Origin of the sequence: Streptomyces ziwulingensis (assembly GCF_039542605.1) — a bacterium.
Taxonomy (GTDB): Bacteria; Actinomycetota; Actinomycetes; order Streptomycetales; family Streptomycetaceae; genus Streptomyces; species Streptomyces ziwulingensis.
In genome coordinates, this window is record NZ_BAABIG010000061.1 from 115344 (window position 1) to 167676 (window position 52333).

Genomic DNA, 52333 nt, shown 5'->3' on the forward strand with positions numbered 1-52333 from the left:
GGGCGGCACCGGACAGGCGTTCTTCAGCCCGGCGGCGGAGGGCATGCTGATGTCCTCGGTCGAGGGCGAGCAGGCCGGCCGGGCCTTCGCCGTGTACCGGATGGCGATGCACGGGGCGGGACTGGGCGGCGCCGCGCTGGGCGGGGCGATGGTCGCGGCGGCCGGACCGGGCTGGGTGCTCGCGGCCGACGCGGTGGCCTTCGCCGGCGCGGCGGCGCTGCGGACCCTGCTCGACGTGAGCCACCTCCCGGCGCGCGCGCCGGGCGGCGGCCTCCTCGCCGACCTGCGGGACGGCTGGCGGGAGTTCAGCGGACGGCCGTGGCTGTGGGGGATCGTCGTCCAGTTCTCGATCGCCAACGCGGTGGTGGGCGCCGCCGAGGCGGTCTACGGGCCCCTCGTCGCCCGCGACCACCTGGGCGGGGCGGGACCCTGGGGGCTGGCGCTGGCCTGCTTCGGCGCCGGCACGGTGGCCGGCGCGCTGCTGATGACCCGCTGGAAACCGCGCCGCCTGCTGCTCGCCGGCACCCTCGGTGTCTTCCCGCTCGCCCTGCCCGCCGCCGCGCTGGCGGTACCGGTCCCGGTCGGCGCGCTGTGCGGCGTGCTGTTCCTGACCGGCGTGACCCTGGAGATCTTCGGCGTCTCCTGGATGACCGCCCTGCACCAGGAGATACCCGAGGAGAAGCTGTCCCGGATCTCCGCGTACGACTGGTTCGGCTCGATCGCGATGGTGCCGCTGGCGACCGCGCTGGCCGGCCCCAGCGAGTCGGCCTTCGGACGGGCCGCCTCGCTGTGGGGCTGCGCGGTGCTGGTCCTGCTGGTCACGGCGGCCGTGCTGCTGGTTCCGGACGTACGCGACCTGCGCCGCCGCACCGCACCCGTGACGGGCCGGGGCGCGGACGCCGCGAAGGGGTCAGCCGATGCCGAACGCCCCCTCGGGGGGCTCGGGTGAGGCGACCGCGTCCTCGTCCCGCACCGGCCGCGCCTGTCCGGTGAAGTCCCGCAGGGCGGCGCCGTGTGCCACCCGGGCCGGGAAGGCGTCGGCGGCGGTGCGCCGGGCCAGCGCGGCGACGTCGAGCGGGCGGTGGGCGGCCACGAGCACCGCGTTGCCGAAGCGGCGCCCGCGCAGCACCCCGGGTTCGGCGATCAGCAGCAACTCCTCGAAGCGGGCGGCGAAGGTGGCGAGCTGTGAACGCAGGAAGGCGAACGGCGCCGCGTCGGCGAGGTTGGCCAGGTAGACGCCGTCCTCCCGCAGCACCCGCGCGACCTCGTGGACGTAACCCCGCGAGGTGAGGTGTGCGGGGACGCGGGAGCCGCCGAAGACGTCGGCGACCAGTACGTCGGCCGAGTCCGCCGGGGCCGCGGCGAGCCAGTCGCGGGCGTCGGCCGCGTGCAGGGCGACCGCGGCGCCCGCGGGCAGCGGCAACTCCTCGGTGACCAGGTCCAGCAGGCCGCGGTCGAACTCCACCACGTCCTGCCGGGAGCCGGGCCGGGTCGCCGCCAGGTACCTGGGCAGGGTGAGCGCTCCCCCGCCCAGGTGCACCGCGTCCAGCGCGCGCCCCGGCTCCGCGACCGTGTCCAGGACGTGCCCGAGCCGCCGCGCGTACTCGAACTCCAGGTGCTCGGGCGCGTCCAGGTCGACGTACGACTGCGGGGCCCCGTCCACGGTCAGCAGCCAGGCCCGCTCGCGGTCGACGTCCGGCATGAGCTTGGCGGTGCCGTGGTCGGTGCGACGGGTGACGGGTATGGGCTCGTTCACCTCCTCATTGTGCGCGACCGGTCACGCCCGCCCCGCCGCCCCCGCCCGCCGCGCGGGGACGTCGGTCACGGTCCCGGCCCCGACGGTCCGCCCGCCCTCCCGGATCGCGAACCCCAGCCCCGGTTCCAGCGGTACCGCACGCCCCAGTTCGACGGTCATCGTCACCGTCTCCCCGGGCCGCGCGAGGCCCGCCGCACCGAGGTCGACCTCTCCGGCCACATTCGCCGTACGGAGGTGGAACTGCGGCCGGTACCCGGTCGCCACCGGCGTCGACCGCCCGCCCTCCCGCGCCGAGAGGACGTACACCCGCGCCTCGAAGCGGCGTCGCGGCAGCACGCTCCCCGGCGCGGCCACCACCTGCCCCCGCCGGACCGCGGCCCTCGGGACGCCGCGCAGCAGCAGCGCCACGCTGTCCCCGGCCTGCGCCTCGTCCATCGGCCTGCCGAAGGTCTCCAGGCCGGTGACCACCGTCTCGACGGACGTCCCGGGCACCTCGACCCGGTCGCCGGCCCGGACCGTGCCCCGCTCCACCGCACCGGTGACGACCGTGCCCCGCCCGGTGAGGGTGAGCACGTTCTCCACCGGCAGCAGGAAGGGCGCGTCCAGGTACCGCTCGGGCAGGGGCACGTACGTGTCCACCGCGTCGAGCAGCGCCTCCACCGACGCCGTCCAACGCGGGTGGCCGGCCAGCGCCTGCAGCCCCGAGACCCGTACCACGGGCGCGGCGTCGCCGCCGTAGCCGTGCGCGGTGAGCAGCTCACGGACCTCCAGTTCCACGAGGTCGGTCAGCACGGCGTCCTCGCCGTCGTGGACGGCGTCGGCCTTGTTCAGCGCCACCACGATGTGGTCCACGCCCACCTGCCGGGCGAGCAGGACGTGTTCGGCGGTCTGCGGCATGACCCCGTCCAGCGCGGAGACGACCAGGATCGCCCCGTCGAGCTGGGCGGCGCCGGCGACCATGTTCTTCACGTAGTCGGCGTGACCGGGCAGGTCGACGTGCGCGTAGTGCCGGGTGTCGGTCTCGTACTCGACGTGCGCGAGGTTGATGGTGATGCCGCGCGCGACCTCCTCCGGAGCCCGGTCGATGCGGTCGAACGGTACGAAGGCGGCGCCGCCGCGCCCGGCGAGGACCTTGGTGAGGGCGGCGGTCAGGGTGGTCTTGCCGTGGTCGACGTGGCCCATGGTGCCGATGTTGAGATGCGGTTTGGTGCGGACGTATGCCGTCCTGGGCATGGCGGTACCTCGAAGCCTCGCTGGTGAGGAGGGTGGGGACCCCGGTGGCCGGCCGACCCTCCCCCTGCGGGGTCCGCCGGACGTTCCGGGGAGAGTCAGCCTCGGGCGCCGTCGACGGCGGTCGGCAGGGCGTGGGCGGCAGCCTTCGGGGCACCCGCGGCGGCGGGTGCGTCGAGGACGAAGGCGCACCGGAACATGGGACGATCCTCGCCGAGGCGCCGTCCCGCGTCGAATGGTTTTCGGTGCCCGCGGGGCCGGTCGGACGGCCGGTGCGGGTGTGTTCCCGGACGCACCATACGGCGATCACACGTACATGTCGGTTAGTGTCGCTGGATGTTCGATGCCACCACCCGCTCTGGGGGCACCGCCACGGTCTCTCCCCGGACCGACACCGCGACCACCGCCGGGACCCCCCTCCCGGCCCGCCCGACAGGTCCCGCCGCCCGCGCGGCGCGGCTCCTGGTCTCGCCGTGGGCCCGGCTGTCCCTCCTCGTCCTCCTGCTCGCCTCGGCCGCCTCGGCCGTCCTGCTGCTCCAGCCGCAGAAACTGCTGATGCACGGCTGGCCACCACAGCTCGGCGGCGCCGCCGCGGCCCTCGCGTACGCACTCGCGTACGGCCTGTGCACCGTCGCGTTCGTCCCGCGCCCGCTGCTGAACCTGGCGGCCGGCGCCCTCTTCGGCTCCCAGTTCGGTCTGGGCTCGGCGCTGGCGGGCACGGTGCTCGGCGCCGGGATCGCCTTCTGCCTGGGCCGGGTGCTCGGACAGGAGGCGCTGCGCCCGCTGCTGCGCGGGAAGTGGCTGAGGGCCGCGGACGGCCAGCTCAGCCGGCACGGCTTCCGGTCCATGCTGGCGGCCCGCCTCTTCCCCGGCGTGCCGTTCGCCGCGGCGAACTACTGCGCCGCGGTCTCCCGCATGGGCCTGCTGCCGTTCCTGCTCGCGACCGCGCTCGGCTCGATCCCGAACACCGCCGCGTACGTCGTCGCCGGCGCCCGCGCCTCCACTCCGACCTCGCCGGCCTTCCTGATCGCGCTCGCCTGCATCGCCGTACCGGGTCTCGTCGGCGCGCTGGTCGCCTGGCGCAAGCGCCACCAGCTACGCGCCCGCTGACCTCGCATCCGGGCAGCCCCTGTGGCGGGGGCTTCACCCAGGGGCGCTACGCTGCCCACGACACACACGCACCTGATCATCCGCTCGCGGCGGCTCGGTGTGTCCATCGACCGTTGAACGATCGGCACTTGGACTCCGTAACCTCATGTCTTGGTTTGAATCCCTCATCCTCGGACTCGTCCAGGGGCTGACCGAGTTCCTTCCCGTCTCCTCCAGCGCGCACCTGCGGCTCACCGCGGCGTTCTCCGGCTGGCACGACCCGGGAGCGGCCTTCACCGCGATCACGCAGATCGGGACGGAGGCCGCCGTCCTGATCTACTTCCGCAAGGACATCGGGCGGATCATCTCCACCTGGAGCCGGTCGCTGGGGAACAAGTCCCTGCGCGGTGACCCGGACGCGCGCATGGGCTGGCTGGTGATCATCGGCTCGATCCCGATCGGCGTGCTCGGTCTGACGCTGAAGGACCAGATCGAGGGCCCCTTCCGTGACCTGCGGGTCACCGCCACCATGCTGGTGGTGGTCGGCATCGTCATCGGCGTCGCGGACCGGATGGCCGCGCGCGGCGAGAGCGGCGGCCGGCACCGCGCCGCCAAGCCGGGCAAGGAACTGTCCGACCTGACCGTCAAGGACGGCCTGATCTACGGCCTCTGCCAGGCGGCGGCGCTCGTCCCCGGCGTCTCCCGCTCCGGCGCGACCATCAGCGGCGGCCTCTTCATGGGCTACCGGCGCGAGGCAGCGGCCCGTTACTCGTTCCTGCTCGCCGTACCCGCGGTGCTCGCCTCGGGCCTGTTCGAGCTGAAGGACGCCATGGAGAGCGACCACGTCTCCTGGGGCCCGACGATCTTCGCCACGATCATCGCCTTCGCGGTCGGATATGTCGTCATCGCGTGGTTCATGAAGTTCATCTCCACCAAGAGCTTCATGCCGTTCGTCTACTACCGCGTCGCCCTCGGCATCGTGATCATCGTGCTGGTCAGCATGGGCGTGCTGTCACCGGACGCGGGGGAGCCGGCGCACTGAGGAGGGGGTTCCACCACCGGTTTTCGCTAGTGGCGACCTAGCGGAAACTCTCGGAAACTCGGCCTCATTCCGACCCGCTTTTCATGGTCATCTCCACCCTGCGGGGGCCTTCGTGTCGACACAACCAGGGCCAGGGTTCCACTCAGGGGGTCAGCCTGACCCTCGCCCTGGCCGCTTCCATCTAACGCGTGGCATATGCATTAGTCACGCGTTAATCGTTCACCCGTTCGAGTGACGTCTACGTTCTCTGCCGGAATGACAACCCGACCGTGATGGGCGCCGACCCTGGTGAGCTGATCCGACGGCCCGTCACCGGCACGACGGCCGACCGGTGACGGGCCCGCGGCCACCCGGGTTTCAGGGGGTAGCCGCACCCGCTGGCGCTCAGTTCACCGGCCCGCCAGCGGGGTCATGCCCTGCCGGTGCCGCGTCGGCGTGCGGCACCAGCAGGAGTCGAGGGGCTACCCCCGGGCGGGAGGCCAGTACCCGTCGCTGCCAGCCGTGTCGGCGAGGGCGTCGAGGTCTGTCACCGGCTGGACACCGTACAGGGCCACGACCTCGCGGGCGGCCAGCACCCACCGCAGCCGGGCGTCGTCCTCGTACGGGATCAGGTGCAGCTCGTCCTCGGCGTCCGGGGGGCCGGGCAGCGCCCGCAGGGCGGCGTCGTACAGGACGCCTGCGATGCCCCAGGACGGGACGCCCTGGGGGCCCTCGTCGCGGTAGCTCAGCCGCCCGTGCCGGACGACGAGGGGCGGCTTGGACATGGTCTCGCCGCTCCAAGGGGTGATGTACGGGACCTGCAGCCCCCGCCAGATCAGGGTCTCGGGCGTCATCGGCGGTGCTCCCGGACCAGGCGGTACAGAGTGTGGCCGGTCGGGCACAGGGACCGGTCCTCGCCGCACTGCTCGCACAGCGAGGAGTGCGCGAGCAAACCGTGGTGCGCGCGCTCCCCGACGTGCGGGCCGCACGCCCGGGGGAACCAGTGCCCGCCCATCGGGTCCTGCTGCTCGCCGAGGTCGACGGCCGTCTCGATGGTGAGCGCCTCCGGGCCCCACACGCAGGTGGCGCCGCGGGCCTGGTCGGCGTTGACCGCATCGCGTGGCGGCAGCGCGAGGATCTCCAGCACCTCGGCTGGTAGCTCTTGCACGCTGCTTGCTGGCTCGCTCATGGCGCCGCCTCCACGGTTGCGGTGATCTGGCTCATGCAAACGACCGTAGGAGGCGTGCAAGGGCACAACGCTCACAGATCTGTGAGCGTTGCGCGTGGACCTACAGCCCGACCCAGGCGGCCATGTAGGTCAGCGAGTCCGGCGTTCGGCGGGCCGTGTGAACGAGGCCACGGATCGTCTCCCGTGCGCCCGGGTGATACCGCGTCTGCTCTGGCGCCATTCGCCGGGCCGTGACCAGATGCTCCAGCGCCTGATCCGTCCGGCCGGTCTCCATCTCCGTCCGCGCCCGGTCAATCAGGAAGTGCGCCCGCCGCGACGTGGCCATCGCCGCCGGCAGCCGAACCCTGCGTGCCTGCTTCAGCGCATCGTCGTACTGCCCCATCTCCACTGCAGCGCTCACCTTGTGCAGCGTCACGTTTGCCGGACCGAAGCTGAGCCAGTGCACATCGCTGGCATCGCCGGTCTGTTTCGCGAGCGAGCCCGCCTCAGAAAGGTGACGCTTCACAGCCTCTCCGTCTCTCGCCCGGGCGCAGATGACCGATGCACCCAGATGGAGCTGGCCGGCCACCGCGAGGCTTTCCCGAGTCGTCTCCGCCTGCCCGACGATGTCGTGCCCCGAGGCGATCAGACGTTGGCCCATGACGTACTCGCCCTCGCGGAAGTAGGTCAGGGCGCGCATGTACTGGCGGACTGCTCCGAGGCACGGGTCGGACGCGCGCTCAGCAGCCCACGCCATGCGGTCCAGGGCGACTGCAGACAGGTCGTAGTACCCGAGCTTGACGGTGATGTCATGGGCCGTGCGGTACGTCGATGCAAGGGCCTGCCAGATGTCCGTTGACGGGCTCGTCCAAGCCGTGTGTGTCAGCTCGGCGATCGTGCCCGGGAGGGTGCGGGCCGCGTATCGCAGGTGCGTGGCCCGCACCGCCTCGCACAGCGTGTCTGCCTCACCGATGAGCGTGGCCGCCGGGCGAGCAGTCAGGTCTGGAATTGGGCCCAAGTCATAGAGGTCGAGGGACTCGCGGATCGGGCGCACGAGTTCGACGAGCCGGTCGTGCTGCATTTCGGTCACGTAAGGCTGTCCTGTCAGGACGGTGACGTCCACGCCAAGGGAGTGCGCGACCGTGGCGACGAAGTCCGCCGTGGCTGGGCGCGCGCCGCATTCCACCTGGTTCAGCAGGCTGTACGAGTACGGGATGCGGTCAGCGAGCTGGCGCTGAGTGAGCCTGGCCAGTCTCCGTTGCTCCCGGATGCGGGTTCCTGTGTGGTCGTCATCGGGTGAGGGCATACTGGTCTCCTCGTTCCGTAAAGCCACTCGGAACGGTACTCATGCAAGTGCATGGGAGTCAGCTTCCGCCCCCGAATTCTGTGCGAATCGGGGGCGGTTGCGTGCTGGCCTCTGCTCGTGATGCCCTGCCCTCTATGAGCGTCCTCTACCTTTTCGGCTCGGCCGCACCCCCGGTCCATGGCATCGCACAGCCCATTGCCGAGGCGCAGGCCCGCGGCTGGGACGTGTGCCTTGGCCTCACCCCGACGGCGGCCGACTGGTTGTCCGAGCAGACGAGCGAGCTGGAGGGGCTGACCGGGCATCCGGTGCGGTCCTCGTACAAGCGGCCGGGGGTGGCGGATGTGTGGCCGCGGGCTGACGTGATCGCGTTCGCGCCGGCCACGTTCAACTCGGTCAACGCGTGGGCGCTGGGGATCACCAGCAACTTCGTGGTCGGCGTCGTTGCGGAGGCGATCGGCAAGGGGATCCCGCTGGTGGCCATGCCCTGCGTGAACGCGGCGTACGTCCGGCACCGGCAGTTCGAGCGGTCGGTGGCCGAGCTGCGGGAGATGGGTGTCGACGTGCTGTACGGGGCTGGTGGGTTCGTGCCGAACGAGCCGGGGCAGGGTCGCCCGGGCGAGTACCCGTGGGGGCTGCTGCTGGACGCGGCTGGCCGAGTTCGGGCGTGACGAAACGGCCCCCGCCGCCCGCCCCGCAGGGCAGACGCCGGGGGCCGAGTCAGTCGATGCTGTACGGCACCAGCTCGCGCGGGATCTCCTCCGCGTCCGGGCATCACGGAACGGCGGCAGTGCCGGGCGGGCGCGCATCCGGGTGGGTAGCCGCCCGGTAGCGCGCTGTCAGCGCTTGCCCCTACGCTTGTCGCATGTCCCCCGATTCCCCCTCCCCTGGTTCCGTGCGGTCCGCCGCCGAGCTGAACGAGCGGATCCGTGCGCTGTGGCGCCGCGCGGGCGGATCACTCTCGGCCCGTGAGCGTGAGGAGTACGAGCTGCTGGTGGTGGAGTGGGCCGCCGCGATCCGCGGTGAGGTGATCGAAGCGGCCTGACCGCCCGCGGCCGTGTGCGGGGCGGGCCCTAGGATCGTGCCGTGGAGCATCTGACCTCGGTACCACCGCGACGCGGCCTCGTGATCTTCCTCAACGGCACGTCCAGTTCCGGCAAGTCCAGCATCGCGGCCGAACTGCTGCTCCTACTCGACGAGCCCTTCTTCCACCTGCCGGTCGACGCCTTCCACGCGATGCGCTCGTCGGCGCCCGTCCCCCCGGACCGGCTCCCCGCCGTACTGCACCGCACCTGGCAGGGATACCACCGGGCCGTCGCGGGGATGGCCGCCGCCGGCAACCACGTGATCGTCGACCATGTGCTGAGCGCCGAGTGGCGCCTCACGGACTGCCTCTCCCTGTTCGACCCGCGGGACGTCGTCTTCGTCGGCGTGCGCTGCCCCGCCGAGGAGTTGGAGCGGCGGGAGCGTGAGCGCGGCGACCGGCTCGTCGGGCTCGCCGCGCGCCAGCTCACGCAGGTGCACGCGCACGGCGTCTACGACCTCGAATGCGACACCGCGTCGGCCACGCCGGCCGAGTGCGCCCGGCGTATCGCGGAGTTCCTGCCCGGCCGGCCCGCGCCCACGGCCTTCGAGCGGCTGCGCGCGAGGCGCCGCGCCTCGTGAGGAGCGGGTCTCAGCGCCCGCCGGCCACCCGCAGTACCGCGCCGGTCGTGTAGGAGGCGTCCGGGGAGAGCAGCCACGCGACGGCCGCGGCGATCTCCTCCGCCCGGCCGGCCCGGCGCAGCGGGATGCCGGGGGCCATCCGTTCGACCCGGTCGGGGACGCCCATGGCGGCGTGCATGTCGGTGTCGACGAGACCGGGCGCGACCGCGTTGACGCGGATGCCGTCGGGGCCCAGTTCCTTGGAGAGACCCAGGGTGAAGGCGTCGACGGCGGCCTTGCTCGCCGCGTAGTGCACGTACTCGCCGGGGCTGCCGATGGTCGCGGCGCCGGAGGAGATGCTGACGATCGCGCCGCTCCCCCGGGCCACCATGAGCCGGGCGGCGCGCCGCGCGCACAGGAGCGTGCCGAGCACGTTGACGTCGAGGACCCGGCGCAGGTCCGCGGTGTCGCTGTCGGTGAGCCGTCCCACCGGGCCGGTCACCGCCGCGTTGTTCACCAGCCCCGTGACCGCCCCGAACCCCTCGGCCAGGTCGAACAGCCGGTCGACGTCCTCCTCCACCGAGGTGTCCACCCGCACGGTGAGGGCCCGCCCGCCGGCCTCGCGCACCCGCGCCGCCACCGCCCCGGCGGCGTCGGCGTCCCGGACGTACCCCACGACGACGTCGTGCCCGTCGGTCGCCAGGCGCCGGCAGATCGCCGCACCGATCCCCCGGCTGCCACCGGTCACCACCGTGACGGGACGTGTCATCACTGCCTCCCCTTGTGATCGATCATCGATCATTTTAGACGCAGAGGTGCGCCAGGTCGGCCTCCGGGATCCGCAACGGCGTCTCCTCCGGCAGCAGCCCGGCGGCCCGCTCCTCATCCGCTCGCGCTTCCAGCTCGCCGGTGTGGCGGGCGCGTATCTGGTGGCGGGGCGGCTGCCGGGCGTTCACGGGTGTCTGCTGGGCGGTCACGCCGGACAGCCTCGCGCCCGGCGCCCGTGCGGGGCCAGTGAATTTCGTCCGCGTGAGAACGGGGCCGTGATGTGGTCGACTGGGCTGGCGTCCGGCTGATGATCCGGATCGGCGGCGGCGCGCACGCCGGTGGTACCACGGGGTAGGGAGGCGCCCATGAAGACGCTCGGCCGCCGGTTCGCCTCCCCCTGGTGCCGCTCCCTGGCCTGTGTGGTCGCGGGTGCCCTGCCGGTGCTCGCCTTCCCGGCGCCGGCGCTGTGGTGGTGGGCCTGGGTCGCACTCGTCCCGTGGCTGCTGCTGGTCCGCTCGGAGCCGGCCGGGCGGCGGGCGGCGTACGACGGCTGGTGCGGCGGGTTCGGGTTCATGCTGGCGATGCACCACTGGCTGCTGCCGAACCTGCATGTGTTCACGTTCGTCCTCGCCGCGCTGGTCGGCGCGGTGTGGGCGCCCTGGGGGTGGCTGGTGCGGCGGCTGCTGGGCGGCGCGCCCTCGCGGGTCCGGGTGGCGGCGGCGCTCGTCGTGGTGCCGTCGGGGTGGCTGGCGATCGAGCTGGTCCGGTCCTGGCAGGGACTCGGCGGGCCGTGGGGGGTGCTCGGCGCGAGCCAGTGGCAGTCCGCCCCGGCGCTGCGGGTGGCCTCGGTCGGCGGCGTGTGGCTGATCAGCTTCCTGGTGGTGGCCGTCAATGTCGCCGTCGCCGTACTGGTCGCCGTGGACCGGGCCCGGGTGCCCGCCGTGGCCGGCCTGCTCGCCAGCGCCGCCATCGGCTCGGCGGCCTGGCTGTGGTCGCCGCGGCCCGACATCTCCGGGCAGGTCCGGATCGCCGTCGTCCAGCCCGGTGTGGTGGCGGGCGCCGCGAGCGCCGACCACCGTTTCGACCGGGAGGAGGAACTGACCCGGAAGCTGGCCGGCCGGGGCGCCGATCTGGTCGTGTGGGGGGAGAGCAGCGTCGGTTTCGACCTGGACGACCGCCCGGACACGGCCCGGCGGCTGGCGGCGCTGGCCCGCGACACCGGAGCCCCGATCCTGGTCAACGTGGACGCGCGGCGCTCGGACCGGCCCGGCATCTACAAGAGTTCGGTGCTCGTCGGCCCGGACGGACCGACCGGCGACCGCTACGACAAGATGCGGCTCGTCCCGTTCGGCGAGTACGTCCCGGCCCGCTCACTGCTCGGCTGGGCCACCTCCGTCGGCAAGGCGGCGGGCGAGGACCGTCGGCAGGGCACCCGGCAGGTGGTGATGGACGTGGGCGGCGGCCTGCGGGTCGGCCCGATGGTCTGCTTCGAGAGCGCCTTCCCCGACATGAGCCGCCATCTCGTCCAGGACGGCGCCGAAGTGCTGCTCGCGCAGTCCTCGACCTCGACCTTCCAGCACACCTGGGCGCCCGCGCAGCACGCGTCGCTGGGCGCGCTGCGCGCCGCGGAGACCGGCCGCCCGATGGCACACACCACGCTGACCGGGGTCTCCGCCGTGTACGACGCGAACGGCGCCCGGATCGGGGAGCGGCTCGGCACCGAGGTGAGCGCCGCACGGCTGTACGAGGTTCCGCTGGTGCGGGGCACCACCCTGTACGTCCGTCTCGGTGACTGGCCGCTCCACGGAGCCCTGCTGGTGCTCGCGGTCTGGGGCGCCGCCGAGGCCGTACGGGCGCTGCGGCTCAGGCGGAACGCTCCTGGACCGCGCGTACCACCCGCTCGCACAGCTCATGGGTCTCCAGCGCGTCCCGGGCACTGACCACCTCGCCCGCGCCGACCGCGCCGAGGAAGGCGAGCACCGCCTGTTCGATGCCGCGCTGCCGGGCGACCGGCACCCAGTCGCCGCGCCGCCGAACGGTCGGCTGGCCCTTGTGGTCGATCACCTCGGCGAGGTTGACCACCTGGCGCTTGGTGTCCTGCCCGGAGATTTCCAGGATCTCCTCGGCGGAGCCGCTGAGCCGGTTCATGACGCCGAGCGCGGTGAAGCCGTCCCCGGCGAGCTGGAGCACGACGTGGTGCAGGAGTCCGTCCTCGACCCGGGCGCGGACGGTGAGGTCGTCGACCGGCCCGGGCGCGAGGAACCGCAGGGTGTCCACGACGTGGATGAAGTCGTCGAGGATCATCGTGCGCGGCTCCTCGGGCAGCCCGGTGCGGTTCTTCTGCAGGAGGATCAGTTCGCGCGGGTGCTCGGCGCACTGCGCGTAGGCGGGGGCGTGGCGCCGGTTGAAGCCGACGGCGAGGCTCGTGCCCTGTTCCTCGGCGAGCGCCACCAGCCGCTCAGAGTCGGTGAGTGTGTAGGCGAGCGGCTTGTCGACGTAGGTGGGGACGCCGGCCCGGAGCAGCCGTTCCACGATCTGCGGGTGGACGTCGGTCGGCGCGTGCACGAAGGCGGCGTCGAGGTCCTGGGCGAGCAGCGCGTCGAGGTCGGCGTGGCGCCGGTCGGCCGGGAGGTGGAGGCTGTCGGCGACCTCGGTGAGGGTCGCGGGCGTCCGGGTCTGCAGGTGCAGTTCGACGCCGGGCCGGAAGGCGAGCACCGGGAGGTACGCCTTGCGCGCGATGTCGCCGAGTCCGATGCAGCCGACCTTCACGGGCGCTCTCCTGAGGTGTCGTCTTCCCACGGCCCCCGATCCGGGGCCGCCGCTCGGCAGCATACGGCGACCGCGGCGGAGGCCGGTCGGCTAGGGCCGGGAGGGAGCGCGGGACACGCGTCACGCACCATGTGGCGGAGGTCGGCCTCGGGTCGTCGTTCCCGCGCCGTCCGGGCGGGGTGCCGGGGGCCGGGCACCTGACGTCCCCGCCGTCAGGGGGCGGCGTCGGCCCGGGGATCACTCGTGCGGGGCAACCTCCGGTCGTCCGGCACCGCGCCGGGCGCCGCGGCCGACAGAGTGGCGCGGGTGTATCGAACGACGACCACCGCGACGCTCCTGGTGTCCGTGGCCCTCTCGGCCCTGACCGGCTGTGTGACGGTCCAGCGTCCCCCCGTCCCGGACCCGGCGACGTCCGGTGCCCGGCCTCCGGCACCCCGTCCGGACGGCCCGGCACGGCCCCGGGCCGTGCAGGCTCCCGCCGAGGAGGCGCTGGAGATGATCGGACCTGCCCGGGAGGGGAGGCCGGGGCGCGGGGGCGGTCCCGGTCACGCGGGCGAGAAGTCGCTCCGCGCGCCGGAGGGTGCCGCTTTGCCGCACCGGCGGCCTCCGGCGGAGGCGACCCGGCCGCGAGCCGCCCGGCCCGTGCCCCGCGAGCCGGAGCCCCGGACCGCACCGGAACGGCGCGCCCCGGCCCCCGGCTCCCCCGCCGCCCCCGGCGCCGCGCGGGGCGGCGGCGATGTGTGCGGTCTCGGACGGAAGTACGGCGGCTGGCGGGCGGGCAGTCCGGAGTCCGCCATCTGCGAGCGGACGTACGGCCGCTGAACCCGCCGCCTCGTCGGACCGCGCGGACGCCGCACGCGCGGCGCCCCCGGCTCCCCCGCCATCCCCGACTCCCCCGCCACACCTGCCGCCCCGCCGTCTCGTCGGGCGGGCGCCGCTCAGGGGCGCTGTCTCGGTGGTTCCCACGGGCCGTCCGGAGCACGGCCGGCCTCGTCCAGCCTGCGCTCCAGGGTGTCGATGGCGGCGCGGACGCCCAGGGTGTGGCGGTCCTCGCCGAGGATCTCGGCCGCGCGCCGGGCGCGCCACAGGTGCAGGCGGGCGGCCTCACGGCGGCCGAGCCGGTGGTAGTCGGCGGCCAAGTTCAGGTGGAGGGAGGGGGCGAGGGCGCGGGCGGCGAGCGCCCCCTCGTGGTGGCGCGGCCTGCCGTCGGTGAGTTCCTCCGCCGCCGACAGGGCCCTGAGGTCCCAGGCCAGTTCGTCCACGGGGTCGTCCTGGGCGTCGGCGAGGTAGTGGGCCACCGTGCAGCGGTGCAGGGGGTCGCCGTGCTCGCCGATCTCGTCCCACAGTTGGAGGTAGCGGTGCCGGGCCTCCTCGCGGTCGCCCGCGTGGTGCAGCATGACGGCCTGCCCGATCCGGGTCGGCACGGCGTCCGACGCCGTCTGCTCCTGCCCCTGGGCCACCGCGTCCTCCGTGTGCTGCGTGCCGTGTGCCGGCGCTGTCGCCCACGACGTTAGGCCCTGTCCGGCGGATCGCGGCGCAGACTCGGCGCGATCCGCCACCGGCCGGACCGGCCACGCCCGGGTCGGCCCGGGTCAGCCGAGGTCAACCCCGGTCAGCCCGGCTCAGCGCAGGTCAGCCCAGGTCGGGGATGGTCCAGTCGATCGGCTCGTGCCCCTGGGCGGCGACCGCCTCGTCGATCCGCGTGAACGGGCGGGACCCGAAGAACTTCTTCGCGGAGAGCGGCGAGGGATGCGCGCCCTTCACCACGACGTGCCGCGACTCGTCTATGAGCGGCAGCTTCTTCTGGGCGTAGTTGCCCCACAGTACGAAGACCGAAGGGTCGGGCCGCTCGGCCACCGCGCGGATCACCGCGTCGGTGAACAGCTCCCAGCCGCGGCCCTTGTGCGAGTTGGCCTCCCCCGCGCGGACCGTGAGCACCGCGTTGAGCAGCAGGACACCCTGCCGGGCCCACGGCATCAGATACCCGTTGTCCGGGATCGGGGTGCCCAGCTCCGCGTGCATCTCCTTGTAGATGTTGCGCAGGGACGGCGGGACGCGCACGCCGGGCCGCACCGAGAAGCACAGTCCGTGGCCCTGCCCCTCCCCGTGGTACGGGTCCTGGCCGAGGACAAGCACCTTGACCTGGTCGTACGGCGTGGCCTCCAGCGCGGCGAAGACCTCCTCGCGCGGGGGGTAGACGGGGCCCTTCGCCCGCTCCTCCTCGACGAACTCCGTCAGCTCCTTGAAGTAGGGCTTCTGCGGTTCGTCCCCCAGCACCTCGCGCCAGGACTCGGGCAGCATGGCGATGTCGGTCACGTCAATTCCCTTACGGTGTGCGGTCGCTTGCGTACCGCAGAACCTACAGGCGACCACTGACAACCGAGCGGGCCACCGGTGATCCGGGGCGCCGTTCCTTGCCGGAACGACGCCCTTCGGCAACCGGTCCGTCAGCCCACACCGCCGTTGAGGAAGATGCCGCCGTCGATCACCAGCGTCTGACCGGTGACCCACGCGGACTGCGCCGAGGTGAGGAACGCGGCGGCGCCCCCGATGTCGGAGGGCACCCCGAGCCGGCCCAGCGGGTAGGAGGCGGCCGCCTCCTCCTCCCGGCCCTCGTACAAGGCCTGGGCGAACTTGGTCTTCACCACGGCCGGGGCGATGGCGTTGACCCGTACCTTCGGCGCGAACTCGTGCGCGAGCTGGAGCGTCAGGTTGATCATCGCGGCCTTGCTGACGCCGTACGCGCCGATGAACGGCGAGGCCGAGACGCCCGCGACGGAGGCGATGTTGACGATCGCGCCGCCGTTCTCCTTCTGCCAGGCGTGCCAGGTGCGCTGGGCGAAGCCGAGCGCGGAGACGACGTTGGTCTCGAAGACCTTGCGCGCGACGTTCAGGTCGAGGTCGGCGATGGGCCCGAACACCGGATTGGTACCGGCGTTGTTGACCAGGAAGTCGACGCGGCCGAACGCCTCCATCGTGCGCTCGACGGCGGCGGCCTGGTGGTCCTCGTCGTGCGCCTTGCCGGCCACGCCGATGACCCGGTCGGCGCCGAGCTTCTCGACGGCCTCCTTCAGGGCGTCCTCGCCGCGGCCGGTGATGCAGACCCGGTCGCCGCGGGCGACGAGTTCCTCGGCGACGCCGTAGCCGATGCCCCGGCTGGCGCCGGTGACGAGGGCGACCTTGCCCGAGAGTGCGGGAAGTTCCACGGAAGTCATGTGTGTCCGTCCCCTAGTCGAGCGGTCCGCCGGCCACGTACAGCACCTGGCCGGAGACGAAACCGGCGGCCTCGCCGGTGAAGAAGGCGACGGCGTTGGCGATGTCGTCGGCCTCGCCGACGCGCTGCACCGGGATCTGGGTGGCGGCGGCGGCCTTGAAGTCCTCGAAGCCCATGCCGACGCGCTCGGCGGTCGCGGCGGTCATGTCGGTGGCGATGAAGCCGGGGGCGACCGCGTTGGCGGTGACGCCGAACTTGCCCAGCTCCTTGGCGAGGGTCTTGGTGAAGCCCTGCATACCGGCCTTGGCAGCGGAGTAGTTGACCTGGCCGCGGTTGCCGAGGGCGGAGGAGGAGGACAGGTTGACGATGCGGCCGAACTTGGCGTCCACCATGTGCTTCTGGCAGGCACGGGACATCAGGAAGGCGCCGCGCAGGTGGACGTTCATGACGGTGTCCCAGTCGGAGACGCTCATCTTGAACAGCAGGTTGTCACGGAGCACGCCCGCGTTGTTGACGAGGATCGTCGGGCCGCCCAGCTCCTCGGCGATCCTCGCGACGGCCGCCTCGACCTGAGCCTCGTCCGAGACGTCGCAGCCGACCGCGATCGCCTTGCCGCCGGCCGCCGTGATCTTCTCCACGGTGTCCTTGCAGGCGGCCTCGTCCAGGTCGATCACGGCGACCGCCCGGCCCTCGGCGGCCAGCCGTACGGCGGTGGCGGCGCCGATGCCGCGCGCGGCACCGGTGACTACGGCGACCCGCTGCTCAGTGGTGGACATGCTGCTCTCCTCGTCCTGGGGATGCGGCTGGGCGGCCCGCTCTGCGGTGAGCGACCGCTTAGTACCTTCAGCAGACGTGACGCTAGAAGCCCTGGCACCCGGTGTCAACGGGACACCGGCCCGGTGTGATCCATCCCCCCCCGGCCGGTGCCGTGCCGAAGGGCGGCCGTCGGCGGGGTCAGCGCACGAGCAGGTCGAGCAGCCGTTCCACCTCGGCGGCCGGGTCGGCGGTGAGGCCGGTGTGGACCGGACCGGGCTGCACGACCGTGGACCGGGGGGCGATCAGCCAGCGGAAGCGGCGGCCGGGGTCGTCGGCGGCGGCCTGCCCGGCGGACGCGCCGCCGCCGCACACCCTCTCGACGGCGTCCAGGGCGGCCCGTACTCCGGCGACGTCGGCCTGCGGGTCGAGGGCGAGCAGCCTGGCCTCGTCCAGGTGGGTGCGGGCGGCGACGAACGCCTTGGCGCGGCAGTACAGGAGCACTCCGGCGTTGACGCACTCGCCGCGCTCGACGCGGGGGACGACGCGCAGGAGGACGTACTCGAAGACGTCCCGCTCGTTGGTCTCGCCGCCCCGGATGATGTGGCGTTCGACCACGTGCCCGGCCATGTGGATGTGGCGTTCGCTGCTCACTTGTCCCCCTCGTCCGCGGTGTCCCGCTCGGCTCCGGTGCTCTCCCCGACTCCGGCGTTCCGTCCGGCTCCGGTGCCGCGTCCGACCCCGGCGTTCCGTCCGGCTCCGGTGCCGTGTCCGACTCCGGTGATCCGCTCGTGGACGCCGGCCGCCCGTGCGAGCAGTGGCCGCGCGTAGGCCCGCCTGAGGTCGTCCGGGGTGTCGAAGCCGGGTTCGTCGGTCAGCCAGGCGTCGGGGATCTCGGCGGTGACCTCGGCGAGGAGTTCCTCGGTGACGCGGGGGGCCAGCTCCGCGGCGGCGGCGCGCACGTCCGGCGCGAAGGAGGCCAGGGCGTGGTCGGAGGCGTCGTAGGGGCGGGCGGCGGAGGCTTCGGCGCCGGGCCAGTTGTGGTGCCAGATCATGGTGGCGCCGTGGTCGATGAGCCAGACGTCGCCCTGCCGTCGCAGCAGGTTGGGGTTGCGCCAGGAGCGGTCGACGTTGTTGACCAGCGCGTCGAACCAGACGATCCGCCCGGCCTCCTCGGGGCTCACCGGGAAGGCGAGCGGGTCGAAGCCGAGGGCGCCGGAGAGGAACTCCATGCCGAGGTTGGTGCCGCCGCTGGACCGCAGGAGTTCCTGCACCTGCGGGTCGGGTTCGCCGAGCCCCAGGACCGGGTCGAGGGTGAGCGTCACCAGGCCCGGCACGCGCAGGCCCAGCCGGCGGGCCAGTTCGCCGCAGACCACCTCGGCGACGAGCGTCTTGCGGCCCTGGCCCGCTCCGGTGAACTTCATGACGTACGTGCGGAAGTCGTCGCCCTCGACGAGTCCCGGCAGCGAGCCGCCCTCACGCAGGGGCGTGATGTAGCGGGTCGCGATGACTTCCTTGAGCATCGCCCCAGGTTACCGGCGCGCGACGGGCCGCCGGGGCGAGGTGCGCTCGCCCGGGCGGCCGTCCCCGCGCCCGTGCCGACAGGGGAACGACAGCCGTGGCTTACGTTCCTCCGACCGCCTACCGGCCAGCATCTCGACACGGTCCATGAACGGCACGTGCCCGGCGGCCGTACCCCACGGCAGCTCAGCTCCCGTGTCCACCCCCGGAAGGGAACATCGGCATGACCAGCACCTCGCTCACCTCCGCAGTGCGACCGGCCCGGCGAACCGTCGTGGCGGCGGCCGGAGCGGCGACCCTCGCCGCCGCGCTGACCGCGTGCGGCGGCTCCGACGACAGCGGGTCGGACCCGGCCGGCTCCACAGCGTCGGACTCGGCCGGTACCGAACAGGGCGACGACGCCGCCGGTGACGGCGGTTCAGCCGAAGGCGATGCGGGCGGCGGGACGGCCCTCGCGGCGACGTCCGACATCCCCGAGGGCGGCGGGAAGGTCTTCGCGGACCAGAAGGTGGTCGTCACCCAGCCCTCGGCGGGCGAGTTCAAGGCGTTCTCCGCGACCTGCACCCACCAGGGCTGCGTGGTGAAGGACGTCTCCGACGGCGTGATCAACTGCCCCTGCCACAACAGCAACTTCTCCGCCGCGGACGGCAGTGTGCGGAGCGGGCCCGCGCAGAAGCCGCTGCCCGCCGTACCGATCACCGTCAGCGGGGACTCCATCTCACTGGCCTGAGCACGGCCGAGGCGCACGGCGACGACGGCACTTGAGAGGACCCGGAAGGACCCGGCGAGGACTTCGGGAGGGCTCGGGAGGACTCGGAGGCGGGGAAGGCCGGGTAGATGACGACGTGAGGCCGGGGGGATCTCCTCCGGCCCGACGCGGGAGAAGAGGGGCCGTATGACCACCACACAGCGCCGGGGCCGCAAAATCATGATGACGCCGGACGAACTGGACGAGTTCCTCACCCAGCAGCGCATCTGCCGGGTGGCCACGGTCTCGCCCGGCGGCGCCCCGCACGTGAGCACGTTGTGGTTCGTCTGGCACGGCGGCTCGATGTGGCTGTACTCGGTCGTGCGCAGCAAGCGCTGGACCGACCTGCGCCGCGACCCGCGCGTGGCGGTCGTCGTCGACACCGGCGAGCGGTACGACGAACTGCGCGGGGTCGAGCTGTCCGGCACCGTCGCCCAGGTCGGCGAGGTGCCCCGCACCGGTGAACCGTGCGCCGAACTCGACGTACCGGAGACGCTGTTCGCCCGCGAGAACTTCGACCTGGACGAGATACCGCACGACGGCCGGCACGCCTGGCTGCGCCTGACCCCGGAGAAGACCGTCTCCTGGGACTTCCGCAAACTGGCCACCCTGTAGGAGCGTCGCGCCTGCGAGGGGGCGGCCGTAGCCGCGGGCCGGCCGGCGGACTCTTCTGCCCCGGGGCGGTCAGGCGTGACTGCGGGCCGGGCCCGGGCCGGCCGCCGCGGCGATGGCGTGCGCCAGCGGCTCGGTGTCGTCCCGGGTGAGCGTGGAGACGGTGACGCGGATGCCCGGCGGTGCGCCGATCCGGAAGCGGGCGCCGGGCGCCACCGCCCAGCCCGCGTGCAGGAGCCGGGCCACCGCCCCGGTCTCGTCGGGCACGGGGACCCATACGTTCATACCGCTGCGCCCGTACCCCTCGACCCCGCGTCGCGCGAGGGCGCCGACCAGCGCGTCCCTGCGCCCGTCGTACGCCGCCGCCACCGCGGCCGGGTCCACCGCGCCCGCCGCCCACAGCCCGGCCACGGCCCGCTGGATGAGCAGGCTGACCCAGCCGGGGCCCAGGCGCTGGCGCCCGCGGACCAGGTCGAGGGTGACCGAGTCGCCGGTCAGGACGGCGAGCCGCAGGTCGGGGCCGTACGCCTTGGCGGCCGAGCGGACTAGGGCCCACCGGTCGGTGGTCCCGGCCAGGGGGTGCAGGGGCAGGTCGACGATGCGGTGACCGTGGTCGTCCTCGATCAGCAGCGTCCGGGGGTGCGCCCGGAGCAGGGACCGCAGGGCACGCGCGCGCGGGGCGCTCACCGCCGCGCCGGTCGGGTTCTGTGCCCGGTCGGTGACGATCAGAGCGCGGGCACCCGCCGCCAGCACGCGCCGCACGTCGTCGGGGAGCGGACCCTCGTCGTCCACGCCGACCGGCACCGGGCGCAGGCCGAGCGCCGGGACGAGGTCGAGGAGGCTGCCCCAGCCGGGGTCCTCGACGGCGACGGCGTCGCCCGGTCTCAGGTGCGCGGCCAGCACCCGTTCCATCGCGTCCAGCGAGCCCGAGGTGACGGCGACCGGCCCGTCCGGCACCCCGTCGGCGTCCAGTTCGGCCCGGGCCAGGCGCGCCAGTTCCGGTTCGACGGGCGCGTGTCCGTACCTGACCGGCTCCCGGTCGCCCCGTTCGGCCGCCGCCGCGAAGACCGGGGCGAGCGCGGGCAGCAGCGCGGGATCGGGGTTGCCGTCGGACAGGTCCCGGACGCCCTCGGGCACCTCCACCCGGATGAACTCACGGCCCGTGGTGGCCGGCCTGGCCCGGACCCTGCTGCCGCGGCGCCCGGCCGTCTCGATCACCCCGCGTTCCCGCAGGGTGCGGTAGGCGGCGGCCACGGTGTTCGCGTTCACCCCGAGGCGCTCGGCCAACTCCCGCATAGGGGGCAGCAGTTGCCCCGGCTCCATCTGGCCCGCGCCCACCGCGCGCTCCACACTCGACGCGATCTCGACAGCGCGCCGCCCACTGATCCGATACTCTCCTAGCACAAAGCCAAGTATGCACTAGTGCAATGGAGAGCACCCATGCAGGGCCCCCCGCAGACACCGCGGCAGCCTCGGCCGCTCCCGCAGACGCCGCCGCGGTCCGCCGCCTACGCCCCCACCGACCGCACCGTCCCCACCCGCTCCGCGGACCGCGCCTCGTACGACCGGGAAGTGGTCCACGCGATACTCGACGAGGGGCACCTCTGCCACCTCGGCTTCGTGCGCGACGGCGCCCCGGTGGTGCTGCCGACGCTGTACGCCCGGGTCGGCGAGCGGCTCTACGTGCACGGCTCCACGGGCTCGCGCCCGCTGCGGATGGCCGGCGGGAAAGACTCGGGACTGCCCGTGTGCCTGACCGTCACGCACGTGGACGCGCTGGTGCTGGCCCGCTCGGCCTTCCACCACTCGATGAACTACCGGTCGGTGGTGGCGCACGGCACCGCGTACGACGTCACCGACCCCGAGGAGAAGCGCGCGGCCCTGGACGCCCTGGTCGACCAGGTCGTGCCGGGCCGCTCGCGCGACTCCCGGCCGGCGAACAGGAAGGAACTGGCGGCCACCGCGGTCCTCCGCCTCGACCTGCGCGAGGTGTCCGCCAAGGCCCGCACCGGCGGGGTGAACGACGAGGCCGAGGACCTCGCCCTCCCCCACTGGGCCGGACTCGTCCCCCTGCGCAAGGGTTACGGCACCCCGGTCGCCGATCCCGCCCTGGCCCCCGGCACCGCGCTGCCGGACTACCTGAAGGTCTGACGCCCCTCGCGGTGGCGCCCCCCGTCGAGCGCCCCGTCGGGCGCCGCCGCCGGTCGGACGCACCGGGCGTTCCTCCGCCGGCCCGGCGCGTTCCGCGCGTCCCGGGTCTCCGCGGCCGCGAGGCCGGCGACCGAGGACAGCAGCGGTAACGCGCCGGGCCGCTCGCGCGGGGCCCGCCTCAGGCGGCCGGTTCCCGCCGGGACAACTCGCGCTCCGGGCCGCCGGCCGCCACGGGGTCAGCGGCACCCCTGGCGGGCGCCGACGCCTGGGCGATGAAGGCGCCCACCAGGACCACGGCCCCGCCGGCGACCTGCGGGGCCGACAGCCGCTCGCCGAGCAGCACCCAGGCCAGCACGGTGGCCAGGACCGCCTCCAGACACGCCACCACCCCCGCGACCTGCGGCGAGAGCCGGCGTACGGCGACGATCCCGGTGACGTAGGCGAGCACCGTGGCGACGAGCACGATCCAGGCCAGCAGCAGCGCGGCGGACACCGGGGTGCCGTTCACGGGCACGGTGTGCGTGAGCACCGGCCAGTCCAGGTTCCAGGGGCGGGCGACCGCGGTGAGGAGGACGGCACCGACGAGGAGCCCGTACGCGATCACGCCGAGCGGGTCGGGCGCGTCGTCGCCGGCGTCGCCGCCCCGGTCGGACAGGACGAAGTAGCCGACCTGGCAGCACGCGGCACCGAACGCGAGCAGCAGACCGAGGGCGTCGAAGCCGAGGCCCGACCAGATCTCCACCACGCAGGCCAGGCCGCCGACCGCGAGGACCACCCCGAGCGCGGCGGCCCGGGTCACCGGCCGCCGCTGCACGAACCGCACCCAGCCGAGGACGAGGGCGGGCGCCAGGTACTCGACGAGCAGCGCGACCCCCACCGGAACACGGGAGATCGCGGCGAAGTAGCAGGCCTGGACACCGGCGACGGCCAGCAGTCCGAACCCGGCGAGCAGACCCGGATGACGGCGCGGCAGCGCCCGGTGGCGCACGGCGAGCGGCAGCATCACCACGGCCGCGCCCGTGACCCGCAGCCACACCACGTGCAGCGGGTCGAGGCCCGCCTCGATCAGCGGCTTGGCCGCGACCCCGGAACCGCCGAAGGCGACCGCGGACGCCAGCGCGAGACCGAGCCCCACGCCTCTGCCACCACGGCCGCCGACGCTCTCAGACGTATGCACCGGCCCATGATGACAGGCCAGGACATGACCGTCACCCCGGATGACACCTGTCTCACCGTCCGGACGCGGGGAGACAGGCGCAAGGGTGGGAAAGGGCGCCGGGCCGCAGGCCGCCAAGGCTCCGGACCGGCCGTCAGAGCGCCGGCCCGGCCTGCCCGTCGGCGCGCGCGAGCACCTCGCCGGGGTCGATGCCCGCCCGGTCCAGCACCTCCGCGGCGCGCGACCTCGGGTCCGTCACGAGGGCGGCGAGGAGGTCGACACCGTCGGCCCGCACCCGGCCGCGGCGCGCGGCGCGGGCGCAGGCGTACGCCACCGCGGCGGCGGCCACCGGGGACAGGCCCGCGGGCCCGGGCACCGCGGGCCCGGCCCCCGAGTCCTCGACCGTCCCCTGCCAGCGCAGCCCATAGCCGATGCTGCGCTGCACCAGATAACCGAGGAGCCGGGCCGGCCGGGGGTCGTCGCCGAGCGCGGCCCGCGCACCGGGGTCGGACTCCAGGAGCGAGTGCAGCAGGTGGGCCGTGTCGATGTGGCGGTCTCCGTCCCGCAGCGCGCGGCGGCGGGCGCCGGAGACCACCGACGCCAGCGCGGCGCTCAGCCGGGCGTCGTGGTCGGGGCCGTCCGGCAGCCGGTCACCTTGCGCACCGGCCGACTGCCGGGAAGTACGGGTTCGCACGTGTCCCACCCCACCAGTCGCAGGAGCCCGGGGCATCCCCGCCGGGAAGCATCTTCACCTCCGACGCTGAGGGGACCGCCCCCGCCGAAATCTCCTCCTTGCGGAGGAGATCAGGCGGGAGGCAAGGCGGAGCCGGTGCCGTCAGTCCTCGTCGGCGAGGATCCGGTACAGCTTCTTGCGGGTGTCGTTGATGACGTCGAGCGCCTTCTCCCGCTGCTCCTTGCTGCCGGTCTTCCAGACCTGGCCGAACGCCTCCATCAGACCGAAACCGGCCTGCCGGATGTCGTTCAGCGCCTCCCAGTCGACGCCGCGCGACGCCTCTTCCCAGGGTGCCTCGGCGCCCTGCTCGGCGGCGGTGCGGCCGGCCTCGGTGAGGGCGAACAGCTTCTTGCCGCCCTCGTTCTCATTGGCGATCAGGCCCTCGTCCTCCAGGAGCTGGAGGGTGGGGTAGACCGAGCCGGGGCTGGGCTTCCACGCCCCGCCGCTGCGCTCGGCGATCTCCTGGATCATCTCGTAGCCGTGCATCGGCCGCTCCTTGAGCAGGGCGAGGATCGACGCGCGTACGTCGCCGCGCCGCGCCCTCCCCCTCGGCCCACCGCGCCCCCGGCCGCCCCAGGGCCCGGAGCCGAAGCCCGGCCCGAACGGACCAGGACCGCCGGGACCCCCGCGACCGCCGGGGCCACCGTGCCCCCCGGGCCCGAAGGGTCCGAAGGCCGCACGCCGGCCGTCGAAACCGTCCTGGCCGTCGAAACCGCGGCCACCGCGCCCCGAGGGCCCGCCCTGGCCGCGTCCACCATGTCCACGCTCGTATCCGTGGCTACGCATAGCCATCACTCCATTCAGTCGTTGATCTGTCGCGATGCCTCAACGATATATCGGGACTGTTCGGATGACAACCCCGTGCGGAAAACTCGGTCCAGCCCCTGCGGATTGGCCTTGGTCCCGCGCTCCCCCGGCCCCCTACCGTCGGCGCATGCGCATCCGAATCGTCGACGCCTTCACCGACCGGCCCTTCGCCGGCAACCCCGCCGGAGTCCTGCTCCTGGACGCCTTCCCCGGCGACGACCTGCTGCAGAAGGTCGCCCTGGAGGTCAACCACGCCGAGACCGCCTTCGCCCACCGGCTGCCCGAGGGCGACGAGGCCGACTGGGCGCTGCGCTGGTTCACCCCGGCCACCGAGGTCGCGCTGTGCGGTCACGCGACCCTGGCCGCCGCGCACGTCCTGCACACCACCGGCGCCCACGAGGGAACCGTCCGGTTCGCCACCCGCAGCGGGGTCCTGCTGGCCACGCCCGGCCCGGACGGTTCGATCACCCTGGACTTCCCGACCGCCCCGCTGACGCCGACCGAGGTCCCCGCCGGGCTCGCCGAGGCGCTGGGCGCCGAGCCCCGCACGGTCCTGGACACCGGCCCGCAGGTGGGTGACCTGCTGGTGGAGGTCGCCGACGAGAAGACCGTCCGCGGTCTGACGCCGGACCACAGGGCGCTGGCCGCCCACGCGGAGCGGGGCGTGATCGCCACCGCCCGCGCCGAGGACCCCGCGGGCGACTACGACTTCGTCTCCCGCTGCTTCTTCGCCAACGTCGGCATCGACGAGGACCCCGTCACCGGCAGCGCCCACACCTCCCTCGCCCCCTTCTGGTCCGAGCGGCTCGGCCGCCCCGACCTCACCGGGCTCCAGGCATCCCCCCGCTCCGGCCTCGTCCGCACCGGACTGCGCGGCGCCCGCACCCTCCTGACCGGACACGCGGTGACGGTGATCGAGGGCGACCTGCTGGCCTGGTGACCCGGAGAGGACCTGCCGGCCTGGTGCCCCGGAGAGGAGGGCGCGGAACGGGACGCGGGCAGCGGGGAAGGACGTACGACCGTTTCCGCGCCGCCGAACCGCCGAACCGTCAGGCGGTCGGCAGCCAGCTCACCTTCCCGGCCAGCAGCGCGTATCCGACGAACGCCCCGATGTCGAGCAGCGAGTGCGCCACCACCAGGGGGCCCACCCGGCCCCAGCGCCGGTACAGGTACACGAACACCACGCCCATGACCATGTTGCCGACGAAGCCGCCGATGCCCTGGTAGAGGTGGTACGACCCGCGCAGCACCGAACTGGCCGCCAGCGACGCCCTGGGCGTCCAGCCCAGCCCGTCGAGCCTGCGCAGCAGATAGCCGACGACGACGACCTCCTCCAGGACGGAGTTCTGCACCGCCGAGAGGATCAGCACCGGGTACTTCCACCAGACCTCGGGCAGGGCCTCCGGCACGACCGTGAGGTTGAAGCCCAGGCCGCGGGCGGCGAGGTAGAAGGCGATCCCGGTGCTGCCGATGACGGCGGCGACCACCGCCCCGCGGAGGAGGTCGAAGCCGGCCCGGCCGCGGTCGAAGCCCAGCGCGCGCAGGCCGCTGCCCTCGCGCAGCAGCAGATGGGCGACGAGCGCGACGGGCACCAGCGCGGTGCCGATCCCGAAGAGCTGCCAGGCCAGGTCCAGCCAGGGGCGGCCCGGCGCGGCCGAGGCGTTGAGCGTGGCCGCCTGGTCCTTGAGGCCGCCCGGCCGGGTGACCGAGCCGATGAAGCTGATCAGCGCGGAGACTCCGCTCGCGCCCAGCGAGAGGGCCAGGACGAGCAGCGTCTCGTGACGGAGGACCCGTCGCGAGAGCCGCTCCTGGGGAAGGGAATCGCCCACCGGGCCCGCCTGCGCCATCACACCCGCCTCGACCGGAACGTCACACGTGCACGCGCGACACGTGCACGCCCAGTATGAGGCGGGCGCCGGCGCGGGGGCGGGCCGCCCCTACGACCTGCCCTGGCGCACCGGCTCCTGCTCCTGCTCCGGCTCCGGCTCCGGATGGCCGACCGGCCACAGGTGGACCGGGTCCCCCTTGAGCATCAGTTCGCGGTAGCGCCGGGTCGTCGCGGCCAGCGCCGCCTCCCGGGACATCCCGCCCTCCAGCGCCCGGTGGAACGTCGCCGCCTGCCAGGAGGCGCCGTTGACCCGGCGCCGGCACCGCTCCTCGATCACGCCGAGGTACAGGTCGCGGTCGGCGGGCTCGATGCCCCACGCGTCCAGCCCGGCCGCGGCCAGCGGCAGCAGTTCGTCGAGGACGAGGGCGGTCGCGTCCACCTCGGCGGTGCCGCCCAGCGGACCGCGCCGCGGCCACTCGAACCGCGCCTCGATGCCGTACCGGCAGGCGGCGTCGAAGTTGGCGGCGGCGGCCTCGAACGGCAGCCGCGACCACACCGGCCGGGACTCCTCGGAGAGCGCGCGGACGAGGCCGTAGTAGAAGGCCGCGTTGGCGATGACGTCGGTGACGGTGGGGCCGGCGGGCAGGACACGGTTCTCCACCCGCAGGTGGGGGACGCCGTCGGCGATGTCGTAGACGGGCCGGTTCCAGCGGTAGATCGTGCCGTTGTGCAGGACCAGCTCGGCGAGGGACGGTACGCCGCCCGCGTCCAGCACCTCCAGCGGGTCCTCGTCGTCGCAGAGCGGCAGCAGCGCCGGGTAGTAGCGCAGATTCTCCTCGAACAGTTCATGGGCCGAGGTGATCCAGCGCTCCCCGAACCAGGTGCGCGGCCGCACCCCCTGCGCCTGCAGCTCGGGCGGGCGGGTGTCGGTGGACTGCTGGAACAGCGGGGGCCGCGACTCCCGCCACAGCTCCCGGCCGAACAGGAAGGGCGCGTTGGCGCCGACGGCGATCTGGGCGGCGGCGATCGCCTGGGCGGCGTTCCACACGTCCGGGAAGCGCTGCGGGGTCACCTGGAGGTGCAGTTGCACCGAGGTGCAGGCGGCCTCGGGCGCGATCGACTTCGAGGTGCAGGTGAGACGTTCGACGCCGTCGATGTCGAGATGGAAGTCCTCGCCGCGGGCGGCCACCATCTGCTCGTTGAGCAGCGCGTAGCGGTCCACGTCGGAGAGGTTGGACGAGACGAGGTCGTCCCGGTCGAGGGTCGGCAGAATCCCGATCATCGCGATTCCCGCGTCCAGTTCACCGGCTTTTCGGTCGGCGTACGCCAGCGAGGTGCGGATTTCCTCGGCGAGCCGGTCGAAAACCCGGCCGCCCAGCCGATGGGGGGCGATGTTCACTTCGAGGTTGAACATGGCGAGTTCTGTTTGGAAGTCGCGGCTCGCGATGCGTTCGAGGACCTGCCCGTTCAGCATTCTGGGCATCCCGTCGGCGTCGACGAGGTTCAGCTCGATCTCCAGCCCCATCAGGTTCTTCGGACGGTCGAACCGCTCCTGAGCCAGGAGCCGCTCCAAGCCCGTCAGACAGCTCCGCAGCTTGTCGCGGTAGCGCTGACGATCGGACAGGTCGAAACGGCCTGCCACGACCTTTTCCCCCATGGAAGCTTCCTCCTCGGATCAGCGGGCCGGTGGTCCGGCCGCCGGTGTGCGGTCAGGTGGAAGGATGCCCCGTCCAAGCGATCGATAACGTCTCCTCACCGGCTCACGAACCGCTACTCTGAGCCGGTGTGACCGGAGGCACATTCGCCGGGCATGGCGCGTCCGCAGTTTCGTGGTGCGGCGGCCGCTGTGGACGGGGGTACGGATGCCGGTGCGGTTTTGGGTACGGATTTCGGTACGGATGTCGTGGAAAAGGCTGACGGCAATTGGCCGACCGCTTCCCGGGCATTACCGGAGGTCACCGCCGCGCACCCGGTCCGGAATCAGGATGTTTACCGCATATCACCGACCGAATGCGGCCTTGTTCCGTCCGCCGGAAACGGCTAGCCGAAACACAGCCCGAACATTTGCCGTATAAACTCCGCAGACACGGCAGCAGATGGGCGCCCACGGCCGGAGGATCCTGCCGAGGCGACCTACGGAATGCCCACTCCGCACCCCGGTCTCCGGCCCGGCCCCCGCTTCACTGCTCCCGTGAGCTGACAGCGTCGTCCGCTCGGCCACGCCCCGCCACGCCCTCGCGCCACCGTGCCTTCGAATGAGAGGCGACCCACCATGCCGCTGCATGTCCCCCCGGCTCCCGCGCCCGCCCTGCGCACCGTCCTGACCGCCCTGTCCTCGCCGACCGCGGTCCGGGAGGCCCGGACCCCGTCACTGCTCGGCGCCCGGGGTCCGATGACCCCCGAACTGCCGCTGCCGCTGCACGTCCTGGACCGGGGTGCCCCCGAGGGTGTCTGGGCCACCCGGCTGGCGGGCTGGCGTTTCCTCATCCGCAGCCAGGACCGCGCGGTGGCCGCGGCCGAGACCGTGCTGACCGCGGACGGCTGGGCCTTCGCCCGCTTCTTCGAGGGCCCCTACGTGGCCTCCACGGAGCGCGCGCTGCGCCACGCCGAGACGGTGGAGGGGAGCTACCAGCCGCGGCTGCTGTCGGTGCCCGGCCTGTACATGCTCACCCTGTGGCTGCACGGCGACCGCGCGGCGGACCCGGCCACCGGCCGCCCGGACGCCACCGACCTGCTGGTGCCGCTGGCGCCGGCACCCCCCGGCATCGCGGCCCACCTGCCGCACCGGGTCGAGGACCTCCTCCCGGTACTGACGCACCGGGTCACCCCCACCCGACTGCTGAGCTCACCCGCCTGAACCCGAGCCCGCCCCCGGCCCCTGCCCCGCCATGGCTTCAGCCCCAGCCGCACTGCCTGCCGCAGTCCCTCCCGTGATCCCCTGATCGGCGTGTCGCTCGTAGGAGCGAGCAATTGCTCCTACGAGCCGACAACGCGCCCGATCCCCGGTCGGACTAGCCCTTTCGGACTACGGCGAACCCCCCGAAGTGACAGCCCTTCGAGTTGAACCGTCCGCGTGGGTGACGCGTCTTCAACCTGTGAGAAGCGGTGCCGTCAAATACCTGCGGAACGGGTCCGGCAGGGCAACACTGGGTTCGAACCCACTTGCCCGACGGGGGCGGCCATGAACGAGGTTTCACGCCGCGGAACAGACACGACAGCACACCACCCACACCGCACGACAGAGCGAAAGATCTCTTCCATGTGTCAGCATCAGCCATCGTGCCCCTCCGCCGACTCCGCCGACCGGGAGTCCGCCCGACTCGCGGCGCACCACCCGGAGCAGGGCTGGAGCCTGCTGTGCAACGGCGTCCTGCTCTTCGAGGACACCGGTGAGCTCCTGCCGGACGGTCAGATCATCGCCCCGCACCGTCCCCTCGGGGCCGGCCAGGTGATGACCGCCGCCTGACGCCTGCCGTTCGGGTCACGCCGCGGCCGCGGGGACCGGCATCGGCAGGCACCGCCGATGCCCTGCGACCCGATCCGGACAGCAGGCCGTGAGCACCGGCCGGGCGGCGACACGCCCCGCCCGGAACACTCCTGGGGCCGGCCGCGCCGAGCGCGAACCGGCCCCGCCGCGTGTCCGGGGCCGGTCACTCGGGGTAGCCGCAGGTCAGCCCTTGGTGGCCCCCGCGGCGAGCCCGCCGACGAGCTGGCGCTCGGCGACGGAGTAGAAGGCCAGGGCGGGGACCATGGCCAGCACCAGATAGGCGAAGACCCGGGCGGTGTCGGCGGAGTACTGCCCCTGGAACTGCTGGACGCCGATCGGGATGGTCCACCAGGTCGAGTCGGTGAAGACCAGCAGCGGCAGGAAGAAGTTGTTCCAGCTCGTGACGACCGCGAGGACGGAGACGGTGCCGAGGGCGGGCCGGGCCATCGGCAGCAGGATCCGCCAGAAGAAGCCGAACGGGCCGCAGCCGTCCAGGGTCGCCGCCTCCTCCAGCTCACCGGGGATCTCCCGGAAGAAGCCCCGCAGGATGATGATGGTCATCGGCAGTCCGAAGGCGGCCTGCGGCAGGATCACGCCGAGCGGGTTGTCCAGCAGCCCCATCGACCGCAGCAGCAGGAACAGCGGCAGCGCCGCCACCGCGAACGGGAACATCAGCCCCATGGTGAAGACCGTGAACAGCAACTCCCGCCCGCGGAAGGCGAACCGGGCGAAGGAGAACGCGGCGAGCGCCGAGACCGCGACCACCAGCACGGTCGACGCCACCGCGATCAGCGTGCTGTTGCCGACCAGCCGCCAGAACGTCCCCGAACCGAGGATGTCCGCGTAGTTGGAGGCCACCCAGGGCGAGGGCAGGCCCACCGGATTGCCGGAGAGCTGGTCGGTGGACTTGAATCCGGAGACCACCGCGTACAGCAGCGGTACGGCCATGACGGCGCCGACGAGCGTCAGCAGGGCGTGGAGGGACGGCCCCCGCACCCCCCGTCCGCCCCGTCCGTCGCGCCCGTGACGCGGTCGCTTCTGTGTGAGGGTCATCCGCCGCCTCCTCGCATGGTCGTGGTGGCTCCCTGGAGGTCGCGCCGGAGCACGAACCGCTGGTAGGCGAGGGCGAAGACGAGGCTGATACCGAACATGGCCACGCTGATCGCGCTGGCGTAGCCGACCTGGTAGCGCTTGAAGCCGAACTGGAACATGGTCACGGCCATCGTCTCGGAGTGGTGGTCGGGGCCGCCCTGGGTGACCACCCACACCAGGTCGAAGAGCTGGATGGCGCCGATGACGGACAGGAAGACGCTGATCCGCAGGGTGGGGGCGAGCAGCGGCAGGGTGACACCGCGGAACCGCTGCCAGGCGTTCGCGCCGTCGATGAGCGCCGCCTCCCGCAACTCGCGCGGGATGGACTGGAGTCCGGCGAGGTACAGCATCATGTGGAAGCCGAAGTACTTCCACGTCATCACGAGGAAGAGGGTCGCCATCACCATCGACGGGTCGGCGAACCACTCCCCGCCGAGCCCGTCGAGGCCGACACCGCCCAGCACCTGGTCGGCGAGGCCGTCGTCCGGGGCGAAGATCATGCCGAACAGCACACCGGTGATGGCCTCGGACAGCACGTAGGGCGCGAAGAACAGCATCCGGTACACCGCCCGGCCCCGCATCCGCTGGTTCAGCAGCACCGCCATGGCGAGCGCGAACGGCAGTTGCAGCACCAGGGAGAGGACCACCAGGACCAGGCAGCGCCACAGGTCGCCGAGGAAGACCGGGTCGTCGAGCAGCCGGGTGAAGTTCTCGGTGCCGATGTAGTCGGAGGGCATGCCGAAGCCGCCCCACCGGAAGAAGGCGGCGTACAGGGCGAACAGGATCGGCAGCAGGACGAGGACGAGGAACAGCACCAGGGCGGGCAGTTGGAAGGAGACGGCGGTGAGCCAGTGCGACACCCGGCGCCGGCGCCGCCCCGGGGAGGCCCCGGGCGGTGTGGGCGCGGGCGGCCGGCCGGCCTCGGGGCCGCTCCGCTTGTCCGGCAGGAACGTGGAGGTCATCGGCGGTTACTGCGCTTCCTTGGCGACCTTGGTGATCGACTCGGCGACCTGTTCCGCGGACTTGGAGCCGGCCAGCAGCGCGGCGACGCTGTCGTTGACCTCCTGACCGACGGCGGGGGCGTACGCCTGGTCCAGGTAGAGCTGGAAGCCGGTGGCCGCCTTCAACTGGCGCTGCACCGAGGTGAGGTTGGGGTCGGTCAGCGCGCTCTCCGCGGCCGGGACCACGGGCAGGACACCGGTCTTCTTCACCAGTTCCCGGTCGCTCGCGGCGGAGGCGAAGAACTTCAGGAAGTCGACGGCGGCCTGCGGGGCGCCCCGGCGCAGGGCGTGTCCGCCGCCCCCGCCGAACACCTCGGTGATCGCGCCCCTGCCGCCCTCGACCGCGGGGAACGGGAAGAAGCCGAGGCCGTCCCCGAGGCCCTTGCCCGCGTCCGCCTCCACCACCGGGGCCCACTGCCCCATCAGCTCCATCGCCGCCTTGCCGTTGCCGACGGTGGCGGCCTGGCCGGTGGGGGTGGAGTAGGCGGCGCCCAGGAAGCCCTTCTGGAACGGCCGGAGGTCGGACAGCTCCTTCAGCTTCCGGCCCGCCTCGACGAACTCGGGCCCGGTGAAGTCCTTCTCGTCGGCGGCCTTCTGCACGGCGTCCGCGCCGGCGACGCGCATCGCGAGGTACGCCCAGTAGTACATGCCGGGCCACTTCTCCTTGCCGGCCAGGGCGAGAGGCGTGACGTTCTCGGACTTCAGCGCGCGCACGGCGTCGAGGAAGCCGCTCCAGGTGGCGGGCGGGGTGGTGACGCCCGCCTTCTCGAAGAGCGCCTTGTTATACCAGAAGCCGACCATCCCGATGTCGAACGGGATGCCGTACACCTTCTCGTCGATCAGGTACGGCTCCTTGGCGACCGGCAGCAGGCCGTCGGCCCACCCCTTCGTACGGTCACCGAGTTCCTCGACCAGACCCGCGTCGACCTGCTGCTTCAGTACCCCGCCGCCCCAGGTGTGGAAGATGTCCGGGAGCTTCCCGGAGGCGATCAGCGCCGTCATCTTCGACTTGTAGGCGTCGTTCTCCAGTTGGACGATCTTGACCTTCACCGTGGGGTTCCGCGCCTCGAACTTCTTCGCGAGGGCGGCCCACACGTCCTTCGTCGGCTGGGTGGTGGAGATGTTCCACCACTCGATGGTGGTCGTCCCGGACGACGACCCTCCGTCCGAGTCACCGCCACAGCCGCTCAGTGCCGTCATTCCCAGACCGGCCGCGGTCGAGGCCGCGAGGAAGCCGCGGCGGGACAGTGCCGGGTCGCCCATGGTGCGCTCCTTGGGTGCGAGGGGGTACGAAAGTTTCGGAGAAAATCCAGAAAGCTGCGTTGTTGCCGCACCCTAAGGACAGCGCTCGAAGGGTGGCAACCCCCTGTGCACGACCAATCCGCCGCCGCCACACCGCAGTCGGGGAACACTCGGGCCAACCGCACCCTTGACGACCAGCGGCGCACCGAAAGTTTCGGATGAATCAGCGAACGTTACGATTCCCCTGCCTGGTCGGCGGCCGTCGTCGTCCGCACGCGCGGGAGCCGACCGCACCGGGGAAGTCCCCCGAAGCGGCCGGCTCTGTATCTCGCGTCTCGTGGCTCGCGTCTCGCGCGGGTGGTTCCGCCCGCTCAGCCCTTCGCGACCAGCTCCTTAAGGCCGATGTTCAGTTCGAGCACGTTGACGCGGGGTTCACCGACGAAGCCGAGGGTGCGGCCCTCCGTGCTGTCGTCGACCAGCCTCTCGACCCGGGCGACGGGCAGACCGTTCCGGTGGGCGACCCGGTGGACCTGGAGTGCGGCGTACTCCGGGGAGATGTCGGGGTCGAGTCCGGAACCGGAGGAGGTGACGGCGTCGGCCGGGATGTCCGCCGGGTCCACGGTCCAGCCGGGTACGGAGTTGTCCTCGACGACGGCGGCCCTGGCGTCCTCGACCTGCCGGACGAGGTCGGGGCTGTCGGCGGCGAGGTTGGTGGCGCCGGAGAGGATCAGGTCGTACCGGGTGTTGAGGCTGTTGCTGCCCAGGCCGTTGGCAGGGCGCCCCTGGAACCACTTCAGGTCGGGTTCGGGGGTCTCCTGCCCGTCCTTGAGCGGCAGGTCGTACGGCTGGCCGATCAGCGAGGAGCCGACGACCTTGCCGCCCGCCTCCACCTCGGACCCGTCGGCCTTGCCGGGGAAGAGTCCCCGCGCGATGCCGGTGACGACGAGGGGGTAGAGGACGCCGGTCACCAGGGTGAGGACGAGCAGGGCGCGCAGGCCCGCGCCGAGCAGTCGTGCGGTGTTGGTCAGGGAGTTGTTCATGTCCTTCACGCGATCCCGGGGATGAGCGAGATGAGCAGGTCGATGATCTTGATGCCGATGAAGGGGGCGATCAGTCCGCCCAGGCCGTAGACCGTGAGGTTGCGGCGGAGCATCCGGTCGGCGCTCATCGGCCGGTACCGCACACCGCGCAGGGCGAGGGGGACCAGCGCGATGATGATCAGCGCGTTGAAGATCACCGCGGCGAGGATCGCCGAGTCCGGCGAGGACAGCCGCATGATGTTGAGCTTGTCCAGACCCGGGTAGACCGCGGCGAACAGCGCCGGGATGATCGCGAAGTACTTGGCCACGTCGTTGGCGATGGAGAACGTGGTCAGCGCGCCCCGGGTGATGAGGAGCTGCTTGCCGATCTCGACGATCTCGATCAGCTTGGTCGGGTCGGAGTCGAGGTCGACCATGTTGCCGGCCTCCTTCGCGGCCGACGTGCCGGTGTTCATCGCCACGCCCACGTCGGCCTGCGCGAGCGCGGGCGCGTCGTTGGTGCCGTCGCCGGTCATCGCGACCAGCTTGCCGCCGGCCTGCTCCCGCTTGATCAGCGCCATCTTGTCCTCGGGGGTGGCCTCCGCGAGGAAGTCGTCCACACCGGCCTCGTCGGCGATCGCCTTGGCCGTCAGCGGGTTGTCACCCGTGATCATGACCGTCCTGATGCCCATGCGGCGCAGTTCCTCGAACCGCTCGCGCATGCCCTGCTTGACGACGTCCTTCAGGTGGATGACGCCCAGCACCCGCGCACCCTGGGCGTCCTCGACCGCCACGAGCAGCGGAGTGCCGCCCGCCTGCGAGATCTCGTCGGACAGCTCCTGGGCGTCCCGGGGGGCCGCACCGCCGCGCTCGGTCACCCAGGCGATCACCGAACCGGCCGCGCCCTTACGTATCCTGCGCCCGTCCAGGTCCACGCCCGACATCCGGGTCTGCGCGGTGAACTCGATCCACTCGGCCCCCGTCAGTTCGTCCTGGTGGCGTTCGCGCAGCCCGTACTTCTCCGTGGCGAGGACGACGATCGAGCGGCCCTCGGGGGTCTCGTCGGCGAGGGAGGAGAGCTGGGCGGCGTCGGCGACCTCGGCTTCCGTGGTGCCGCGCACCGGCGCGAACCGGGCCGCCTGCCGGTTGCCGAGGGTGATGGTGCCGGTCTTGTCCAGCAGCAGGGTGGAGACGTCACCGGCGGCCTCGACCGCGCGGCCCGACATGGCCAGCACGTTGCGCTGCACCAGGCGGTCCATGCCGGCGATGCCGATCGCGGAGAGCAGGGCGCCGATCGTCGTCGGGATCAGACAGACCAGCAGGGCCACCAGCACCACCATCGTCAGCCGGCTGCCGGCGTGGGCGGCGAACGGCGGCAGGGTGGCGCAGGCCAGCAGGAAGACGATGGTCAGCGAGGCCAGCAGGATGTTCAGCGCCACCTCGTTGGGCGTCTTCTGCCGGGCCGCGCCCTCCACCAGGTTGATCATCCGGTCGATGAAGGTCTCTCCCGGCTCGGTCGTGATCCTGATGACGATCCGGTCGGAGAGGACCTTGGTGCCGCCGGTGACGGCGGACCGGTCACCGCCGGACTCGCGGATGACGGGTGCCGACTCGCCGGTGATCGCCGACTCGTCGACGGACGCCACGCCCTCGACCACGTCGCCGTCGCCGGGGACGATGTCCCCGGCCTCGCAGACCACCAGGTCACCGACGCGCAGCTCGGTACCGGGCAGCACGGTCCCGTCCACCCGGCGGGCCACCGTGTCGCTCTTGGCCTTGCGCAGCGTGTCGGCCTGCGCCTTGCCGCGGCCCTCGGCGACCGCCTCCGCGAGGTTGGCGAAGAGCACGGTCAGCCAGAGCCAGCCGCTGATCGTCCAGCCGAACCAGTCGCCCGGGTCGGTGAAGGAGAACACCGTGGTCAGCACCGAGCCGATCCACACCACGAACATCACGGGCGACTTGGCCAGCACCCGCGGATCGAGCTTGCGGAACGCCTGGGGCACCGCCCTGACCAACTGCGCGGGGTCGAACAGGCCCCCTCCGACACGGCTGTCGGAGGGCTGCCGGGCGGCCGGGACGTCGTCGTGCGGCGCCCGGGTCGGAGTGGCTGCGGACATGGAGTCCTCACGCTTCTGGTTGCGAGGGTCGTTCTGGGTGCGGGCGGGCTCGGTGGGGGCGGTGGTCCCGGGGGTCCCGGCAGGGGTGGTGGTCCCGGCGGGGTCGCTGCTTCCGGTACGGGCGGACATCAGGACAGCCCCTCGGCCAGCGGGCCCAGCGCGAGCACCGGGAAGAACGTCAGACCCGTGATGATCAGGATCGTGCCCACCAGCAGCCCGGTGAACAGAGGCTTCTCCGTACGCAGCGTTCCGGCCGTGACCGGCACCGGCTGCTGCTGGGCCAGCGAACCGGCCAGCGCCAGGACGAACACCATCGGCAGGAACCGGCCGAGCAGCATCGCGAGTCCGGTCATCGTGTTGAACCAGTCGGTGTTCGCGTTCAGCCCCGCGAAGGCCGAGCCGTTGTTGTTGGCGGCCGAGGTGAAGGCGTACAGGATCTCGGAGAAGCCGTGCGCGCCGGAGTTGAGCATCGAGTCCGGCGGGGTCGGCAGCGCCATGGAGAGCGCGCTGAGGACCAGTACCAGCGCCGGGGTGACGAGGATGTAGACGGCCGCCAGTTTGATCTCGCGGGGGCCGAGCTTCTTGCCCAGGTACTCCGGGGTGCGGCCGACCATCAGACCGGCGATGAACACCGCGATGACCGCCATCACGAGCATGCCGTAGAGCCCTGAACCGACACCGCCGGGCGCGATCTCGCCGAGCATCATGCCCAGCATCGTGATGCCGCCGCCGAGCCCGGTGAAGGAGGAGTGGAAGGAGTCCACCGCGCCGGTCGACGTCAGCGTGGTCGACACCGCGAAGAGCGACGACCCGCCGATCCCGAAGCGCAGCTCCTTGCCCTCCATCGCACCGCCGGCGGCCTGCAGCGCCGGACCGTGGTGGGCGAACTCGGTCCACATCATCAGGGCGGTGAAGCCGACCCAGACGGTGGCCATCGTGCCGAGGATCGCGTAACCCTGCCGCACCGAACCGACCAGCACCCCGAAGGTGCGGGTCAGGCAGCACGGGATCACCAGGATCAGGAAGATCTCGAAGAGGTTGGTGAACGGCGTGGGGTTCTCGAAGGGGTGGGCGCTGTTGGCGTTGAAGTAGCCGCCGCCGTTGGTGCCCAGCTCCTTGATGGCCTCCTGCGAGGCGACCGCGCCGCCGTTCCACTGCTGCGGGCCGCCCAGGAACTGGCCGACCTCGTGGATGCCGGAGAAGTTCTGGATCACCCCGCAGGCGACCAGGACCAGCGCGCCGACGACGGCCAGCGGCACCAGCACCCGGACCACCCCGCGCACCAGGTCCGCCCAGAAGTTGCCCAGCTCACCGGTGCGCGAGCGGGCGAAACCCCGCACCAGGGCGACGGCGACGGCCATGCCGACGGCCGCCGAGACGAAGTTCTGCACGGCCAGACCGGCGGTCTGCACGACGTGGCCCATGGTCTGTTCGCCGTAGTACGACTGCCAGTTGGTGTTGGACACGAAGGACGCGGCCGTGTTGAACGCCTGCGCGGGCGCCACCGCGTCGAAGCCGAGCGAACCCGGCAGGACGCCCTGGAGCCGCTGGAGCAGGTAGAGGAAGAGGACGCCGACGACCGAGAAGGCGAGCACTCCGCGCAGATACGCGGGCCAGCGCATCTCGGTGTCCGGATCGGCGCCGATGCCCTTGTAGATCCACCTCTCCACCCGCAGATGCCGGGTGGCGGAGTAGACCCGGGCCATGTAGTTGCCCAGCGGGATGTGGACGAGTGCCAGCGCGGCCACGAGGGCCAGCAACTGGAGCACGCCGGCGAGTACGGGTCCCATGTGGCTCTCAGAACCTCTCCGGGAAGATCAGGGCGAGGACGAGATAGCCCAGCAGGGCGACGGCCACGACCAGGCCGACGACGTTCTCGGCGGTCACAGCTTCGTCACCCCTTGGGCGACGAGGGCCACCAGCGCGAAGACCGCGAGCGTGGTGACGACGAAGGCCAGATCGGCCATCGTGAACTCCTGGAGTGAGGTGCGATGAGACTCGGACACTTCGAGAAAACATCCTCGATGGCCGAAACCGACCGCCCTTGACGCCTCCCATACGGCATCCCGCACGCCCTTGACGCTTCTCTTACGACCTCGGTGCCGGACAGAAACCGTCTCGGCGCCGGACATGACGGAGGGCCCCGCCTGCGGGCGGGGCCCTCCGTCATGTCCGGTGTGTTCGGGGTGTGGGTCAGTCCTCGTAGGCGTCCAGCGGCGGGCACGAGCAGACCAGGTTCCGGTCACCGAACGCCTGGTCGATGCGGCGCACCGGCGGCCAGTACTTGTCGGCGGCCGACACCCCGGCCGGGAAGACGGCCTCGGCGCGGCTGTAGGCGTGCTCCCACTCGCCGCCCAGCGCCGCGGCGGTGTGCGGGGCGCCGCGCAGCGGGTTGTCGTCCGCGGGCCACGCGCCGGAACCGACCTTGTCGATCTCCGCGCGGATGGCGATCATCGCGTCGCAGAACCGGTCCAGCTCGTTCAGGTCCTCGGACTCGGTCGGTTCGATCATCAGCGTGCCGGCCACCGGGAACGACATCGTCGGCGCGTGGAAGCCGTAGTCGATCAGCCGCTTGGCGACGTCGTCGACGCTCACGCCGGTCGCCTTGGTCAGCGGGCGCAGGTCGATGATGCACTCGTGCGCGACCAGCCCGCCCGGCCCGGTGTACAGCACCGGGTAGTGCGGCTCCAGCCGCTTGGCCACGTAGTTGGCGGAGAGCACGGCCACCTGGGTGGCCCGCTTCAGCCCCTCGCCGCCCATCAGCCGCACGTACGCCCAGGAGATCGGCAGGATGCCCGCCGAACCCCAGGGAGCCGCCGAGACGGGGCCCACGCCCGTCCGGGGTCCGGCCGCGGGCTGGAGCGGGTGGTTGGGCAGATACGGCGCCAGGTGCGCGCGCACGCCCACCGGGCCGACGCCGGGACCGCCGCCGCCGTGCGGGATGCAGAACGTCTTGTGCAGGTTCAGGTGCGAGACGTCGCCGCCGAAGTGACCGGGCTTGGCGAGTCCCACCAGGGCGTTGAGATTGGCGCCGTCCAGGTAGACCTGGCCGCCCGCCTCGTGCACCTGGGCGCAGATGTCGGCGACGTGCTCCTCGAAGACGCCGTGCGTGGACGGGTAGGTGATCATCAGCACGGACAGCTCGTCGCGGTACTGCTCGATCTTGGCGCGCAGGTCCTCGACATCGATCTCGCCGTCCCCGGCGGTCTTCACGACGACGACCCTCATGCCGGCCATGACGGCGCTGGCCGCGTTGGTGCCGTGCGCGGAGGACGGGATCAGGCAGACGGTCCGCTGCTCGTCGCCGTTGGCGCGGTGGTAGCCGCGGACGGCGAGCAGACCGGCCAGCTCGCCCTGCGACCCGGCGTTCGGCTGGAGCGAGACCTTGTCGTACCCGGTGACCTCGGCGAGACGCTCCTCCAGCTCGCGGATGAGCGTGAGGTAGCCCTGCGCCTGCCCGGCCGGGACGAAGGGGTGGAGCTGCCCGAACTCGGGCCAGGTCACCGGCTCCATCTCGGTGGTCGCGTTGAGCTTCATGGTGCAGGAGCCCAGCGGGATCATGCCGCGGTCCAGCGCGTAGTCCCGGTCGGCCAGGCGGCGCAGGTAGCGCAGCATCGCGGTCTCGGAGCGGTACTGGTGGAAGACGGGGTGGGTCAGGAAGTCGTCGGTGCGCAGCAGCCCCTCGGGCAGCGCGTCCCCGGCCGTCCCGTCCAGCGCCTCGATGTCGCCCTCGACACCGAACGCGTTCCACACGCCGCCCACCTGGGCGCGCGCGGTGGTCTCGTCGCAGGCGACGGAGACGTGGTCGGCGTCGACGAGCCACAGGTTGACGCCGTTCTCGCGGGCGGCGCCGACGATCTCGGCGGCCCGGCCCGGCACCCGCGCGGTGACGGTGTCGAAGTAGTCGCCGTGCACGATCTCGACACCGCCGGCGGCGAGACCCGCGGCGAGAAGGGAGGCGTACCGGTGGGTGCGCCGGGCGATGCCCCGCAGCCCGTCCGGCCCGTGGTAGACGGCGTACATTCCGGCCATCACCGCGAGCAGTACCTGCGCGGTGCAGATGTTGCTGGTGGCCTTCTCGCGGCGGATGTGCTGCTCGCGGGTCTGCAGCGCGAGCCGGTAGGCGCGGTTGCCGTCGGCGTCCACCGAGACGCCCACCAGCCGTCCGGGCAGGCTGCGGGCCATCTTCTCGCGGACCGCCATGTAGCCGGCGTGCGGACCGCCGAAGCCCATCGGCACACCGAAGCGCTGGGTGGTCCCGATCGCGATGTCCGCGCCCAGCTCACCGGGCGACTTCAGCAGCGTCAGCGCGAGCAGGTCGGCGGCGACGGTGACCAGGGCGCCCAGCTCGTGCGCCCGGTCGATGACCGGCCTGAGGTCGCGTACGGCACCGGAGGCGCCCGGGTACTGGAGGAGGACGCCGTTGATCTCCCGCTCGGCGACCTCGGCCGGGATGCCCTCGCCGAGGTCGGCGACGACGACCTCGACACCGGCCGGTTCGGCGCGGGTCCGGATCACGGCGACGGTCTGCGGCAGCGCGTCCGCGTCGACCAGGAAGAGGCCCTTCTTGTTCTTGCCCAGGCGCCGCGACAGCGCCATCGCCTCGGCGGCGGCGGTGGACTCGTCGAGCAGCGAGGCACCGGAGGTGGGCAGACCGGTCAGCTCGGCGACCATGGTCTGGAAGTTGAGCAGCGCCTCCAGACGGCCCTGCGAGATCTCCGGCTGGTACGGCGTGTAGGCGGTGTACCAGGCCGGGTTCTCCATGACGTTGCGCAGGATCACCGGCGGGGTGAACGTGCCGTGGTAACCGAGCCCGATCATGGAGTCGAGGACCTCGTTGCGGTCGGCGAGCGAGCGCAGCTCGGCCAGCACCTCGGCCTCCGTGCGCGCGGACGGCAGGTCCAGCGCGTCGGCGTTCTTGATCACGTCCGGCACCGCGGCGGCCGTGAGCTCGTCGAGCGAGCCGTATCCGACCTGCGCGAGCATCTTGGCGCGGGCCTCGTGGTCGGGGCCGATGTGACGCTGCTCGAACGGGGTTCCCTGTTCGAGTTCGGAGAGCGGAGTACGGTGAACGGTCATGGCGGGGGCCTCCTGGTCTGCGCGACCTTCGAGGGGCACCACTCGGGTACCCGGACGGCCTCCCCCTCTGTCATCGCGACCTGAGAGCTTCACCGGCCGCCCGAGGGCCGCCGGCTTTCCCCGTCGGTGAGAGCGGAAGCCGTCGACACCCGCTCTGCTTTCCAGAGTGACCTCGTCCATGCGGTACGTGTGCCTGAGAGATTCCGGGGAGGAGTTGCTCCTTCGGCGCCTCCGATGAAGCCTGGAGGACTCTCCCGCGCGGGGTCAGCAGCCGTTTGCCAGCGTACCAGCGCGATTGACGTACGGTCTTTCGAGTGGCCGTCCACCCGAATGTGCTCTTTTGTAGTGCTTACGGATGATTTACCGGATGGTTCGTGACCATGTGGAGGGCCCGTGCGTACCGACATCGATCCGCGCAATCTGATCGGCCGCAAGGCGTTCGACCGCGACGGCAGCAGGATCGGCACCATCGACGAGGTCTATCTCGACGACGCCACCGGCGACCCGGAGTGGGCGGCCGTGCGCACCGGCCTGTTCAGCAGGGACGCGTTCGTGCCCCTGGAGCCCAGCGAACTCGTCGAGGGCGCCCTGCGGGTCCCCTTCGAACGGTCCCTGATCAAGGAGGCCCCCGACTTCGGCGTCGGCCGCCACCTCTCCCCGGAGCAGGAGATCCAGCTCTACCACCATTACGGACTCGACGTGGCCGCCCCTCCCCCGCCCCCCGACCGGGACTTCGGCAAGCTGGCCGGCCACGAGGAACCCACCTGACCCTCCTCCTCCGGTGCCGGTGGCGCCGGCTCCTCGGCCACCAGCGGCAGCGGCTCGGCCGGTTCCAGCTCGGCGTCGTCGACCCGGAAGGTGCGCACCCGCCCCGGCTCCCGCGAACCAGGGGTCTCGAAGCGCACGGTGACCCGCCCCAGCCCGCTGCCCTGCACCCATCCGTGCCCGTACACCGCGTGCCGCACGTCGTGCCCCGAGGGCCAGCGCCGCTCGGCGGGCGGCGCCTGCGGCTCGACGGGCGCACGCCGGTCCACGTCCGGGCCGGCCGGACCGGCCGGACCTCCCGCCGCTCCCCGCTCCCGCTCCCGTTCTCTCTCCCGCTCCCGTTCTCTCTCCCTCTCTCGTTCTCTCTCCTGTTCGCGCTCCCGTTCCCGTTCCCCGACCGCCGCCTGGGCGAAGAGATCCTCCTGTGTGTAGTCGGCGAGCCCGCTCACGCCCACGCCGAGCAGCCGTACGCCCCCGGTCGTGTCCACCCCGTCCAGCAACCGCGCCGCCGCCTCCTCGATCACCGCCGGATCGTCCGTGGGCCCGCGCAGCGTCTCGGAGCGGGTCAGGGTGGAGAAGTCGTACCGCCGCACCTTGAGCACGATGGTCCGTCCGGACAGCCCCGCCGCGCGCAGCCGCCGCACGCACCGGTCGGCGAGACGCCGCACCTCCAGGCCGACCCGCACCCGGTCATGGATGTCCACGTCGTAGGTGTCCTCCACGGACACCGACTTCGCCTCCCGCTCGGCGACCACCGGGCGCTCGTCGTGCGCCAGCGCCATGGCGTACAGCGCGTGGCCGTGCGCCTTGCCCAGCAGCCGCACCAGCTCGTCCTCGCCCGCCTCGGCGATCTCCCCGATCGTGGTGATCCCACCCCGCCGCAGGTGGTCGCCGGTGGCCGGCCCGACTCCGGGCAGCGTCCGCACGGACATCGGCGCGAGCAGGGCCCGCTCGGTACCCGGCTCGATCAGCACCAGCCCATCGGGTTTCGCCGCCTCGGAGGCGATCTTGGCCAGCATCTTGGAGGCGGCGAGCCCGACCGAGCCGGTGAGTCCGGTCGCGGCCCGGATGTCGGCCCGCAGTCGGGCACCGGTCAGCTCGGCCGACTCCGCGTCCCAGGCCGTCCCGCCGGCCTCCAGATCCACGAACGCCTCGTCCAGGCTCAGCGGCTCCACCAGCGGCGACAGCGCCCCCAGCAACGTCATCACCTGCTCGCTGATCGACCGGTAGAGCGCGAAGCGCGGCACCAGGTAGGCGGCGTTGGGCGCGAGCCGCCGGGCCTGGCCCATCGGCATCGCGGAGTGGACGCCGAAGACCCGGGCCTCGTAGGAGGCGGTGGCCACCACACCCCGCGGCCCCAGCCCGCCCACGACGACGGCCTTCCCGCGCAGGCTCGGCTTGGACGCCTGCTCCACCGAGGCGAAGAAGGCATCCATGTCGAGATGGAGGATCGTGGGTGCGGTTCTCACCTCTCCGATGCTGCCCTACACCACTGACAATGCCCTGCCCACGCCCCCGGGCATCACGTCCGCGGCGGTCCTCACACCGCGCGGTTGCGCCTGCGCGCCAGTTCGTCCGCCGGGTTCTGCCCGATCAGGGTCTCCCCCGTGTCGACCCGCTCACCGTGCAACTGGGACAGCGCGCTCTCCACGTCCCGCCACACCACGCCGACGGCGATCCCGAAGATCCCCTGACCGCCCTGGAGCAGTGCGTGCACCTCGTCGGGCGAGGTGCACTCGTAGACCGTGGCACCGTCGCTCATCAGCGTCGTCCGCTCCAGATCGCGGAAGCCGCTCTCCCTGAGGTGCTGGACGGCGGTGCGGATGTTCTGCAGGGACACACCCGTGTCGAGGAACCGCTTCACGATCTTGAGGACGACGACGTCGTGGAAGCTGTACAGACGCTGCGTGCCGGACCCGTGGGCCGGTCGCACGCTCGGCTCGACGAGCCCGGTGCGGGCCCAGTAGTCGAGCTGGCGGTAGGTGATGCCGGCCGCCGCGCAGGCCGTGGGCCCCCGATAGCCGATCTGCTGGGCCGCCACGGGCGCCGCCTCTGTTCCGCTCGGCACCGCCGCCGGTCGCTGCCGCGCCTGGTCGGCCGCGCTGCTCTGCTGCGGATAGCCCCCGCCCGACCGGAGCCGAGAGCTTCCGGGAGGGTACGGACCGCTCGCCCCGAGACCGCGTCCGGGGGCACCCCCCACCGTACCGTCGCCGCTGCTTCTCACGCCGACCTCCGTCCTTGACCTGCCTCCTCGACGGTAGGCAGTCACCAACGGTGCGTCAACGATCGCCACACTCGCCACGCCGAGTGATAATCACCCTACGAGTGGTTTACCGTGCCTCATCGTGGGGAAAGGCTAGCCGGATGTGCCCGGCGGACGCCCCTCACTGATTGCTGGTGCCGAAGTCCTCGGGCGAGATCTGGTCGAGGAACTCGCGGAACTTCTCCACCTCGTCCTCCTGCTCGTCGGGGATCGCGATGCCGGCGTCGTCGAGCACCGTGTCACTGCCGTAGATCGGGGTCCCGGTGCGCAGCGCGAGCGCTATGGCGTCGGACGGCCGCGCACTCACCTCGACCCCGCTGGCGAAGACCAGCTCGGCGTAGAAGACCCCCTCGCGCAGGTCCGTGATCCGCACTTCGCTGAGCTCCTGGCCGACGGCCTCCAGCACGTCCTTGAACAGGTCGTGGGTCAGCGGGCGCGCGGGAGCCATGCCCTGCTGGGCGAAGGCGATCGCCGTCGCCTCCCCCGGTCCGATCCAGATCGGGAGGTAACGGTCGCCTCCCACTTCACGCAGCAGCACGATCGGTTGGTTGGAGGGCATCTCGACCCGGACACCTACGACATCGAGCTCGTTCACACAGCAACCCTAGGCCGTGCCCGGGACGTTTGGGTAGTCGGGCCGGGAACGGGTGACCGATCCAAGCCTTCGGCACTGCCCCCGATCAGGGCAGCCGGACCCCGAGAGCGGTCTGCACCAGCGCCGCGTGCAGCTTCACCGCGAGGCCCGCCAGTTCCTTCGTACGGGCCTCCGCGTGGGCCCTGGTCTGCGGATTCCGGTGCCGCTTGAGCGGCGCCACCACCTGGTCCACCAGGCCCGCCTCCCGGTCCGCGGCGGCTTTCATCACCCGCAGATGGCGGGGCTCGATACCGAAGCGTCCCAGTTCCACCACGAGTGCGGCCACCGTGGTGGTCTCCGCGTCGTAGGCGCCGTCGGGCAGCGGGGCGATGAGCCCGTACGACTCCCACTCGTCGAGCTGCCGTTCCTCTATCCCGGCCGCGGCGAGCAGCTCCGCGCGGCCGATCCGCGCCACGGCGGGCACCTGGGGAGTCTCCGGCGCCGCCTCGCCGTCGCGCTGCCGGCCCAGCGTCGGCAGCTTCACCGCCTCACCGCGCTCCATGGCGTCCAGGTGCTCACGGATCACCTTCAGCGGCAGATAGTGATCCCGCTGCATCCGCAGCACATGGCCGAGACGCTCCACGTCGTGGGCGCTGAACTTGCGATACCCCGCCGGGGTCCGCCGCGGGTCGACGAGCCCCTCCGACTCCAGAAAACGGATCTTGGAGATCGTGATGTCGGGGAACTCGTCGCGCAGCACATTGAGCACTGTGCCGATGCTCACCAGGCCACCGTCCGTGGCGGCGGCGCCGTGCCCGGCACCGCCACTCGGTGTTTGCAGCATGGACCTTCCCTGGGGATGTGCCCCCGGACGGTGAGCCCGGGAGGTCAGTAGCCCCGCTGGCTCGCGTAGAACACCAGCCGGTACTTGCCGATCTGCACCTCGTCGCCGTTGGACAGGGCGACGGAGTCGATACGCTCGCGGTTGACGTACGTACCGTTCAGGCTGCCCACGTCGGCGACGGTGAACGACCCGTCCGGCTGCCGGCGGAACTCCACGTGCCGACGGGAGACCGTCACGTCGTCCAGGAAGATGTCGCTCTGCGGGTGGCGCCCGGCCGTGGTCAGCTCACCGTCCAGCAGGAAGCGGCTGCCCGAGTTCGGCCCCCGGCGCACGACCAGCAGGGCGGACCCCAGCGGGAGCGCCTCCACGGCGGCCTGCGCCTCCGGGGAGAGCGTCGGCATCGGCGTCTGGCCGGTGACCTCGGAGTCGTACGCCTCCAGGCCGGAGATCGAGATCGTGGACGTCGTCTCCGAGGCACGCTCCGGGGTCGCCCCGGGCCGCAGCGGGGCGCCGCAGTTGGAGCAGAAGCGGCTGTTCTCCGCGTTGCGGTTGCCGCACCTCGTACAGACCAGGGCCGACATGGACGGATCCTCCTGCGGCGGCTGCCCCGCCGGGGCATTGGACGCGTACGGTCCGGGGGCGAACCCTCCACCCGTACTTGAGGTCGACGGTTGCCCGAAACCTATGCCGCCGGACTGAGAGGGGTCAACAGACGGCGCGCCCTGACCACCCACCTGGTCCCGGAACAGGGGCCGATGGCCCTCCGCGTCGGGCTGCGCGCGGTGGCGAGCGGTCGCGTTCTCCCCGCCATCTCGCGCGCTCTTGCCGAACAACTTCGCAAACAACTTCACGGGCGCTTCCCCTTGACCGAAACAGACCCGCCCGTGGGGCAGGACGAACCCTGACTGAACCTACTGATCGACCCGGACATCCTCACAACGTCCGTCGCCACCAGACAGTTTCCACCACGCACCACCCAATCGGTGCGCCGACCCCCCGCAAGCTCATGCCCCCGTCGCGCGACGGCCATGCACCGCCGGTTCACCGGGAGGACGACCGAGCGTAGTCAGGCCGCTCCGCCGCTCGCAAGGCGTCCACAATGATCTTGCTCGACCGCTCAACAGTAGCGGTGGCCTGTTCCTTCTCCAGGGTCTGCACCACGCCTCCAGGGATGTTGAGTGCCGGTTCGAGGTCCTGCGGCTTGCCGATGACCTTGAAACGATACGGCGCGTCGATCTGGTTCCCGTCGACGCTCACGGCGTCGGACGCATCCGTCAGATAGGTCCCCGCGACCACCCGCACGCCGTTCACCTGGATCGCCTCCGCACCGGCGGCGCGCAGCTCCTGGATCGCGTCGAGCAGCATGTCCGCCTCGACCGCCCCTTCCGGGTCCTGGATGCTCATCGTGATGCCGGGCCCCTGCGCGGCCACGGTGCCCGCCAGCACACCGAGTTGCCGCTCTTTCTCGATCGTCTGCTTACGGGCCTCCTCGGCCTGGTCGGAGCTGTTCTCCAGCTCGTCCCGCTGCTTCTCGAGACCCTGCTTCTCGTCCTCAAGACGCTGCGTACGGTCGTCGAGTTCATCGAGGATGCGGACCAGATCCTCCTGTCGTGCGCCGCGCAGCGCGCTGTCACCGTCGCTGTTGGAGGCCACCTGCACGGCCAGCCCGAAGCCGAGCCCGAAAAGCAGCAGGGCGACGATCAGTTGGGCCCGGGTGACGCGCGGCGGCCACAGCCCCCGCACCAGCCGCTGCCGCCCGGTCTCCCCGTTCCGCGCCGGCGGCACCGGCTCGCCGGCCCCGTCGGGCGGCGTGGGCACCACCTCCGCGGGCAGTTCGGCGCGGAGACTGTGCCGCCCGTGCTCTCCGTGGTCGCTCATCGGCCTCACGCCCGGAAGACGTGCCGGCGGATCGCCGCGGCGTTGGAGAAGATGCGGATGCCGAGCACGACCACGACACCTGTGGAGAGCTGGGCGCCGACGCCCAACTTGTCGCCCAGGAAGACGATCAGCGCGGCGACGACGACGTTCGACAGGAACGACACCACGAAGACCTTGTCGTCGAAGATGCCGTCGAGCATGGCCCGCAGCCCTCCGAAGACGGCGTCCAGCGCCGCCACCACGGCGATCGGAAGATAGGGCTCGACGGCCGCCGGAACCTCCGGCCGGACCAACAGCCCGGCCACGACTCCCACGACGAGGCCCAGTACGGCGATCACGATGTGCCCTTCTCGGTTTTCGGTTGTGCGGTACGTACGATCACACTCGGTGCGGCCGGCAGCCGGAGGTCGTCCTCGACGGAGATGCCGGTCCGAATGCCGTAGCTCTCCTGCAACGCGTGCAGGTACAGCCCGTCGGAGCCGTTCTGGAACCGCGTGCTGAGCCGCTGCCCGTCCCCCACGGCGAGCACCGTGTACGGCGGCACCAGCGGCTTGTTGTCGACCAGTATCGCGTCACCCGCGGCCCTGATCGCGGACAGCGCGGTCAGCCGCTGCCCGTTGACGGTGACCGCCTCGGCGCCCGCCGCCCACAGCCCGTTGACCACGCGCTGCATGTCACGGTCGCGCACCCGTCCGGTGTCGGAGAAGCCGGACGTCCCACGCGCCTCTCCGTCACCTCCCGTGGCGACGTCCTTGGCGTCGTTCACGACGAGCCTCACCCCGGGGCCGCGCACCGCGACCGCCCCTGACAGGACGGCCACCAGGTCGCTCGGGTCGCCGTCCCCGCTGTGCCGCAGCGCCTCGCGCTGGCGGGTTCCGACGTCCCCGCGGAGCCGGTCGACGTCCTTCTCCAGCCCGTCCGCCGCCGAGGTCTCCTCGTCGATGCGGTCGATGAGTTCCTCGCGCTCCTTGGCCGCGGCCGGCGCCGCGATCCGCGCCTGGGCCGCCCCGACGGTGACCACGAGGGCCGCGAGCACCAGTCCTGCGGCGAGGCCGAGCTTGGCCCGGAGGGTCTTCGGCATCCCGCCGGAGCCTTCGGCCCGCCTGCGCTCCGCCGCTTGGGCGTAGCCGTCGTCGAGGCTGTGGTCCATGACGTTGGTGAGCAGCGACATGGACGCGTCCGGGCGCGGAGGCCGCGTGGGTGTGCTCCGAACGGGGGGTTGCTGCGGCATGCCGCACATCGTCGCACGCCACGGGCGCTGCGACCGAACGGCCCCACCGGCGTGCCGGACAGGCCCCCTTGGGGAGGCTTGTCCGGCACGCCGCCGTGCGGGCTGTTACCGCCCCGCGCTGTCCACTACGCCCGCCCACTCGTCGAGCAGCGCCTGCGCGGAGGCGTCGTCGGGGCCTTCCGCCCACAGGTGGGTGACCGCCTCGGCCGGGTCCGGCAGCACCATGACCCAGCGCCCGTCGGCCTCCACCACCCGCACACCGTCGGTGGTGTCCACGGAGCGGTCTCCCGCCTCCTCCACCACCCGGCGCATCACGAGGCCCTTGACGGCCCACGGGGTGGCCAGGTCACGCTTGAGGACGTGTGCCTTCGGGATGCGGGCGTCGATCTGGCTCAGTGTGAGCTGGGTCCGCGCCACGAGCCCGATCAGCCGTACGAAGGCCGCGGTGCCGTCGTAGACGCTGCTGAACTCGGGGACGATGAATCCGCCCTTGCCGTCACCGCCGAAGATCGTCCCCTCCTCGCCGCCGACCCGCGTGAGGTCGTCGGGAGAGGTGGTGGTCCACTCCACCTGGGTGCCGTGGTACGCCGCCACCTGCTCGGCGATCCGGGTGGTGGTCACCGGCAGCGCCACGCGCCCGCTGCGCCGCTCCGCGGCGATCAGGTCCAGCAGCACCAGGAGGGCACGGTCGTCCTCGATGATCCGGCCCTTCTCGTCGACGAGCGAGAGCCGCTCACCGACCGGGTCGAACCGCACGCCGAAGGCCGCCCGCGAGGAGGCCACGATCTCGCCGAGCCGGACCAGCCCGGAGCGCCGCATCTCGGCCGACTCGGTGGGCCGGGACTCGTCGAGACCGGGATTGATGGTCAGCGAGTCGACGCCCAGCTTGCCGAGCAGGCTGGGCAGGACGAGTCCCGCACTGCCGTTCGACGCGTCGACGACGACCTTGAGGCCCGATTCCTTGATCCCCGCCGTGTCGATGTTGCGCAGCAGCGACCCGGTGTACGAGTCGAACACGCTGGACGGGAAGTGCAGGTCACCGATCTCACCGGGGAACGCGCGCCGGTACTCCTGGCGGGCGAACACCCGGTCCAGCTTGCGCTGGCTGCCCTGCGACAGGTCGGCGCCCTGGCTGTCGAAGAACATGATGTCGACGGAGTCCGGCACCCCGGGCGTCGTACGGATCATGATGCCGCCGGCGCTTCCCCGCGCGGTCTGCTGCCGTGCCACCGGCAGCGGCACGTTCTCCAGGTCGCGTACGTCGATGGCGCTGGTCTGCAGGGCCGAGATCACCGCGCGCTTGAGCGCACGCGCACCACGGGAGTGGTCGCGGGCCGTGGTGACCGTGGAGCCCTTCTTCAGCGTGGTCGCGTAGGCGCCGGCCAGGCGGACGGCGAGTTCGGGAGTGATCTCGACGTTCAGGATTCCGGACACGCCCCTGGCACCGAAGAGGTGCGCCTGGCCGCGGGATTCCCAGATGACCGAGTTGTTGACGAAGGCGCCGGCCTCGACCGTCTTGAACGGGTAGACCCGTACGTTCCCCTGGACGATGGATTCCTCGCCGACCAGGCATTCGTCGCCGATGACGGCGCCGTCCTCGATCCGCGCCGCGCGCATGATGTCGGTGTTCTTGCCGACGACGCAGCCGCGCAGGTTGCTGTGCGGTCCCACGTACACGTTGTCGTGCACGACGGCCTTGTGGAGGAACGCCCCGGTCTTCACGACGACGTTCGAGCCGATGACGGTGTGCTCGCGGATCTCGGCACCGGCCTCGACCTTGGCGTAGTCGCCGATGTACAGGGGTCCGCGCAGTACGGCGTCGGGATGTACCTCGGCTCCCTCCGCCACCCATACGCCGGGGGAGATCTCGAAGCCGTCGAGATCGACGTCGACCTTGCCCTCAAGGACGTCGGCCTGCGCCTTCACGTAGCTTTCGTGGGTACCGACGTCTTCCCAGTAGCCCTCGGCGATGTAGCCGTAGATGGGCTTGCCTTCCTTCATCAACTGCGGGAAGACGTCGCCGGACCAGTCGACGGAGACATCGGCCTCGACGTAGTCGAAGACCTCGGGCTCCATGACGTAGATACCGGTGTTCACCGTGTCGGAGAAGACCTGGCCCCAGGTCGGCTTCTCCAGGAAGCGCTCGACCTTGCCCTCTTCGTCGACGATGGTGATGCCGAACTCCAGCGGGTTGGGCACTCGCGTCAGACAGACGGTGACGAGCGCGCCCTTCTCCTTGTGGAAGTTGATCAGCTCGGTGAGGTCGAAGTCGGTCAGGGCGTCACCGGAGATAACGACGAAGGCATCGTCCTTCAACGCCTCTTCGGCGTTCTTGACGCTTCCGGCGGTACCGAGTGGCTTCTCCTCATTGGCATAGGTGAGCTCCATTCCGAGCTCTTCACCGTCACCGAAGTAGTTCTTGACCAGAGAGGCCAGGAACTGCACGGTGACAACGGTCTCGTTCAGCCCGTGCCTTTTGAGCAGCCGCAGCACGTGCTCCATGATCGGCCGGTTGGCCACCGGCAGGAGCGGCTTGGGCATGCTCGAGGTCATAGGACGAAGGCGTGTGCCCTCGCCACCGGCCATCACTACGGCCTTCATGTCGGAAGCGTCCTCCTCTAAGAGACGGATCTAGCCGACTTCACCCGCCTCGATTGTCCCGCACTTTTCGAGCACGGGCCATCGGGGGCCGTTACGGCCGCACAGTCAGCGAGTTCAATCGGCCATGGTGTCCGCACAGACCAAGCGGCGGACCTGAACCACGTAGAGGACTCCTGCCCACCAATACAGCGTTGTACCCCATCCGGCGAACGCCCATCCGAAAATAGCTGCGAGTGACGAGATCCAACCGCTTCCGTCACTGAGCAGCAGCAGCGGGAAGGCGTACATGAGGTTGAACGTGGCCGCCTTCCCGAGGAAGTTCACCTGCGGCGGCGGATAGCCGTGGCGTCGCAGGATGCCCACCATGACCAGCAGGACCAGCTCCCGCGCGAGAAGTGCAGCGGTCAACCACAGCGGCAGGATCTCGCGCCAGGTGAGTCCGATCAGCGTGGACAGAATGTAGAGCCGGTCCGCGGCGGGGTCGAGCAGCCGGCCGAGGCTGCTGATCTGGTTCCACCGCCGGGCGAGCTTGCCGTCCAGGTAGTCGCTGATGCCGCTCAGGGCCAGCACCAACAGCGCCCAGCCGTCGCTCTTCGGGCCGCCGAACTCCGGCCTGAGAATGAGCCACAGGAAGAGGGGCACGCCGACGAGGCGGGCCATGCTGAGGATGTTCGGGATGGTGAGGACCCGGTCCGTCTGTACGCGGGTCTCCTGGACCTCCACCCGGGAGCCTCCTGGAGGAAAGAGCCGACAATGCTCCCTGACCCTACCTCAACGCAAAAAAGCTCCGGCTCTTGGGCTGGTGCCCAAGAGCCGGAGCTCTAAAAGAAGTTCGGCGGCGTCCTACTCTCCCACAGGGTCCCCCCTGC

Annotated in this window: 54 protein-coding genes and 1 riboswitch (1 of these 55 running past the window's edge); of the genes, 15 read left to right on the plus strand and 39 right to left on the minus strand. The window is 72.0% G+C overall.

Features of this window, described 5'->3' with window-relative positions:
* A protein-coding gene (locus ABEB00_RS27530; protein WP_345623079.1) for an MFS transporter crosses the window boundary here: on the plus strand, positions 1 to 949 show its 3' portion. It extends 353 nt beyond the left edge of the window; only the last 949 of its 1302 coding nucleotides appear in the window; the start codon falls outside the window, past its left edge; the stop codon is at positions 947 to 949.
* On the opposite strand, the gene ABEB00_RS27535 is transcribed toward ABEB00_RS27530, so the two are convergent.
* Together ABEB00_RS27535 and tuf are read right to left on the minus strand one after the other, a co-directional pair.
* Positions 911 to 1756 carry a spermidine synthase gene (locus ABEB00_RS27535; protein WP_345623081.1) on the minus strand — a complete coding sequence of 282 codons (846 nt, stop codon included), beginning with the start codon at positions 1754 to 1756 and terminating at the stop codon, positions 911 to 913. The two genes, ABEB00_RS27530 and ABEB00_RS27535, sit on opposite strands and share 39 nt — an antisense overlap.
* A gap of 21 nt (positions 1757 to 1777) precedes the next feature.
* Positions 1778 to 2989 carry an elongation factor Tu gene (gene tuf, locus ABEB00_RS27540; RefSeq protein ID WP_345623082.1) on the minus strand — a complete coding sequence of 404 codons (1212 nt, stop codon included), beginning with the start codon at positions 2987 to 2989 and terminating at the stop codon, positions 1778 to 1780.
* Between the two features lie 333 nt (positions 2990 to 3322).
* Here tuf and ABEB00_RS27545 point away from each other — a divergent pair, with 333 nt between their 5' ends.
* Positions 3323 to 4096, plus strand: coding sequence for a TVP38/TMEM64 family protein (locus ABEB00_RS27545; RefSeq protein ID WP_345623083.1), 774 nt, complete (start codon positions 3323 to 3325; stop codon positions 4094 to 4096).
* Positions 4097 to 4241: 145 nt separating this feature from the next.
* Entirely contained in the window at positions 4242 to 5117 is an 876-nt protein-coding gene (locus tag ABEB00_RS27550; RefSeq protein WP_345623084.1) for an undecaprenyl-diphosphate phosphatase, read from the plus strand.
* A gap of 461 nt (positions 5118 to 5578) precedes the next feature.
* Here the strand turns inward: ABEB00_RS27550 and ABEB00_RS27555 are convergent, their stop codons facing one another.
* From ABEB00_RS27555 to ABEB00_RS27565, 3 genes are all read right to left on the minus strand, one after another.
* On the minus strand, positions 5579 to 5950 hold the full coding sequence (locus ABEB00_RS27555; RefSeq protein ID WP_345623086.1) for a hypothetical protein: 372 nt from the start codon (positions 5948 to 5950) through the stop codon (positions 5579 to 5581).
* Entirely contained in the window at positions 5947 to 6285 is a 339-nt protein-coding gene (locus ABEB00_RS27560; RefSeq protein ID WP_345623087.1) for a hypothetical protein, read from the minus strand. Before ABEB00_RS27560 ends, ABEB00_RS27555 begins: the two co-directional genes overlap by 4 nt.
* A gap of 100 nt (positions 6286 to 6385) precedes the next feature.
* A complete protein-coding gene (locus ABEB00_RS27565; RefSeq protein ID WP_345623088.1) occupies positions 6386 to 7570 on the minus strand; it encodes a helix-turn-helix domain-containing protein in 1185 nt (394 codons plus the stop codon).
* A 134-nt stretch (positions 7571 to 7704) separates the two neighbouring features.
* Between ABEB00_RS27565 and ABEB00_RS27570 the strand changes: the two genes are divergently transcribed.
* From ABEB00_RS27570 to ABEB00_RS27580, 3 genes are all read left to right on the plus strand, one after another.
* Complete coding sequence (locus ABEB00_RS27570) at positions 7705 to 8238, plus strand: flavoprotein (RefSeq protein WP_345623090.1); 534 nt, start codon at positions 7705 to 7707, stop codon at positions 8236 to 8238.
* Between the two features lie 194 nt (positions 8239 to 8432).
* Positions 8433 to 8612, plus strand: coding sequence for a hypothetical protein (locus ABEB00_RS27575; RefSeq protein ID WP_345623091.1), 180 nt, complete (start codon positions 8433 to 8435; stop codon positions 8610 to 8612).
* 41 nt (positions 8613 to 8653) lie between these two features.
* Complete coding sequence (locus ABEB00_RS27580) at positions 8654 to 9232, plus strand: chloramphenicol phosphotransferase CPT family protein (protein ID WP_345623092.1); 579 nt, start codon at positions 8654 to 8656, stop codon at positions 9230 to 9232.
* Between the two features lie 10 nt (positions 9233 to 9242).
* Here the strand turns inward: ABEB00_RS27580 and ABEB00_RS27585 are convergent, their stop codons facing one another.
* Both ABEB00_RS27585 and ABEB00_RS27590 read right to left on the minus strand, forming a co-directional pair.
* Positions 9243 to 9980: an SDR family NAD(P)-dependent oxidoreductase gene (locus tag ABEB00_RS27585; protein ID WP_345623094.1), complete on the minus strand. Its 738-nt coding sequence runs from the start codon at positions 9978 to 9980 to the stop codon at positions 9243 to 9245.
* A gap of 34 nt (positions 9981 to 10014) precedes the next feature.
* A complete protein-coding gene (locus ABEB00_RS27590) occupies positions 10015 to 10188 on the minus strand; it encodes a hypothetical protein (protein ID WP_345623095.1) in 174 nt (57 codons plus the stop codon).
* A 156-nt stretch (positions 10189 to 10344) separates the two neighbouring features.
* Here ABEB00_RS27590 and lnt point away from each other — a divergent pair, with 156 nt between their 5' ends.
* Positions 10345 to 11919: an apolipoprotein N-acyltransferase gene (gene lnt / locus ABEB00_RS27595; RefSeq protein WP_345623096.1), complete on the plus strand. Its 1575-nt coding sequence runs from the start codon at positions 10345 to 10347 to the stop codon at positions 11917 to 11919.
* On the opposite strand, the gene ABEB00_RS27600 is transcribed toward lnt, so the two are convergent.
* Complete coding sequence (locus ABEB00_RS27600; protein ID WP_345623097.1) at positions 11843 to 12748, minus strand: Gfo/Idh/MocA family protein; 906 nt, start codon at positions 12746 to 12748, stop codon at positions 11843 to 11845. The genes lnt and ABEB00_RS27600 overlap by 77 nt on opposite strands.
* Before the next feature lie 306 nt (positions 12749 to 13054).
* Here ABEB00_RS27600 and ABEB00_RS27605 point away from each other — a divergent pair, with 306 nt between their 5' ends.
* On the plus strand, positions 13055 to 13570 hold the full coding sequence (locus tag ABEB00_RS27605; RefSeq protein ID WP_345623098.1) for a hypothetical protein: 516 nt from the start codon (positions 13055 to 13057) through the stop codon (positions 13568 to 13570).
* Positions 13571 to 13686: 116 nt separating this feature from the next.
* On the opposite strand, the gene ABEB00_RS27610 is transcribed toward ABEB00_RS27605, so the two are convergent.
* The 6 genes from ABEB00_RS27610 to ABEB00_RS27635 all read right to left on the minus strand — a co-directional run bounded on the left by ABEB00_RS27610 (position 13687) and on the right by ABEB00_RS27635 (position 18238).
* Positions 13687 to 14208, minus strand: a complete 522-nt coding sequence (locus ABEB00_RS27610) for a hypothetical protein (protein ID WP_345623099.1) — start codon at positions 14206 to 14208, stop codon at positions 13687 to 13689.
* Between the two features lie 172 nt (positions 14209 to 14380).
* Positions 14381 to 15064 (minus strand): uracil-DNA glycosylase, encoded by a 684-nt coding sequence (gene ung / locus ABEB00_RS27615; RefSeq protein ID WP_345623100.1) that lies wholly within the window; start codon positions 15062 to 15064, stop codon positions 14381 to 14383.
* A gap of 131 nt (positions 15065 to 15195) precedes the next feature.
* Positions 15196 to 15963 carry an SDR family oxidoreductase gene (locus ABEB00_RS27620; RefSeq protein ID WP_345623101.1) on the minus strand — a complete coding sequence of 256 codons (768 nt, stop codon included), beginning with the start codon at positions 15961 to 15963 and terminating at the stop codon, positions 15196 to 15198.
* Positions 15964 to 15976: 13 nt separating this feature from the next.
* A complete protein-coding gene (gene fabG, locus ABEB00_RS27625) occupies positions 15977 to 16738 on the minus strand; it encodes a 3-oxoacyl-ACP reductase FabG (RefSeq protein ID WP_345623103.1) in 762 nt (253 codons plus the stop codon).
* Between the two features lie 178 nt (positions 16739 to 16916).
* The gene (locus ABEB00_RS27630) at positions 16917 to 17345 is read right to left on the minus strand and encodes a DUF3037 domain-containing protein (protein ID WP_345623155.1); all 429 of its coding nucleotides are present in this window, start codon (positions 17343 to 17345) and stop codon (positions 16917 to 16919) included.
* A gap of 20 nt (positions 17346 to 17365) precedes the next feature.
* Positions 17366 to 18238, minus strand: coding sequence for a HipA family kinase (locus ABEB00_RS27635; RefSeq protein ID WP_345623104.1), 873 nt, complete (start codon positions 18236 to 18238; stop codon positions 17366 to 17368).
* 221 nt (positions 18239 to 18459) lie between these two features.
* Here ABEB00_RS27635 and ABEB00_RS27640 point away from each other — a divergent pair, with 221 nt between their 5' ends.
* The gene (locus ABEB00_RS27640) at positions 18460 to 18966 is read left to right on the plus strand and encodes a Rieske (2Fe-2S) protein (protein ID WP_345623105.1); all 507 of its coding nucleotides are present in this window, start codon (positions 18460 to 18462) and stop codon (positions 18964 to 18966) included.
* Between the two features lie 165 nt (positions 18967 to 19131).
* Complete coding sequence (locus ABEB00_RS27645) at positions 19132 to 19599, plus strand: pyridoxamine 5'-phosphate oxidase family protein (protein WP_345623107.1); 468 nt, start codon at positions 19132 to 19134, stop codon at positions 19597 to 19599.
* A gap of 69 nt (positions 19600 to 19668) precedes the next feature.
* Here the strand turns inward: ABEB00_RS27645 and ABEB00_RS27650 are convergent, their stop codons facing one another.
* The gene (locus tag ABEB00_RS27650; protein WP_345623108.1) at positions 19669 to 21000 is read right to left on the minus strand and encodes an aminotransferase class I/II-fold pyridoxal phosphate-dependent enzyme; all 1332 of its coding nucleotides are present in this window, start codon (positions 20998 to 21000) and stop codon (positions 19669 to 19671) included.
* 36 nt (positions 21001 to 21036) lie between these two features.
* Here ABEB00_RS27650 and ABEB00_RS27655 point away from each other — a divergent pair, with 36 nt between their 5' ends.
* Entirely contained in the window at positions 21037 to 21747 is a 711-nt protein-coding gene (locus ABEB00_RS27655; RefSeq protein ID WP_345623109.1) for a pyridoxamine 5'-phosphate oxidase family protein, read from the plus strand.
* A gap of 178 nt (positions 21748 to 21925) precedes the next feature.
* Here the strand turns inward: ABEB00_RS27655 and ABEB00_RS27660 are convergent, their stop codons facing one another.
* From ABEB00_RS27660 to ABEB00_RS27670, 3 genes are all read right to left on the minus strand, one after another.
* A complete protein-coding gene (locus ABEB00_RS27660) occupies positions 21926 to 22924 on the minus strand; it encodes an EamA family transporter (protein ID WP_345623111.1) in 999 nt (332 codons plus the stop codon).
* Between the two features lie 133 nt (positions 22925 to 23057).
* Positions 23058 to 23633 (minus strand): Clp protease N-terminal domain-containing protein, encoded by a 576-nt coding sequence (locus ABEB00_RS27665; RefSeq protein WP_425586576.1) that lies wholly within the window; start codon positions 23631 to 23633, stop codon positions 23058 to 23060.
* A gap of 105 nt (positions 23634 to 23738) precedes the next feature.
* Positions 23739 to 24422: a PadR family transcriptional regulator gene (locus ABEB00_RS27670; protein ID WP_345623113.1), complete on the minus strand. Its 684-nt coding sequence runs from the start codon at positions 24420 to 24422 to the stop codon at positions 23739 to 23741.
* A 148-nt stretch (positions 24423 to 24570) separates the two neighbouring features.
* Here ABEB00_RS27670 and ABEB00_RS27675 point away from each other — a divergent pair, with 148 nt between their 5' ends.
* Complete coding sequence (locus ABEB00_RS27675; RefSeq protein WP_345623114.1) at positions 24571 to 25383, plus strand: PhzF family phenazine biosynthesis protein; 813 nt, start codon at positions 24571 to 24573, stop codon at positions 25381 to 25383.
* Positions 25384 to 25492: 109 nt separating this feature from the next.
* Here ABEB00_RS27675 and ABEB00_RS27680 read toward each other — a convergent pair whose 3' ends face one another.
* Both ABEB00_RS27680 and ABEB00_RS27685 read right to left on the minus strand, forming a co-directional pair.
* Positions 25493 to 26290, minus strand: coding sequence for a CPBP family intramembrane glutamic endopeptidase (locus ABEB00_RS27680; protein ID WP_425586577.1), 798 nt, complete (start codon positions 26288 to 26290; stop codon positions 25493 to 25495).
* A 90-nt stretch (positions 26291 to 26380) separates the two neighbouring features.
* Positions 26381 to 27928 carry a glutamate-cysteine ligase family protein gene (locus ABEB00_RS27685; RefSeq protein ID WP_345623116.1) on the minus strand — a complete coding sequence of 516 codons (1548 nt, stop codon included), beginning with the start codon at positions 27926 to 27928 and terminating at the stop codon, positions 26381 to 26383.
* Positions 27929 to 28543: 615 nt separating this feature from the next.
* On the opposite strand from ABEB00_RS27685, the gene ABEB00_RS27690 reads away from it, so the two are divergent.
* Both ABEB00_RS27690 and ABEB00_RS27695 read left to right on the plus strand, forming a co-directional pair.
* Entirely contained in the window at positions 28544 to 29128 is a 585-nt protein-coding gene (locus ABEB00_RS27690) for a hypothetical protein (RefSeq protein ID WP_345623117.1), read from the plus strand.
* Between the two features lie 402 nt (positions 29129 to 29530).
* Positions 29531 to 29737, plus strand: coding sequence for a DUF5999 family protein (locus tag ABEB00_RS27695; RefSeq protein ID WP_345623119.1), 207 nt, complete (start codon positions 29531 to 29533; stop codon positions 29735 to 29737).
* Between the two features lie 204 nt (positions 29738 to 29941).
* Here ABEB00_RS27695 and ABEB00_RS27700 read toward each other — a convergent pair whose 3' ends face one another.
* The 9 genes from ABEB00_RS27700 to gcvP form a co-directional block, all read right to left on the minus strand.
* Entirely contained in the window at positions 29942 to 30811 is an 870-nt protein-coding gene (locus tag ABEB00_RS27700; RefSeq protein WP_425586578.1) for a carbohydrate ABC transporter permease, read from the minus strand.
* Entirely contained in the window at positions 30808 to 31812 is a 1005-nt protein-coding gene (locus ABEB00_RS27705) for a carbohydrate ABC transporter permease (protein WP_345623120.1), read from the minus strand. The genes ABEB00_RS27700 and ABEB00_RS27705 overlap by 4 nt, the downstream gene beginning before the upstream one ends.
* Positions 31813 to 31818: 6 nt before the next feature.
* Positions 31819 to 33114, minus strand: a complete 1296-nt coding sequence (locus ABEB00_RS27710) for an extracellular solute-binding protein (protein WP_345623121.1) — start codon at positions 33112 to 33114, stop codon at positions 31819 to 31821.
* Positions 33115 to 33464: 350 nt separating this feature from the next.
* Positions 33465 to 34133, minus strand: a complete 669-nt coding sequence (locus ABEB00_RS27715) for a potassium-transporting ATPase subunit C (protein WP_345623123.1) — start codon at positions 34131 to 34133, stop codon at positions 33465 to 33467.
* A gap of 5 nt (positions 34134 to 34138) precedes the next feature.
* Positions 34139 to 36229 carry a potassium-transporting ATPase subunit KdpB gene (gene kdpB, locus ABEB00_RS27720; RefSeq protein ID WP_345623158.1) on the minus strand — a complete coding sequence of 697 codons (2091 nt, stop codon included), beginning with the start codon at positions 36227 to 36229 and terminating at the stop codon, positions 34139 to 34141.
* A 128-nt stretch (positions 36230 to 36357) separates the two neighbouring features.
* Complete coding sequence (gene kdpA / locus ABEB00_RS27725) at positions 36358 to 38019, minus strand: potassium-transporting ATPase subunit KdpA (protein ID WP_345623125.1); 1662 nt, start codon at positions 38017 to 38019, stop codon at positions 36358 to 36360.
* 7 nt (positions 38020 to 38026) lie between these two features.
* Positions 38027 to 38116 carry a K(+)-transporting ATPase subunit F gene (gene kdpF, locus ABEB00_RS27730; RefSeq protein WP_009326374.1) on the minus strand — a complete coding sequence of 30 codons (90 nt, stop codon included), beginning with the start codon at positions 38114 to 38116 and terminating at the stop codon, positions 38027 to 38029.
* Positions 38113 to 38235 carry a hypothetical protein gene (locus ABEB00_RS27735; RefSeq protein WP_345623127.1) on the minus strand — a complete coding sequence of 41 codons (123 nt, stop codon included), beginning with the start codon at positions 38233 to 38235 and terminating at the stop codon, positions 38113 to 38115. The genes kdpF and ABEB00_RS27735 overlap by 4 nt, the downstream gene beginning before the upstream one ends.
* Before the next feature lie 187 nt (positions 38236 to 38422).
* A complete protein-coding gene (gcvP, locus tag ABEB00_RS27740; protein ID WP_345623129.1) occupies positions 38423 to 41308 on the minus strand; it encodes an aminomethyl-transferring glycine dehydrogenase in 2886 nt (961 codons plus the stop codon).
* A gap of 171 nt (positions 41309 to 41479) precedes the next feature.
* A riboswitch (glycine riboswitch) is annotated at positions 41480 to 41575 on the minus strand.
* Positions 41576 to 41701: 126 nt separating this feature from the next.
* On the opposite strand from gcvP, the gene ABEB00_RS27745 reads away from it, so the two are divergent.
* Positions 41702 to 42076, plus strand: coding sequence for a PRC-barrel domain-containing protein (locus tag ABEB00_RS27745; RefSeq protein ID WP_345623131.1), 375 nt, complete (start codon positions 41702 to 41704; stop codon positions 42074 to 42076).
* Here ABEB00_RS27745 and ABEB00_RS27750 read toward each other — a convergent pair.
* The 10 genes from ABEB00_RS27750 to clsA all read right to left on the minus strand — a co-directional run bounded on the left by ABEB00_RS27750 (position 41995) and on the right by clsA (position 52187).
* Positions 41995 to 43542, minus strand: a complete 1548-nt coding sequence (locus tag ABEB00_RS27750) for a DNA polymerase IV (protein WP_345623132.1) — start codon at positions 43540 to 43542, stop codon at positions 41995 to 41997. The two genes, ABEB00_RS27745 and ABEB00_RS27750, sit on opposite strands and share 82 nt — an antisense overlap.
* A gap of 71 nt (positions 43543 to 43613) precedes the next feature.
* On the minus strand, positions 43614 to 44297 hold the full coding sequence (locus ABEB00_RS27755; RefSeq protein ID WP_345623133.1) for a MerR family transcriptional regulator: 684 nt from the start codon (positions 44295 to 44297) through the stop codon (positions 43614 to 43616).
* 160 nt (positions 44298 to 44457) lie between these two features.
* Complete coding sequence (locus ABEB00_RS27760; protein WP_093771173.1) at positions 44458 to 44931, minus strand: bifunctional nuclease family protein; 474 nt, start codon at positions 44929 to 44931, stop codon at positions 44458 to 44460.
* Between the two features lie 85 nt (positions 44932 to 45016).
* Positions 45017 to 45754, minus strand: a complete 738-nt coding sequence (ftsR, locus tag ABEB00_RS27765) for a transcriptional regulator FtsR (protein ID WP_345623138.1) — start codon at positions 45752 to 45754, stop codon at positions 45017 to 45019.
* A 44-nt stretch (positions 45755 to 45798) separates the two neighbouring features.
* Positions 45799 to 46335, minus strand: coding sequence for an FHA domain-containing protein (locus ABEB00_RS27770; protein WP_345623140.1), 537 nt, complete (start codon positions 46333 to 46335; stop codon positions 45799 to 45801).
* 460 nt (positions 46336 to 46795) lie between these two features.
* Positions 46796 to 47632, minus strand: coding sequence for a DUF881 domain-containing protein (locus tag ABEB00_RS27775; protein ID WP_345623142.1), 837 nt, complete (start codon positions 47630 to 47632; stop codon positions 46796 to 46798).
* Positions 47633 to 47637: 5 nt separating this feature from the next.
* Positions 47638 to 47970 (minus strand): small basic family protein, encoded by a 333-nt coding sequence (locus tag ABEB00_RS27780; protein ID WP_003977440.1) that lies wholly within the window; start codon positions 47968 to 47970, stop codon positions 47638 to 47640.
* Positions 47967 to 48803: a DUF881 domain-containing protein gene (locus tag ABEB00_RS27785; protein WP_345623145.1), complete on the minus strand. Its 837-nt coding sequence runs from the start codon at positions 48801 to 48803 to the stop codon at positions 47967 to 47969. Before ABEB00_RS27785 ends, ABEB00_RS27780 begins: the two co-directional genes overlap by 4 nt.
* Before the next feature lie 165 nt (positions 48804 to 48968).
* On the minus strand, positions 48969 to 51464 hold the full coding sequence (locus ABEB00_RS27790; RefSeq protein WP_345623147.1) for a sugar phosphate nucleotidyltransferase: 2496 nt from the start codon (positions 51462 to 51464) through the stop codon (positions 48969 to 48971).
* 114 nt (positions 51465 to 51578) lie between these two features.
* Positions 51579 to 52187, minus strand: coding sequence for a cardiolipin synthase ClsA (gene clsA, locus ABEB00_RS27795; protein ID WP_345623149.1), 609 nt, complete (start codon positions 52185 to 52187; stop codon positions 51579 to 51581).
* Positions 52188 to 52333 lie beyond the last annotated feature (146 nt).

Excerpts from the sequence above, each read along its gene's own strand:
- ABEB00_RS27790 (WP_345623147.1), bottom strand. The coding sequence starts at position 51,464 with ATGAAGGCCGTAGTGATGGCCGGTGGCGAGGGCACACGCCTTCGTCCT.
- ABEB00_RS27550 (WP_345623084.1), top strand. The coding sequence starts at position 4,242 with ATGTCTTGGTTTGAATCCCTCATCCTCGGACTCGTCCAGGGGCTGACC.
- ABEB00_RS27705 (WP_345623120.1), bottom strand. The coding sequence starts at position 31,812 with ATGACCTCCACGTTCCTGCCGGACAAGCGGAGCGGCCCCGAGGCCGGC.
- ABEB00_RS27670 (WP_345623113.1), bottom strand. The coding sequence starts at position 24,422 with ATGCGTAGCCACGGATACGAGCGTGGACATGGTGGACGCGGCCAGGGC.
- tuf (WP_345623082.1), bottom strand. The coding sequence starts at position 2,989 with ATGCCCAGGACGGCATACGTCCGCACCAAACCGCATCTCAACATCGGC.
- kdpB (WP_345623158.1), bottom strand. The coding sequence starts at position 36,229 with ATGTCCGCAGCCACTCCGACCCGGGCGCCGCACGACGACGTCCCGGCC.
- ABEB00_RS27555 (WP_345623086.1), bottom strand. The coding sequence starts at position 5,950 with ATGACGCCCGAGACCCTGATCTGGCGGGGGCTGCAGGTCCCGTACATC.
- ABEB00_RS27775 (WP_345623142.1), bottom strand. The coding sequence starts at position 47,632 with ATGAGCGACCACGGAGAGCACGGGCGGCACAGTCTCCGCGCCGAACTG.
- ABEB00_RS27655 (WP_345623109.1), top strand. The coding sequence starts at position 21,037 with ATGCAGGGCCCCCCGCAGACACCGCGGCAGCCTCGGCCGCTCCCGCAG.
- ABEB00_RS27570 (WP_345623090.1), top strand. The coding sequence starts at position 7,705 with ATGAGCGTCCTCTACCTTTTCGGCTCGGCCGCACCCCCGGTCCATGGC.
- ABEB00_RS27680 (WP_425586577.1), bottom strand. The coding sequence starts at position 26,290 with ATGGCGCAGGCGGGCCCGGTGGGCGATTCCCTTCCCCAGGAGCGGCTC.
- ABEB00_RS27770 (WP_345623140.1), bottom strand. The coding sequence starts at position 46,335 with ATGTCGGCCCTGGTCTGTACGAGGTGCGGCAACCGCAACGCGGAGAAC.
- kdpA (WP_345623125.1), bottom strand. The coding sequence starts at position 38,019 with ATGGGACCCGTACTCGCCGGCGTGCTCCAGTTGCTGGCCCTCGTGGCC.
- gcvP (WP_345623129.1), bottom strand. The coding sequence starts at position 41,308 with ATGACCGTTCACCGTACTCCGCTCTCCGAACTCGAACAGGGAACCCCG.
- ftsR (WP_345623138.1), bottom strand. The coding sequence starts at position 45,754 with ATGCTGCAAACACCGAGTGGCGGTGCCGGGCACGGCGCCGCCGCCACG.
- ABEB00_RS27695 (WP_345623119.1), top strand. The coding sequence starts at position 29,531 with ATGTGTCAGCATCAGCCATCGTGCCCCTCCGCCGACTCCGCCGACCGG.
- ABEB00_RS27620 (WP_345623101.1), bottom strand. The coding sequence starts at position 15,963 with ATGACTTCCGTGGAACTTCCCGCACTCTCGGGCAAGGTCGCCCTCGTC.
- ABEB00_RS27710 (WP_345623121.1), bottom strand. The coding sequence starts at position 33,114 with ATGGGCGACCCGGCACTGTCCCGCCGCGGCTTCCTCGCGGCCTCGACC.
- ABEB00_RS27560 (WP_345623087.1), bottom strand. The coding sequence starts at position 6,285 with ATGAGCGAGCCAGCAAGCAGCGTGCAAGAGCTACCAGCCGAGGTGCTG.
- ABEB00_RS27675 (WP_345623114.1), top strand. The coding sequence starts at position 24,571 with ATGCGCATCCGAATCGTCGACGCCTTCACCGACCGGCCCTTCGCCGGC.
- ABEB00_RS27685 (WP_345623116.1), bottom strand. The coding sequence starts at position 27,928 with ATGGGGGAAAAGGTCGTGGCAGGCCGTTTCGACCTGTCCGATCGTCAG.
- ABEB00_RS27630 (WP_345623155.1), bottom strand. The coding sequence starts at position 17,345 with ATGGCCGGGCACGTGGTCGAACGCCACATCATCCGGGGCGGCGAGACC.
- ABEB00_RS27575 (WP_345623091.1), top strand. The coding sequence starts at position 8,433 with ATGTCCCCCGATTCCCCCTCCCCTGGTTCCGTGCGGTCCGCCGCCGAG.
- ABEB00_RS27640 (WP_345623105.1), top strand. The coding sequence starts at position 18,460 with ATGACCAGCACCTCGCTCACCTCCGCAGTGCGACCGGCCCGGCGAACC.
- ABEB00_RS27700 (WP_425586578.1), bottom strand. The coding sequence starts at position 30,811 with ATGACCCTCACACAGAAGCGACCGCGTCACGGGCGCGACGGACGGGGC.
- ABEB00_RS27585 (WP_345623094.1), bottom strand. The coding sequence starts at position 9,980 with ATGACACGTCCCGTCACGGTGGTGACCGGTGGCAGCCGGGGGATCGGT.
- ABEB00_RS27715 (WP_345623123.1), bottom strand. The coding sequence starts at position 34,133 with ATGAACAACTCCCTGACCAACACCGCACGACTGCTCGGCGCGGGCCTG.
- ABEB00_RS27665 (WP_425586576.1), bottom strand. The coding sequence starts at position 23,633 with ATGCCCCGGGCTCCTGCGACTGGTGGGGTGGGACACGTGCGAACCCGT.
- ABEB00_RS27635 (WP_345623104.1), bottom strand. The coding sequence starts at position 18,238 with ATGCTCAAGGAAGTCATCGCGACCCGCTACATCACGCCCCTGCGTGAG.
- ABEB00_RS27545 (WP_345623083.1), top strand. The coding sequence starts at position 3,323 with ATGTTCGATGCCACCACCCGCTCTGGGGGCACCGCCACGGTCTCTCCC.
- ABEB00_RS27645 (WP_345623107.1), top strand. The coding sequence starts at position 19,132 with ATGACCACCACACAGCGCCGGGGCCGCAAAATCATGATGACGCCGGAC.
- ABEB00_RS27690 (WP_345623117.1), top strand. The coding sequence starts at position 28,544 with ATGCCGCTGCATGTCCCCCCGGCTCCCGCGCCCGCCCTGCGCACCGTC.
- fabG (WP_345623103.1), bottom strand. The coding sequence starts at position 16,738 with ATGTCCACCACTGAGCAGCGGGTCGCCGTAGTCACCGGTGCCGCGCGC.
- lnt (WP_345623096.1), top strand. The coding sequence starts at position 10,345 with ATGAAGACGCTCGGCCGCCGGTTCGCCTCCCCCTGGTGCCGCTCCCTG.
- ABEB00_RS27785 (WP_345623145.1), bottom strand. The coding sequence starts at position 48,803 with ATGTCGCTGCTCACCAACGTCATGGACCACAGCCTCGACGACGGCTAC.
- ABEB00_RS27565 (WP_345623088.1), bottom strand. The coding sequence starts at position 7,570 with ATGCCCTCACCCGATGACGACCACACAGGAACCCGCATCCGGGAGCAA.